The organism is Streptomyces flaveolus, from assembly GCF_000716535.1.
Taxonomy (GTDB): Bacteria; Actinomycetota; Actinomycetes; order Streptomycetales; family Streptomycetaceae; genus Streptomyces; species Streptomyces flaveolus_A.
This window is the reverse complement of record NZ_JNWV01000023.1, coordinates 172,625-224,530: the sequence shown is the minus strand read 5'-3', so window position 1 is coordinate 224,530 and position 51,906 is coordinate 172,625. Positions and strand designations below refer to the sequence as shown.

Here is a 51,906-nt window from a genome sequence, read left to right as displayed (position 1 = left end):
GGAGGAACAGCCCTGGCCCCGGACCGACCGTCCGCGCCGGGCCGGTGTGTCCTCCTTCGGCATCAGCGGCACCAACGCCCACGCCATCATCGAGGAGGCCCCGGCCGAGGAGCCCGCGCCGGACACGGACGCGACACCGGCCCCGCTGCTGCCCCTCGTGATCTCCGGCGCCACCCCCGAGGCACTGGCCGCGCAGGCCGCACGGCTGCGCGCGGTCGCCGACCGGCCCCTTTCCGACCTCGCCCGCTCCCTGGCCACGGGCCGCGCCGCCCTCACCCACCGGGCCGCCGTCGTCGCCCGGGACCGGGACGAACTCCTCGCCGGACTCGCCGCGCTGACCGACGGCACGGCCTCCGACACCGTGGTCCGCGGCCGTACCGCCGACGGCAAGGTCGCCTTCCTCTTCACCGGCCAGGGCGCCCAGCGCCCCGGCATGGGCCGCGCCCTGTACGCCGCCCACCCGGCCTTCCGGCAGGCCCTCGACGAGGCCTGCCAGGCGCTCGACGCCCACCTCGACCGCCCGCTGCGGGACGTGATGTGGGCCGAGCCCGGCACCGAGGACGCGGGCCTGCTCGACCACACCCTCTACACGCAGTGCGCCCTGTTCGCCGTCGAGACCGCTCTGTACCGGCTGCTGGAGTCCTCCGGCGTACGGCCCGACTGGCTCGCCGGGCACTCCATCGGCGAACTGACGGCCGCGCACGTCGCCGGCGTCTGGGACCTGGCGGACGCCGCCCGGCTGGTCGCCGCGCGCGGTCGGCTGATGCAGGCGCTGCCCGCCGGCGGCGCGATGCTGGCCGTCGACGCCACCGAGGAGGAGGTGCTCGCGCACCTCGGCCCCGAGGTGTCCGTCGCCGCCGTCAACGGGCCCCGCGCCGTCGTCGTCTCGGGCACCGAGACCGCCGTCACCGCCGTCGCGGAGGCCTTCTCCGGCCGGCGCACCAAGCGGCTGCGGGTCAGCCACGCCTTCCACTCCCCGCTGATGGACCCGATGCTGGCGGAGTTCGAGAAGACGGCCCGCGAGCTGCGGTACGCGCCGCCCGCGATCCCCGTCGTCTCCAACGTGACCGGCGTACGCGCGGGCGAGGACGAGCTGTGCGCGCCCGAGTACTGGGTCCGGCACGTCCGCGAGGCGGTCCGCTTCGGCGACGGCGTCCGGGCGCTGGAGGCCGACGGCGTGCGCACCTTCCTCGAACTCGGCCCCGACGCCGTCCTGACGGCCATGGGCGCGCAGGCCGTCGCCGACGCCGAACGGTCGGCGTTCGTCCCCGCGCTGCGCCGTGACCGCGACGAGGAGCAGACCTTCGCGACGCTGCTCGGCGCCGCCCACGTGCGGGGCGTGACCGTGGACTGGCAGCGGGTCTTCGCCGGTACCGGCGCCCGCCGCACCGATCTGCCGACCTACCCCTTCCAGCGGCGGCGGCTGTGGCTGGACGACGAGCCCGGCGCGGTCACCGACGCCGGGGGACTGGGCCAGGCACCGGCCGGGCACCCGATGCTCGGCGCCGCCCTGGATCTGGCCGGCGACGACCGGGTGGCCCTGACCGGCCGGCTGTCCCTCGCCACCCACCCGTGGCTCGCGGACCACGCCGTGGCCGGTGTCGTCCTCGTCCCGGGCAGCGCCTTCGTCGAACTGGCCGTCCAGGCCGGCGACCGCACACACTGCCCGCGCGTGGAGGAACTCACCCTGGAACGCCCGCTGGTCCTGCCCGAGCGGGGCGCCGTCCACCTCCAGGTGGCCACCGCGGCCCCCGACGACGACGGGCGCCGGCGGCTGACCGTGCACGCCCGGCCCGAGGGCGCGGACGGGGAGTGGACCCGGCACGCCACCGGCGTCCTCGCCCCGCACACCGCCCCGGAACCGGCCCCGGTCACCGACTGGCCGCCCGCCGGAGCCGTACCCGTGGACGTCACCGGCACCTACGACCACCTCGCCGAACAGGGCTACCACTACGGCCCCTCCTTCCGCTGCCTGCGCGGCGCGTGGCGGCTCGGCGAGGAGGTCTGGGCCGAACTCGCCCTGCCCGACGCCGGCGCGGCCGACGGCTTCGGACTGCACCCGGCGCTGCTCGACTCCACGCTGCACGCCATCGACCTGTTCGACGGCCAGGACCCGACCGTGATGACCCTGCCCTTCTCCTGGGAGGGCGTCACCCTGCACGCCACCGGCGCCACGGCCGTCCGACTGCGCCTAACCCCGCACGGCACCGACCACATGACCCTGCGCCTGTACGACGGTACGGGCGCCCCCGTCGCCGAGGTGACCGCGCTGCGCGTCCGTCAGGTCACCACCGAACAGCTCAACGCGGCCACCCCCGCCCCCGGTGACCTCTTCCGAATCCGCTGGACCGGACTACCGCTCACCCTCACCGGCCCGGCACCCGCGCCACGCACCCTCACCGTGACCGCGGACGGAACCTTCGGCACCGACCCGGCGCACGGTTCCACGCCCGCGCCGCGCCCGGTCACCTCGACGGCGGACGGCGAGCCCGGCGCCGACCCGGCGGACGGTTCCGCGTCCCCCACCGCGACCACGGACGGCGGACCCGGCGGCGAGCTGCCCACGCTGGCCCGCCGGACCGCCGCGCAGGCCCTCGCCGCACTGCGGCGGGACCTCGCCGACGTGCCGGACGGCGCGCCGCTGGTGGTGGTGACCCGGTCCGCCGTCGCCGTCCACGCCGACGCCGTGCCCGATCCGGCGCAGGCCGTGCTCTGGGGCATGGTGCGGGCGGCGGCGGTCGAGCACCCCGGCCGGTTCGTGCTCGTCGACACCGACGACGATCCGGCCTCGGCCGCCGTCCTCCCGGCCGCCGTCGCCACCGGCGCACCCGAACTCGCCCTGCGGGCGGGCACGGTGTACGTGCCGGAGCTGGCCGAGGCCACGGACGCGGAACCCGGCCCGGCGACCGCGCTGGATCCGGACGGCACCGTGCTCGTCACCGGCGGTACCGGCAGCCTCGGCCGGCTGCTGGCCCGGCACCTGGTCACCCGGCACGGCGTACGCCACCTGCTGCTGACCGGCCGGGGCGGCCGGCTGCCCGACCCCGGCACCCTGGAGGACCTGGCCGCCCTCGGCGCGACGGTGACCGTCGCCGCCTGCGACGCCACCGACCGGGCCGCCCTCGACGCCCTGCTGGCGTCCGTGCCGGCCGAGCACCCGCTGACCGCTGTGGTGCACGCCGCCGGCGTCCTGGACGACGGCCTGCTCACCGACCTCACCCCCGAGCGGCTGGAGGCGGTGATGCGCCCGAAGACGGACGCCGCCTGGCACCTGCACGAGCTGACCCGCGACCTCGGCCTCGCCGCGTTCGTCCTCTTCTCCTCCGCCGCCGGCACCCTCGGCGCGGCGGGGCAGTCCAACTACGCCGCAGGGAACGCCTTCCTGGACGCCCTCGCCGCGCGGCGCCGCGCCGAGGGGCTGCCGGCCCTCTCGCTGGGCTGGGGACTGTGGGACACCGGGGAGGGCATGGCGGCCGGTCTCGGTGAGACGGAGCTGCGCCGGCTGGCCCGCGACGGCATCCTGCCGCTGCCCGCCGACCGCGCGCTGGACCTGTTCGACCGGGCTCTCACCGAGGCGGGCGCCCCGGCCACCGACCGCGCCCTGCTGCTCCCGGTCCGGGTCCATGTCACCGCCGACGCCCCCGCCCTGGTTCGAGGCCTCGCCCCGGCGGCCGCACGCCGCACCGCCCGGGCGGCGGTCACCGAGGCACCGGCGGCCGTCGAGCCGCTGCCGCGGCGGCTGGACCGGCTGGGCACCGCCGACGCCTTGCGACTGCTCGTGGAGACGGTGTGCGGGCACGTCGCCGACGTCCTCGGGCACGGCTCCGGCAGCGCGGTCGACCCGCAGCGCTCCCTGGGCGACCTGGGCGTGGACTCGCTCGCCGCCCTGGACCTGCGCAACCGGCTCAGCGCCGACACCGGCCTGCGGCTGTCCACCACCCTCACCTTCGACTACCCGACCTCCGAGGCCCTCGCCCGGCACCTCTTCGAGGAACTGGGCGGGGACACCTCCGGCGACCTGGTCGACCTCGAGGCCGAAGTGGTGCGCCTGGAGACGCTGTTGGGCGCGGCGCTGGACTCGGCCGCGCTGGACGAGGAGCAGCGGGCCCGGGTGGCCGCCCGGCTGCGCACCCTGAGCGCGCGCTGGGACGGCACCGGCGAGTGGCGGGAGAACGGCACCGGCCCCACCGGGGAGACGGGACTGGAGACGGCCACGGCCGACGAGCTGTTCGGCATCCTGGACGACGAACTGGGCAGCTTCAGCTGAGGCACAGGGCATGAGCTGAAGGCACGTGCCCGACAGGACGCGGCCCCACCGGAGATCTCTTCGGTGGGGCCGCGTTCGGTTGCGGTGATCCGTGGACGAGAGGCGCCCGGACGGCTCAGCCGGCGGACGAGTGGGTGCTGGCCCAGCGGTCCGACAGCTTCGGTATGCGGTGGTCCAGCATCTTCGACGGCAGCTCCGAACGGTTGGCCACGTTCAGCTTGCGGTAGACCCGGGTGAGGTGCTGCTCCACCGTGCTGATCGTGACGTGCAGGCGGGCGCTTATCTCGCGGTTGGTGTACCCGAGCGCGGCCAGTCCGGCGACCCGGCACTCCGCGTCGCTCAGGATGGCCGGGCCGGCGTCGGACTCGGCGCCGTCGGTCCGTACCGGGTCCTCCAGCAGGTGCGCGTCGACCGGTGACTCGATGCGGCAGGCCTCGGCCTCCCGTGCCGCCTGCCGTGCCACCAGCCGGGCCCGGGCGTACTCGCCGAGTTCGTAGTGCGCCGCGGACAGGTCGGCGTACGCCTGGGCCAGCGCGTACCGGTCGCCGCACGCCTTGAGCAGGTCGATCGACTCGCGCAGCAGGGAGGCCCGGCGGTGCGGCTTGCAGGTCGCGGCCAGCAGGCGAAGCGCCATCGCCCGGGCCCTGGAACTGTGTCCTCCGGGCAGCCGCAGCTGTTCCTCGGCCCACTCCCGGGCGGTGCGGGCCTTCCCGATCCGCAGGTTGGCCAGGGCCAGGTCGGACCGCCAGGGAATGCCCTTCTGCAGGCTGGGGTTGCCTTCCCGGAGCAGCCGTCCGCAGGTCTCGAAGTCGCCCAGCGCCGCGAAGGGCCGGTCGGTGGCGAGGAAGTGGTGACCGCGGGCGCGCAGGTACTGGATGCCGAACACGGTGCGGAACATCGGTTCGGGCACGTCCTGTTTGAGCAGTTCCTCGGCCTCGTCGTAGGAGCCCATGGCGGTGTGCGCGGAGACCGCCGTCGACAGCGGGAGGCCGATGAGAACCCCCCAGCTCTCGGCGCGCAGGGTGCCGAGCGCGGCGAGCGCGCCCTGCGACGCGGTGGTCACGTCCCCCTGGAGCAGGGCGATCTCCGCCCGGATGCTGCCGAGCAGGGCCTGCCAGGTCGTCGCCCGGCGTTCGACGGCGCGCTCGAGCAGCGCGTCGCAGGCCTCGGCGGCGATCGCGGGCCGGTCCGCGTGGGCGACCGCGAGCAGCGACATGGCGACCAACTCCAGATTGAGATGGTCCAGTTGGTGGCCCTGGAGGGCCTGGGCGACGGCCGCCGCGGAGTCGTCGGTGGCCTCACCGCCGATCAGCGCGGCCACCCGGGCGGCCAGTCCGCCGGCACCGGTGTGCGGCTGCCGGCGGCGCGGGTCGAGACCGGCCACGGGGGAGCCCTTGCCGGGGAGCGCCACGCCGTAGAACCACTGCCGGACGAACTCCACCTCGGCGACGATCTGGGCGTCGGCGGGCGACTGTGCGTGGACGAGGGTGGCGACGGCCTGGGCGGCCAGTTCGGTGTCGCCCTGCCAGAGCAGGTACCGCAGGACGGTGGCGGTGTCCCGCATGCTCAGTTCGCCGGCGAGCGCGGCCTCGCGCAACGGCTCCAAGTGGGGGGCGGCGGCCGCCGGGTTGGTGCGCCACTCCGCGCGGGCGAGTGCCACCGACAGCGCGTGGCGTTCCCGCTCGTCGGTGCAGTCGCGCAGGACCAGACCGAGGTAGTCGGTGCAGCGCTCCACGTCGTCCGCCGCCAGCGCCTGTTCCGCGGCGGTGCGCAGGATGCCCGCGCCCCAGCCCGCCGGGACGAGGTCCGCGAGTCGGAGGTTGCGCGCCACGTCGACGACGGGCGCGCCGGAACGGTACAGCAGGTGGGCGATCCGGCCGTGCAGCCGGGTGCGGGCGACGACGTCCATGTCCTCCAGCACCGCGGCGGCGGCGGTCGGGTGCCGGAAGACGTGACCGTCCAGCAGGCCCGAGGAGTTGAGGGCGTCGACGGCTTCCTGGGTGCCGGCCGGTGTGGTGCCGGTCAGCTCTCCCACGGGGACGGTCGCCGCGAGGGAGCCGAGCGCGGCCAGTGCCCGGGCCACCCCGACGTGGCCGGGCTCGCCGCGGTGCAGCAGGGACAGCACCGCCTGGCGGTAGGCGGCGCCGGCGACGGGCGGGCCGATCTCGGGGGCGAAGTGGGTGCTGTCGTCCAGCAGGGCGTGGACGAGGAGCGGGCTGCCCGCGGTGGCCCGGTGGTAGGCGTCGCGGATGTGTCCGGGCAGGGCCCGGCCGGCCTGTGCGGCGAGCAGTTCGCCGACGCTCGCCTCCGACAGGGGCGCCAGGCGTACGCGTCGGTGCGGTTGGCGCAGCAGCTCCGTGTGCGCGGGCGAGCGGGTCTCGCCTAAGTGCCCTGACGTGGCGCACACCACGAGCATGCGCCGGAAGCGGCTGCGGTGCAGCAGGTGGACGATCGTCTGCAGTGAGGCCCGGTCCATGGCGTGGGCGTCGTCCACGGCGATGACCAGAGGCCGGTCGCCACCGGCGAGACGCAGGAGCGTTTCGACCGTGGTCTCGTGGTCGGGGGCCGCGCCGACGGGCCAGTGCCCGGGGGCGGCGGGACGTCGGACGTGCGCCGAGGCGTGCTCCGCCGACGGGGCATGGTGTGATATCGCGCACTCCGCCTCGGCGTTGCGCAGCAATTGCCCGGCCAGGCTCATCGGCTGATCTCGTTCGGCCGAACCGGCAGTACCGGTCAGTATGCGCGCGCCGGTGCTGTTCAGCGTGGTGAGGAATTCATGCAGCAGCTGGGTCTTGCCGGATCCGGGGCCACCCGTGATGATCACGAGACGGCCGTTCCCCCGCGCGCTGTCAGTGAACGCCTCACCCAAGGCCTGCAGTTCTCGCGTACGGCCGAAAAGGTGCATCGAGGTTCCCCCTAGATTCATTTTTTCGAGCGAGGTGGCGCCCCGTTTCCCCATGGCGAGGCGACGTCGTACGACGTTGAGTGGAGAGTTTGTAATGCGACGGCACTGTCACAAAGGCGGCGCGCCGGGTCGGCCCAGACTCGGACAGAATGGCCTCTGACCGGCGGCGAGGAGTATCGCATCGATGTACCCGAATGATTTCGGCCAATTTTATGGCTGAGTTTGGCTCGGATGTTCGCGTCTTTGCTTGTAAGTACCGAATAAAGATTAGGTGCCCATAGCAGGCAGAAACGCTATCTGTCCAGGTCCAACGTTGTCAACCATCGCCCCGGATGGCCTCTCGCCCTACTGTGTGGATGGCCCAGCGAGGCGTCCTTTTACAGTCTGTTAATTTACCGGCCGGTTAAAGAAAGGGGCCGGACACGGTCAATCGTGACATCGGTCACGCGAAAGCGCTTCCGTTGCCCGTTCGGGCAACCCAATGCCGCCGGGGAAGCCGCTGAGCGGCCTTTCGGAATCCGCCGGGGCCACCAGCCCGGGACCTCGTCGCACAAGCCCGCGCCCAGGGAGTGTGCCGGTGCGGGAGCCGGTGTACGACCGGCGAGCACGGTTGCCCACCGCTCCTCCCCCCGCTGGTCATACACGGTTTCCCGCCCACGGAAGCGATGGGCGACGGGAAACCCGTCGACCCCGACCGGCCGGGGCGGGAACGTGATGCCGTCAACACCAGGCACGACCTGCGACGACGCAGGAGAATCGCAAGGGGGAACCATGCGCAAGATGATTCGCGGAGCCGCCGCGTTCGCGACCGCCGCGGCGGCGGTGCTGGCGGTGAGCGGCGCGGCCCACGCCGAGCCGGCCGCCGACCCCTGGGCCGGCTGCCCGGACGGGGCGGTGTGCGTCTACCCGCAGAACCAGGACCCGGCGCAGTCGCCGAGCCTGGCCCTCTACAGCTACGGACCGCACAACCTCCGCAACCAGGTCGGCTGGCACTGGGTCCTCAACAACCAGTACGGCGGCGCGACCGCGAGCCTGTGCACGGGCTACAACGGCACCGGCTGCGGCGACCGCATCCCCGCGGGGACCGGCGTCTACGCCGACCTCACGCCGATCAACTCCATCGTCCTCTACCGGCCGTGACCCGGAGCCGGCCGTCCGGCGACGACCGGCGCGCGAGGCCACGGACCCCGGCCCGCCGTCGCTCCACCCACGGCTGACCGGGCAACACACGGGGGAAGCTTCCGGAACCGCGCCCGCGGTTCCGGAAGCTCGTTTTCGGCCAGTCCGCACACATGGCTGGGCCACCTGTCACACCCCGGCAGTAGCCTGGGCTCCCGCCGTCTCACGGCCTGGGCACGCTTGCCATGGGGGACGCCTTGGGGGAGCCGCACGAGGGAGCCGACACCGGCAACCGGAACGAGAACGACGGGGAGCGGACGGTGCCGACCACACCGTCCTTCCCCGCACAACTACGCCGACTGAGGCAGCAGCGCGGTCTGTCGCTCGCCGACCTGGCCAGACAGACCCACTACAGCAAGGGGTACTTGAGCAAGATCGAGACCGGCGCGAAGCGCGCCACCGTCGACGTCGCCCGCCGCTGCGACCAGATCCTGCGCGCCGACGGCGAGTTGCTGCGCCTGGTGGCATCACCGCGCACGGCGGAACCCGGCGCCGCCGATGCGATCGGCCGCGTCCCCGCCGTCACCGGCCGCGCACCCGATGACACCGGCCCCGCCTGCCCCTACCCGGGCCTGTCGCCGTTCACCACGCAGGACGCCGGCCGCTTCTTCGGCCGGGAGCGGGCCACGGCGGCGCTCGTGGAGCGGGTCTTCGGCAGGGTCGGCGAGGGGCCGCTGCTGCTCGTCGCCCCCTCGGGCGCCGGCAAGTCGTCCCTGCTCAACGCCGGTCTCGTGCCCGCTCTCCGGCGGCCCGGCGGCTTCCCGATGGCGGGTGCCGACCGCTGGCCGGTCGTCACCTGCACACCGACCGCCCACCCGTTGGACGAGCTGCTGGAACGCACCGCCAAGGTCCTCGGCGGCGACCTGGACCTCACCGCCGAACGGCTGGGCGAGCGGCCCGAGACCCTGCTCACCGCCGTCCGGACCCGCGCGGACACGGCCCCGGCCGGACGCCGGCCACCCCCACCGCCCCGGCTCGTGCTGCTCGTCGACCAGTTGGAGGAACTGTTCACCCTCTGCGCCGACCAGACACAGCGCCGTACCTTCGCCCGCGTGCTGTGCGCGCTCGCCGCGCCCGCGCCGTCCCCCGGCCACGATCCCGCGGTGGTCGTCCTCGGCCTGCGCGCCGACTTCTCCGGCCGATGTCTCGACCTGCCGGAACTCGCCCCCGTCTTCACCGAAGGCCTCCACGTCCTGCCTCCGATGACCACGGCGGAGCTGACCGAGTCCATCACCCGCCCCGCCGAACTCGCCGGTGTCACCCTGGAACCCGGCCTGGTCCCGCTGCTGCTGCGGGACGCCGGACTGACCGGCGCACCCGGCGCGCAAGCCGTCCCCTCCGGCGCGCTCCCCCTCATCTCCCACGCCCTGCTGGCCACTTGGCGGCACCGCGAGACGGACACGCTGACCGTCGCCGGGTACGAGAGCACGGGCGGCATCCAGGGAGCCGTGGCCCGCACCGCCGAGGACGCCTTCGCCCAGCTCTACCCCGCCGAGCAGCGGACCATCCGGCGCATCCTGTCCCGGCTGGTGCAGGTCTCCGACGGCACCGGCGCCACCCGCCGCCGGGTCGGCCGTGCCGCCCTCATGACGCAACTGGCCGGCGCCGAGGGCGCCGACACCGCGCTCGACGTCTTCGTCCGCGCCCGGCTCGTCACCGTCGACAGCGACACCGTCGAGATCACGCACGAGGCCCTGCTGCACAGCTGGCCCCGGCTGCGGGAGTGGATCAGCGCCGACCGGGCCGGCCTGCTCGCCCGCCAGCAACTCGCCCTCGCCGCCGCCGCGTGGGAACGCGAGGGCCGCGACCCGTCGGCGCTCTACCGCGGCACACGACTGGACACCGTACGGTCCTGGGCCGAGGAGCCGGACGGCCTCGGCCCGCCGGACCCCGTCGAAGAGGCGTTCCTGCGCGCCGGCGAGGCGGAGGAGGAAGCCCGGCGGCGTCAGGCACGACGTCAGACCCGGCTGCGGCAGACGATGGTGGCCGCCCTCGTCGTCCTGCTCGGCTGCGCCCTGGCCGCCGGCGGCGTCGCCCACCGGCAACGCGCCGACGCGCTCGCCCAGGAACGCCTCGCCCGCTCCCAGGCCCTCGCCGTCCGGTCCACCCTGCTCGCCGGCGGCCGCCCCGAGGCCTCCATGCTGCTCGCCGCCGAGGCCTACCGCACCGAACCCACCGCCATGACCCGCGGCGCCCTGCTGAGCACCCAGGCCGAACCGTTCGCGGCACGGCTCGGCGGCCACCGCGGACCGGTCAACACGGTCGCCTTCGCGCCCGGCGGACGATCGCTGGCCACCGGCAGCTCGGACGGCACGGTCCGGCTGCGGCGCCTGACCGACCGCCGCACGACCGCGACGCTCGCCGTCCCCGGCCGGATCCGCGCCCTCGCCTTCGGCCCGGACGGCCGTACCCTCGCCGTCACGTCGACCGGCGGACCGGTACGGCTGTGGTCACCGGGCCGCCCCGGCCGCACCAGCCTCCTCCCGGGCACCGGCGCGGCCCGCGCGGTCGCCTTCGACCCGCGCGGCCACACCCTGGCCGTGGCCGCCGCCGACGGAGCCGTCCAGCTCTGGGACACCGCCGGGAGCCCGCGCCGGACGGCCCGCCTCACCGGACACTCCGGCCAGGTCGACGCGCTCGCGTTCGCCCCGGACGGCAGGACGCTCGCCTCGGCCGGCACCGACCGGACCGTACGGCTGTGGGACCCCGGCCGGGGCGAGCGACTGGCCGTCCTGCGCGGTCACACCGACGGCGTGCTCGGCCTGGCGTTCGCCCCCGACGGCCACGGCCTGGCCAGTGGGGGAGTGGACCGCACGGTCAGGCTGTGGGACGTCGGCCGCCGCCGGCTCACCGCGACGCTCACCGGACACAGCGACGACGTCAACGCCGTCGCCTACACCCCCGACGGCACCACCGTGATCAGCGCGAGCGGGGACGGCACCACCAGGCTCTGGGACGTCCGTGCCGGCCGGCTCGTCACCACCCTCACCGGACACACCGACTACGTGATGTCCGTGGCCGTCGACAGCACCGGCACCCTGCTCGCCACCGGCGGGTTCGACCAGTCCGTGGTCCTGTGGGACCTGCGCCGCCGCATCCTGGCCGCCCGCCCGTTCACGGAGGTCTCCGCCGTCGCCTACCGCCCGGACGGGCGGCTGCTGGCCACCGCGGACGCCGACCACACCGTACGGCTGTGGGACCCGGCCCGGCGCCGCGGCACCCCCGTGACGCTGACGGCACCCCACGGCAGCGTCACCACCGTGGCGTTCGCCCCGGACGGCACCGCCCTCGCCTCGGCCGGCTCCGACGGCACGGTGACGCTGTGGGACCTGGCCGCCCGCCGCCCGCGCACCCTGCCCGGCGGCCACCAGGGAGCCGTGTTCGCGGTGGCGTTCGCGCCCGACGGCCGCACCCTCGCCTCCGCGGGCGCCGACCGCACCCTGCGCCTCCAGGACGTCACCGGTCACCACCGGCCCGCCGTCCTCACCGGCCACACCGACTACGTCAACGACGTCGCCTTCAGCCCCGACGGGCGCGTCCTGGCCAGCGCCGGCGACGACCTGACGGTCCGTCTGTGGGACGCGGGCACCCACCGTCCGCTGGCCGACCTCACCGGCCACACCGGCGCCGTCCGCAGCGTCGCCTTCAGCCCCGACGGCCGCACCCTCGCCAGCTCCGGCAACGACGGCACCGTACGGCTCTGGGACGTGGCACGGCACCGGCTCCTCGACTCCCTGACGGGCCACACCGGTTCGGTGCGCGGCCTGGCGTTCTCACCGGACGGCCGGCTGCTCGCCAGCAGCGGCACCGACCGCACGGTGCGGCTGTGGGACGTGCCCGGACGACGGCTGTGGGCCACGCTCACCGGGCACACCGACGCCGTGTGGGGCGTGACCTTCGCACCCGACGGGCGGACGGTGGCGAGCAGCGGAACCGACGGCACGGTACGCCTGTGGAACCTCGACACCGGAGCCCGGCTCGCCCAGATCTGCCGCCTGGACCGGGCGACGGACCCGGCGACCCGCCGCGCCCTGCTCCCCGGCGAGCCCGAGCCCGTCGCCTCCGCCTGCCCGGAACACTGAACAACCCCCCAGCTCAACAGGGGTTTCCCGAGCGTTTCCCGTTGCCCGTCGCAGGAGGCCCGCGCGGCATCCTTCCCGGGCCCACCGCGCCCGGGAAGGCTGTGCACCGCACCACCTCTCACGACCAGACCAGGAAACGGGGGTCCCGGTATGCTGCGGCGAACCGGCGTCATCGGCACACTCATCGCCCTGCTGACAACTCTCCTCCTCACCGCCTCGGCGAACGCCGCCGACCGGCAATCACGGCCGGCCGGGGCGGCGGACGGCACCTGCGGCGTCCTCGCCCCGGGCGCCTCGGCCGCGGCCGAACGGGCCGTCGACACCGCCTGCGCACAGGTCGCGGCCGGTGTCTGGTACACCTGGGGCGGCGGCCACGGCACCCGGCCCGGCCCCACCTACGGCCAGAAGGACCCGACCGACCCGGCCAGCGAACACGACCCCGAACGCCTCGGCTTCGACTGCTCCGGACTCGTCCGCTACGCCTACGCCCAGGCCACCGGCGCCGACATCCTCAACGGCGACGCCAGCGCCCAGTACTACACCCACCGCACCGCCGCCCGCTTCACCGCCGCCGACGGCCTCGCCCCGCTGCGCCCCGGTGACCTGCTCGCCTACGGCACCTCCGCGCACCTGCACCACATCACCATCTACCTCGGCGCCGGGAAGATGGTGGAGGCCCGGCAGTCCGGCACCAAGCTGATGGTCAGTGACGTCCGGCTCGGGGGCGACTACTTCGGCGCCGTCCGCGTCAACACCGGTACCGTCGAAGGCCCGGTCTTCCGCACCTGGGGCACCGGCGTCTGGACCAAGGCCCAGCCCTCCCTCCGGGCCGCCCGCGTCTACGCCTTCCCCGGCCCGACGACCGTCCGCGTCGCCTGCCAGAAGCACGCGGAAGTCGTCACCGCCGAGGGCTACACCAACGACGCCTGGTCCTACCTCCCCGACTACCGCGCCTGGGTGACCAACATCTACATCCAGGGCCCGGCCTGGCTGGACGGCGTACCGACCTGCGCCGACTGACGTCAGGGGCTCGTGAGGACGACCAGTTGCCGGGTGGCCCGGGTCATCGCGACATAGTGGTCGACCGCTCCTTCGACGCCCTCGCCGAACCTGTCCGGGTCGACGAGGACGACCAGGTCGAATTCGAGTCCCTTCGACAGCTCCGGCGTCAGGGAGCGGACGCGGGCGGTCGGCCGGAACGCGGGATCGCCGATGACACAGGCGGTCCCGTCGGCGTGTGCGGCGAGCCAGGTGTCGAGGATCGAGCGCAGGTCCGTAACGGACCCGTGGACGACGGGGACGCCGTTGCTGCGGATGGACGTCGGCACGTTGGCGTCCGGCAGCACCGCCCGGATGACCGGCTCGGCCTCCGTCATGATCTCCTCCGGGGTGCGGTAGTTGACCGTCAGGGACGCAAGGCGGATCCGGTCGAACCCCACCCGGGCCAGCCGCTCCTGCCACGACTCGGTGAACCCGTGCCGGGCCTGGGCGCGGTCCCCGACGATGGTGAAGCTCCGGGACGGGCACCGCAGGAGCAGCATCTGCCACTCCGCGTCGGTCAGTTCCTGCGCCTCGTCCACCACGACGTGCGCGAACGGCCCGGCGAGCAGGTCGGGGTCGGCGGTGGGCAGGGCATTGTCGTCGACCAGGGAGTTGCGCATGTCCTGCCCGTGCAGCATGACCAGCACACCTTCGCCGTCGTCGTAGGTGTGGGCTTGCAGCAGGTTGTCGACGACCCTGTCCATGCGCTCGCGTTCGGCGGCTACGGCGGCAGCGTGGCGGCGCTTGCGCCGGGCCGTCTCCGGGTCGCCGAGCCGCTGCCGTGCCGCGTCCAGGAGCGGCAGGTCGGACACCGTCCAGGCCTGGGCCTCCGCGCGCTGCAACAGCCGCACCTCCTCGCGGCCGAGCCACGGAGCGCACATCCGCAGGTAGGCCGGTACCGACCACAGGTCTCCGACGAGGTCGGCCGCCTCCAGCAGCGGCCAGGCGCGGCCGAAGGCCGTGCGCAGCTCCCTGTTCCGCAGCAGCGACCTGCGCAGCAGCTCGGGCGGGGCGTCACCGTCGTGCTTGTCCACCAGGATCGTGAGCAGTTCCTCCCACACCTGCTCGCGCGCCTCGTTGTGCGGGGTTCCGGGTTCCGCCGCGTCGAACGCCACGGCCCAGTCGTCGGCGGTCAGCCGGATGCCGGACCAGTGGGTGGTGACCGTCATCCCCTCGGCGGGCGGCTCCTCGTAGAACCTGACGGCCTTCTCGATCGCCTTGACCATGTCCGCGGACGACTTCAGCCGGGCCACCTCGGGATCGGCCTCGGCCACGGCCGCGGCACCCTCGGCGACCAGGTCCCGCAGGATGCAGGTCTGCACGCCCTCCTCGCCGAGGCTGGGCAGGACATCGGCGACGTAGGCCAGGTACGGCCGGTGCGGACCGACGAACAGGACACCGCCCCGGCGGTGCCCCAGCCGCGGGTCGGAGTGCAGCAGGTAGGCGGAGCGGTGCAGGGCGACCACGGTCTTCCCCGTGCCCGGACCGCCGTCCACGACGAGTGCGCCGCGCGAACCCGCCCGGATCACGGCGTCCTGGTCGGCCTGGATGGTGCCGAGCACGTCCCGCATCCGCGGCGACCGGCTGCCGCCCAGACTGGCGATGAACGCGGACTGGTCGTCCAGCGCGGCGTGCCCGACCAGCCCGTCCGGGGTGAACACCTCGTCCCAGTAGTCGGTGATCCGGCCGTCGGTCCAGCGGTACCTGCGGCGGCTCACCAGACCCATCGGGTTGGCGTGGGTGGCGCCGAAGAACGGCTCGGCCGCCGGGGAGCGCCAGTCGACCAGCAGCCGGCGGCCCGCGCTGTCGGTGAGCCCGAGCCGGCCGACGTAGACGGGCTCCTGGCTGTCCGCGCCGACCATGCGTCCGAGGCACAGGTCCAGTCCGTGGCGGCGCAGGGCGCGCAGGCGACTGGTCAGCCGGTGGATCTCGGCGTCCCGGTCCATCGCCTGCCGGCCCTTGCCGCCCGGCGCCCTGCGCTCGGCGTCGACACGGTCGGAGAGGTCGGCGATGGACTCCTCGAGGCACTCCGCGATGGCCGCGAAGTGCCGTTCGTCGTCGGCGATCAGCGTCGGATCGGCCTTCGCGGCGAGACGGTCGGGGAGGTCGAAGGCACGGGTGGGCAGGGGAAGTTTCACGTCAGGGGCTCCTTGTGAGGCCGGTTGCGGCCGTGGCACGCGGCAGGGCGGTGGGACGGGGCGAGGAATGCGGCGGCGCGGCGCTCCGCGTGCCGCGTGGCCGCTCTCCCGGTTCCGGTCGACGGGCTCAGCCGTGCGCGTCGAGCAGCAGCCGCGCGGCCACCGACGCCCCGTCGGTGCGGACGCGGCCGGCCACGCCCGCCGCTCGAGCGCGGGTCTCCGGGGCGAGGGCCGTGCGGAGAGCGGCCGACAGGGACGCGAACGTCGGCGCGGGACCGTCGTGCGCCGCGCCGATGCCCAACTCCGCCACCCGGGCCGCCCAGTACGGCTGGTCCGCGAGCTGGGGCACGACCACCTGGGGAGCGCCGGCCCGCGCCGCGGTCGTCGTCGTACCGGCGCCGCCGTGGTGCACGACGGCGGCCACCCGGCCGAACAGCGCCTGCTGGTTGACCTCGCCGACGACGAAGCAGTCGTCCCGGTCGTCGACCGGGGACAGACCGGCCCAGCCCCGGGCCAGCACCGCGCGCCGCCCCTGCGCGCGGACCGCCTCGACGGCGACCTCGCCGATGTCCGCCGCCGCGTGCAGCGGCATGCTGCCGAAACCCACGTACACCGGTGGCGTGCCGGCCTCCAGGAACTCCACCAGGCCGGCCGGCAGCGGGCGTTCGTCGGGCAGGAGCCACGCGCCGGTCTGGACGACGTCGAGGTCCGGGCTCTTCCGCCAGGGGTCCAGCACCGGGTCCGTCGCCAGCCACGGCCGGTCGCCGATGACGTAGTCGCGCACGTTCTTCACCGGGGGCAGGCCGGCCGACGCCCGGTTCGTGTTGAGGGCCTCACCGAACAGCGCGTCGACGCTCTGGGCGTCCAGGTCCCACAGCACCTCGTTGTCGGTCACCTCCGGCGGGAGCGGGCGGCCCGGGTACGCCAGCGGCCGGCGGTGCGGCGCGGGCAGTGTGAGCTGCTGGAAGGTCACGGACACCGCACGGACACCGAGCTTCTCCGCCACCGACAGCGCGCCGGCCGCGGCGGGCAGCACGCCGGTCGCCACCAGCACGTCGCAGCCCTCCGCCGCCGCGGTGACCGTCTCCCGCTGACCGGCGATCAGCTCGGCCGCGCGCCGGGGCAGGGACGAGGCCGGGGGCGCCGCCTTCGTCAGCGCGCGCGCCGACGGGCCGACCGGGATCAGCGGGACGCCGACGTCGGCCAGCCGCTGCGCGAAGTCCTCGTCCGGCGGCGCGCACACCCGCACCTCCGCGCCGAGCCCCCGCAACCGCGCCGCGAGTCCCGCCAGGGGTTCCACGTCCCCGCGCGACCCATACGTCGACAAAAGAACACGCACTTGGTCAATCACCCATTTCCGCAGCTTCCTGGCCTCGGCCGGCAATTCTGCGGTACGACGGGGGCCTTGCCGCAAGCCCCCCGGTGCGCTATAAGTTGAGAGTGGCGAGGAGCGCATACTCCTTGCCTTTGTTTTTGCATCTCTGTTTCGCGCCTCTGTTTTCGCGTCCTTGTTCTCGCGGCCCCGGCTGACTCGGTGCGCTGTCCACCCGGGCGCCGGAGACCGTCCGGCGCTGCCGCCGGGCACTGATCCCCCCCGCGTCGCCGCCTGACCACAAAGGTGCCGGATGCCCTGCGGTGGGTGATTCTGTAGGGGTGTGGGGTGAGCGAGGTGCCCGGCTCCCGGCGGCCTACGCCGCCTCCGGCCGTCGTGCGCTGCGGGTGACACTCGTGGCCGCGGCCGGCTTCTACGCCTTCCGCTACGGCTTCGACCGCCCCGTGGCGGCCACCTACGCGCTGTTCACCGTCGTCGCGCTCGGCGGACTGGCCAGGATCCCCGGCAACGGGCGGCAGCGCGCGGCGGTGCTGGCGCGCCTGCTGCCGGTGTGCTGGGTGCTGGTGGCCGCCGGTACCTATCTGTCGGTGCGTACCTGGAGCGCGGTCGTCGGCATGCTGGTGGTCGGCTTCGCGCTGGCCTTCGCCGCCGTCGGCGGACCCCGCCCGGCGGGCGCGGCGCCGGGCCTCCAACTCCTCTACATCCTCCCCTCCTTCCCGCCGTACGACCCCGGCTCGCTCGGCGATCGGCTGATCGGTACGACGACGGGGCTGGCCCTGTTCGTCGCGGCCGAGGCGCTGCTCTTCCGGGAGCCCGCCCCGCCGTCGTACCGGGAGCGGGTCGCCCGGGCGGCCGTGGTCGCCGAGCGGTGCGCGGCGAAGCTCGCGGCACACCGGGGCGCCCTGTCCGGCACCGACATCCTGGCGGCCCTGGAGACGAGCCAGTCGCTGCGGTCGCTCAGCGTGCCCGAGGCGGAGCGGCCGGCGGGCCCCGGGGTACGTGATCGCGCGCTGGCCCACACCGGCCTGGCCACCCGCACCCTGCTCGGCAGACTGGCCGAGCTGCCCGCCCTGCCGGAGCGGGGCACGGCACCCGAGGTGACCGCCGTACTGGGGGCGGTGGCGCGCACGGCCACGGCGACCACGAGCTGTCTGCGGACCGGGACGTCCCCCGCGGCACAGCAGAAGGAGCTGACCGCGGCACGCGCCGAGCTGTCCGCCGTGTCCGCGGGCCCACCTGCCACCCCGGCCGACGCCTGCCTCCCGCCCGCCGTCCTGCGCTGCCACGCCGCCGTGCTGGAGATCGCCGACGCGGCGCTGGCCATGGGCACGGCGGCCGATCTGGCGGTGCGGGGCCGGCACACCTCGGTGGAACTGCAGCCCGACCGGTTCTGGTACGCCACCGCCTGGGCCCCCGTCCTGTGGTGGCACCGGCTGCGCGGCCATGCCGGGCGCCGCTCGGTGTTCTTCCAGAACGCGGTGCGCATCGCCCTCGCCCTGACGGCGGCCCGGCTCGTGGCCGGGGTGGACACACTGCCGCACGGGTTCTGGGCGATGCTGGCGACCCTCACCCTGACCCGCACCACCATGGGCGAGACCTGGAGCACCATCCGCCTCGCGCTCGCCGGCACGCTGGCCGGGGCCCTGCTGAGCGCCGGGGTCCTGGTGTTCGCGGGCTCCGACACGACCGTGTACGCCGTCCTCCTGCCGCTGTGGATGCTGCTCGGCTTCACGGTGGGGCCGGTCAGGGGGGTGGGCTGGGCGCAGGGACTGTTCACCGTGCTCGTGGCGCTGGTCTTCGCGCAGCTCGCGCCGCCGACCTGGCGGCTGGCGGAGGTCCGCGTGCTGAACGTGCTCATCGGCAGTGCGATCGGCGCGGTCTTCGGCGTGCTGGCCTGGCCCCGGGGCGGCCACGAGGAGCTGCGCCGCACGGCCGCGGAACTGCTGCGCAGGGCCGCGGAGATCGTCGTCGCCACCAGCGCCTCGGTGGCGTGCGGCACGGTGTCGCCGCCGCTGTCCAGGGCGTCCCATCACCGGTGCCTGCAACGGGCCATCGTCCTCGCCGAGTCGGCGTACGCGCAGGTGCAGAGCGAGCCGACGCCGCCCTTCGGGGGCAGCGGGCGCCGCGTGCGGCCCCCCGTCGTGGACTGGCAGGCGACACTGATCGCCGGGCATCACACCCTGTGGGGCTCGGCACGGCTGCTGGAGCCGCCGCTCACCCCGCTGAGTCCGGCGGCGGCCCAGTCGGCCGGCATGCTGGGGGAGCGGGTGGCGGGCCGGATGCTGCTGGTCTCGGCGGCACTGGACCCGGGGGACGACACCCCCGTCGCGGCGACACCGCTGATCGATCCGGCCCTCCCCGGCCTCACCGCCGAGCCGCCCGGCGCCCCCCGCCGCTACTACGCGACCGTGGCCTGGCTGGACTCCCTCATGACCGACCTGACACGCATCACGTACACCGTCCCGTGGAACGTGTCGGCGAAGTCGACGGCGGACACCTCCTGAGCCGGGCTCCTGACGGGGCGCCCGGCTCAGGGGGAGCCGTGCGCCGGCTCGCTCGGCTCGTGCGGCACCGAGGCCGTCATGCCGTACGACCCGCGGGACCTCGCCGGCCGCGGACGGCCCGAGTCACTGGCCCACCCGTCCGTCGACGCACTCGCGCAGCAGATCGGCGTGCCCGCAGTGACGGGCGTACTCCTCGATCCTGTGCACCAGCAGCTCGCGCACCGCGATCCTGTCCTTCCCCAGCCGCTCGCCCAGATCCGGGTGCTCGGCCAGCGCGGCGTCGGTCGCCGCCTGCTCGCGCGCCAGATCGGCGTACGCGGCGTCGACCACGGCCTGTTCGGCGACGGCTCCGTGGAAGTCCCCGTCAGGCTCGCCGTACAGCTTCGGCAATGGATCACCGTCGCTGATCCAGCCCCGCCAGTCCCGCTCCACCTCCGCCAGGTGGCGCAGCAGGCCGAGCAGCGACATCGTCGACGGCGGGACCGACCGGCGGGCGAGCTGCTCCGGGTCGAGGCCCTCGCATTTCATGCGCAGGGTCGTGCGGTACCCCGTCAGGAAGTCCTCCAGCGTCGCGAGCTCCCCCTCCGGACCCGATCCTTCGCTGTGTCGGGGATCGTCCGCGGGGTCGACCCACATGTCGGGGTAGACGGTTGCCTGGCTCCAGCGTGCGGGTTGATCACTCATGCGTGCCATGGTCGTCCGACAGGGCCCGGGTCCGCCAGTGCCAGGTCGTGTTTCTCCCGGGCGGGCCCGTGCTTTTCCCGGGCGGCGCCGGAGCGGTACCCGTCGGACGCCCGCCGCCTCCCCGGAACCGGCCGGGGAGGCGGCGGGCCGTATGCGTCAGGTGGTGCCTTGTGACGTGACGCAGCCGATGGAGCCGGCGGGGACGTTGTTGCCGGTCGATGTGGCGGTGAAGCCGAAGGTGACACTGCCGTCGGCGGGTACGACCCGGTTGTGGTCCGCGTTGCGGACCGTGACCGTGCCGTCGGTACCGGTGGACAGCGTGCCGTTCCACAGGCTGCTGATCCTGGTGCCGGCCCCGGGCTGCCAGGCCACGGCCCACCCGTCGAGCGGCGCCGTGCCGTGGTTCATGACCTCGACGGAGGCCTGGAAGCCACCGCTCCAGGAGTTCACGACGGAGTACGTGGCCATGCAGGAACCGGTGTGCGGGTCCGTGGGTGTCGGCGTGGGCGTGGGCGTCGGCGTACCGCCGGAGGTGCGGATGCCGGTGACCTCGCCGTGGCCGCCGTCGAAGACGATGTCCGAGCAGGAGAAGAAGTTCTCCTGGCTGTCCGAGCGGACCCACTGGATGAACAGCAGGGCGTCACCGGACCGCCCGGAGGGCAGCTTCAGGTCCCAGTAGTAGTGGCCGCCGTCCGTGCCCGGCGACCCCTGCTGCGGCGGATTGGTGACCGTCTGGATCAGGTCCAGGTCCGCCCAGCGCAGCACGGACGTGGGCGACCAGCCCTGCTTGGTCACGTAGACCCGGAAGTCGCCCGGGTGCGCCGCCCAGTTGCTGTACTGCGCCTGGATCGTCGCCCCGCTGGTCAGATGGGTCCTCGGCCAGTCGGAGCGGGCCGCGTTGTAGGCGCGGAAGTCGTACGGCGACCGGTCACCCGCACTGCACAGGGTGCCGTCCGGGACGTAACCCGCGCCCCGGCCACCGGCGTTGGAGTCGAGGACGGCGAACCAGTTGTACAGCGCCGTCGCACCGCTCTTCGCCAGCGCGTCCCGGCACGCCGGGTTGGTCGGGTCCAGCCCGCCGGTCGTCGTGTGCGCGTCGAGGTAGCACAGGTAGGTGCGGGATCCGGGCAGCATCGCCACGCCGTGCGCCCGGGCGCTGGTCTGCCCCAGGAGGGTGAGGGCGAGTGCCGCCAGCAGCGTCGACAGAGCCGCTGCCACCGACATCAGTCTGTTGCGTCGAGCCACGTTCAGCTCCTTTCGATTCGGATCAGACGGGCGGTAAACCCCGGGCGGGCGTCGTACCGGAGTACGCCGGGACCGCCGGGGCGTCGGTGTACGTCACGCCGGTGCCGTGGCTGTGTCCGGCGGACGGGTCGTCGGCACCGGTCTCGAGGGCGGGGTGCGCGGTGAGCTGCCCGGTGAGCCCCAGCGCCAGGGCGGCGAACGTCGCGCCCAGCGAGGCCGCCCGGCGCCGTCGGTGCCCCGGTGGTCCCAGCCGGTGCGCGGGTGTCCGGGGGGTGGGGTGTGTCATGCGTCCTCCTCGTGGGGGGCTGCGGGTGGTACCGGGCTGGTGCGGTCGACGGGCGCGTACTCGGCTCCCGGCGCGGTGCGGGCGCGGGGTCACCGCGTCCGGGTGGGCCTTTCCCGGAGCGGTCGGGAGCGGAGCGGCGCGGGGTGGAGCCGGGACCCGCCCGATCGGCGGGTGCGGGACGAGCGGGTCCCGGAGCGGGTGGGTTACACGGGCGGTGCGCCGGGGGTGCGGGTCACGCGGTGGTGCAGGCGGCCCCGTTCAGACTGAATCCGGAGGGCTTGGCGAAGGTGCCGCCGTAGCTGCCCTGGAATCCGAAGGTCACCTGACCGCCGGGCGCGATCTGCGCGTTGTAGGCGAGACCGCTCGCCGTGACCGCACCCGAGGACGGCGTCACGGCGGCGCCCCAGGCGCTGGTGATCCGCTGCCCCGCGGGCAGGGTGAAGGCGAGTTGCCAGCCGCTGACGGGGGAGGAGCCGGTGTTGGTGACGGTGACCTCGGCGGTGAAGCCGCCCTGCCAGACGTTCGTCCCGTACGCCACCTTGCAGGCCGTCGGGCTCCCGGGGCCGCCCGGGCCACCGCTGCCGGTGTCGACCGTGGAGGAGAAGGAGGTCACGGCCAGGCCGGTGCCGTTCTGCCAGGGCTCGAAGCCCGCCTGCACGCTGGTCAGGTACCAGCTGTCCTGCGCGAGCCCGCGGGACACGGCCTGCCGGACGAAGTCCATGACGTCGAAGCTCCAGCTGGTGATCGCCGACGGCGCGACGAAGGACAGCACGTCGTTGCCGCCGTTGTTGCCGGACCACACCTGCCACTGACGCCCGGCGACGGTCGCGGTGCCGACCTGGGAGCCCACCGGCTGGATGGAGCCCACCTTGTTGAACCACACCATGATCTCGGTCTTGTTGACCCCGTCGGTGCGGGGCGTGGGGTCGAGCCAGATGTCGTACGCGGCGTCGTACACCGCGTTGCTCACATAGCCGTAGGAAATGCTGGTCGGTGCGCGGGAGATGCTGCTGAGCCGGGCCGGAAGGTTCGTTCCGGGCGAGCAGTTGGTGTAGTGACAGCCGTTGTAGACGGACGGGTAGGACTTCGGGGCGCCGTTCGTCGGTACCGAGCCGTCGGCCTGGGTGACGCGGAAGCCGGAGTCCGTGACGCCGATGCACTGGGTCTCGGTGGTGCCCCAGCGGTTGTTCTGGACGACGTAGCGGCCCTGGATCGTCGTCGAGCCGTACTGTTCGCAGATCGTGGTGTCGGCCTGGGCCGCCGGAGCCACGGTGAGCAGCGCCGCCAGGGCGGCGAGCGCGGTGAGCAGTGCGCCCAGCAGGCCGCGCGCTCCACGGACAGGGTGCTTGTACGGTCGCATGCGGGTCCTCTCCATGACGGTGAGGGGAGTTGGGGAGCGCTCCCGGGCGCAGCTGGATGGGAGCGCTCCCATTCCCTCCGTTGGGCAGGGACTGTAGGGAGAGTTCATGTCCCTGACAAGGCTCCGTGCGGGGTGGGTGTCGAAGAAGTCTCGAAACCGCACGTCGGGACGGCCCTGTCGGCACGCCCCCTTTTCCCTGGGAGCGCTCCCGAACACGCACCGCCCACCGCCCCCGACCCGGTGATGCCCGCCGCCGGGCTCTCAGCCCGGGGTGACCCGGTGGAGCGCCAGCGCGTCCAGGCGGTGCGTTCTCGCGTCGGAGGGCGCACACGCCAGGCGTCCGTACGCGGGGGGAGGGCCGGGCAGCGGGTCCTGGCCGCGCAGCGCGGCCTCGACGAACAGGCGCAGCCGTGCGGCACACCTGCGGTAGAAGCGCAGTTGGGTGCGGCGGCCGAAAAGGCGCCATCCGAGGGAGGTGACCCGGTCCAGGGTCGGGGCGCCCTGCGAATGGCACGTGACGACGAACGACACCTCGCCGGTGTCCTGCCGCTTCACCACCTCGTACCTGGCCTTGCCGCGTTCCAGGTGGCCCTCCAGGGTCTCGTAGGCCCATCCCCAGACGCGGCCGGTACCCTCACGGGTCTCGTCCACCACCTCGGTGACGCGCACACCGCAGTAGAAGTGGATGCCGTGGAAGCGTGCCTCCAGCAGCATGTCGCGGCCGAGCAGCGGCGAGGCGGGGTCGTACAGCGCTCGCACGATCTCCGGCGGCGAGAACTCGTAGTCGCGGACCAGGCGGCAGGCCTGTTCCCACGGCCCTCCCGGTTCCGGCGGGCCCGGTCGTTCCTTAGGCAGCGCGGTGCGGTGGACGTCGATGTTCCAGGCCGGCCGGCGTACCTCGTCGGCCGAGTAGTTCACGCGCGCGTCCGCGAGGTCCCGCCACACCTGTGTGGCGTCGAGCCGTCCGAAGACCCAGTCACCCGAGGAGCTCACTCGGAACCTTCGAGCGAGTCGCCGATCAGCCACAGCGTCGGGGGCCACAGGCCCACGAAGAGCGCGCGCCGCTCGGCGTTCCCCCGTTGCTCCTGGTCGACCGTTTTCGAGCGCACCCACAACGTCACGCACAGACCGACGGAGGCGAGGGAGACGAGGTGCAGATGAGCACCCCGCACCCCCGCGCGGTGCAGGAGCCGGACCACCATGGGGCGCCTCCCAGATCGCTTGCTTGCGCATTGTGCCGTTTTGAGTACCCCTTTCGATGGTTATACACGTTTTGATGCGATTAACAGGTTTTCGCCGGTCTAGGGGGCACGGATGACGCGTCCACACTGCCCGCGGATTCTCGCCGTGCTCGCGCGGTGGATGCTCGGCACGGGTCTGGTCACGTGGCGTTATCTGTGGGAGACGACACCCCTGCACCGGGGCGGCGAGTGCCGGGGTGACGAGACGGACCTTCCACCGCAGCTGCCGGCCGAAGCGGTCGACAGCCGGGTGCAACGGGCACAGGACGGCTGGGGCCCCCTGTTCCACCGCCTTTTCCGCGTGCGCATCGCCGACGCCGACGTCGGTCCCGACCGACTCGTCGAATGGGTCTGCTGCGACTTCAAGCGCTTCGTGCCGTCCGAGGTGGTCGACATCCACACCGGTGAGCTCGCCGACCACGGCCTGGACGTCGGGGACGAACTGCTGGTGGAGATGCCAGGACCGTGGAACGGACCCGTCAGGGTCGTTCACCGCGACGTCGACCGGCTGCACCTGGTGACCCTGCGCGGTCACATGGAGGCCGGTCAGGTGCAGTTCCGCGCGCGCGAGGACGACGGCCTGCTGGTGTTCGAGATCGAGCTCTGGGCATGCGCCAGCAGCCGCCTGGTGCACCACCTGTACTCGCACCTGCGTCTGGCGAAGGAGATCCAGCTCAACATGTGGGTCCGGTTCTGCCTGGCTGCCGCGGCCGCGGCGGGGGGCCGGCTGGTCGACGGTGTGCACATCTCCACCCGCTGGCTCGAACTGCCCGAAGAGGCCGCCGGGAAGAGGTCCACGGGCGGGGCCCCCAGCCGGGAGGCACTGTCGTCGGAAGCGTCCGGTGAGCCGGGCGTGAGCCGGGCCCACCGGCGAAGGGCCGGCGGATGAGGGCCGGCCCGCTCCAGGACCGGACCGTCGTGATCACCGGAGCCGCACGCGGGCTGGGAGCGGCACTGGCGCGCGAACTGGCCCGGCGCGGGGCGCGCCTCGCACTTCTCGGCCATGAGGGGCCGGAACTGGACGCCCTGGCGGCATCCCTGCCGACCGCGGCGCTGGCGGTCGAGGTCGACGTCACGGACCACTCCGCGCTGGACGATGCGGCGGGCAGGGTCCGCGGACACCTCGGTCGGCCGTCGGCGGTCGTGGCGAACGCGGGAATCGCCGAAGGAGGCCCTTTCGCGACGTCGGATCCTGCCTCTTGGCGCCGTGTCATCGACGTGAACCTGACCGGCAGTGCCCACACGGCTCGTGCGTTCCTGCCCGATCTGACGGCGACGGCGGGCTACTTCCTGCAGGTGGCGTCGCTCGCGTCACTCGGAGCCACCCCGATGATGACCGCCTACTGTGCCTCCAAGACAGGTGTGGAAGCCTTCGCCCACGCCCTGCAGGCGGAGGTGGCACACGAGGGGATCGCGGTGGGCGTCGCCTATCCCGCCTGGGCGGACACCGACATGATCCGGGAGGCCGAACACTTCACGGCCCTGCACGAACTGCGCGTGCGCATGCCCCCCGGGGTCCGGAACATCCGTCCGGCGGACGTGGTCGCCGTCCGGCTGGCGCGCGCCGTCGAGCGCCGCAGCACCGCTGTCTACGTCCCGGCCTGGCTGCGTCTCGTCCAGCCGCTGCGCTGGGCCCTGCCGCCCGTGGTCCTACGGCTGGCCCGCCGCGATCTGCCCCGCTGGGACGCCGGGCGGCCGCTGCGTGCCACGGGCACGCTGGGCGCCGGCGGACGGGCCGACCGCGCCGCGGCCGCACCGGACGACGGCCGACCGGACTGACCCAGCTACGGCGCCGGACGGACCGCGAGCGCCGCACCGGGCGGGGAGGGCCCCGCGTCGCCGAACAGGCCGGGAACCCCCACGCTGGAAGAGGGGGAGCAGACCGCTGACCAAGGTGCCAAGGAGAGTCGGCATGACGAAGAAGCGCGATGCGAGCAAGACACTGAAGAAGGGCGATCACGTCACTTGGCGCAGTCACGGAAGCGAGACCGAGGGCGAGGTGGAAAAGGAGATCACCGAGCGGACCGAGGCCGCGGGCCGCACGGTGGACGCCTCGCCGGACGACCCGCAGTACCAGGTACGCAGCGAGAAGTCCGGCAGGACCGCGGTGCACAAGCCGTCCGCGCTGAAGAAGAAGTGAGCCCGGCGTGGACGACGACGAGCGTGAAGAGGTCCGCGGGGCGTTCCGTGAGCTGGTGAACATGTCACCGGCCGGACTGGAGAAGTGGCTCGCCACCGACGAGTCACGCGGCGCGGGGCAGCACAAGGACGGAGGCGAGTCCACCGGCCACGCCTCCGGCCGCCGGATCGTGGAGATCCTGCGCACGAAGAAGGGTGACCTCTCCGACGACGACTACCGGCACATGCGCACGGTCGTCGGCTACATCCGCCGGCATGTGGCCCAGCGACCATCCGGCGACGTACGGGCGACCAGATGGCGGCACTCCCTGATGAACTGGGGCCACGATCCGCTGGCGTGACGGCGACGTCGGCCGACGAGCCGGCGGACCGGCACGGTCGGCAACGTGCACGCCAGGACCCACGACGATCCGACGCTCGTACCAGGTGCACCTCCAGCGACCGAAGGAGTCCGCAGATGAACGCCCCTCCGCAACCCCGCGCACTCCGACGCCACCCCGCCGGACAGGGTGTGGACGCGAAGTTGCTCGGCATCTATCTCAACGACCACCTGGCCGTCGCGGTCGTCGGCGCCGAACGCGCCGCCAGTCTGGTGCGCACCGCCCGGGCGTCCGCGCTCGGCCGCGCGCTCGGCCCCGTGGCGGCACAGATCGCCCAGGACCGGACAACGCTGGTGGCCATCATGCGGGATCTCGGTGTTCCCGTTCGCCGCTACAAGGTGTGCGCGGGCTGGGCCGGCGAGAAGATGGGCCGGCTGAAGCCCAACGGCCGCCTGGTACGCCCCTCCCCCTTGGGCGCCGTGCTGGATCTGGAAGCGCTGCGGCTGGCTGTCGAGGGCAACGTCGCCCTGTGGCAGAGCCTGAGCCGGCTCAGCGCGACCGACGAGCGCCTGGACAGCGCACGGCTCGCGACACTGGTGGAGCGTGCCCGGCGGCAGCAGGACACCATCGAGGAGTGGCGCGTCCGCCAGGTCGAGCAGGCGCTGGGCGCGACGGCCGGCTGATCCGCTGCCGCCGGCAGGTGCGCTTCCCGGTGTGCCGCCTAGGCCGATTCGCGCACCACCAGCTCCGTACGGAGGATCACGTGCCGCCAGGCCACGGACGACTCCTCCATCTCCTCCAGCAGCAGCCGCACCATGGCCCGCCCGATCTCCTCCAGCGGCTGCCGTACCGTGGTCAGCCGCGGCTCGGTCCGCTCGGCCAGCGGGAAGTCGTCGAAACCGATGACGGCGACGTCCTGGGGCACCCGGCGTCCCGCCGCGCGCAGCGCCTGCAGGGCGCCGGCGGCCGTGGTGTCCGAAGCGGCGAGCACGCCGTCGATCTCCGGGTGGCGCTCGATCAGCCGGGCCATGGCCAGTCGGCCGCTCTCCGCGGTGAAATCACCCTCCGCGACCCACGACGCCGGGGCGTCCAGCCCGGCCTGGGCCAGGGCCTCGCGGTAGCCGCGCAGCCGGCACTGGGTGACGTACATGTCGAGCGGACCGGTGATCGTGGCGATCGTCCGCCGGCCCTTGTCCAGCAGATGGGTGACCGCGCCGCGGGCGCCGCCGACGTTGTCCGCGTCGACGTAGCTGACGTGCTCGTCGGCCGAGCGGCGGCCCAGCAGGACGGTGGGCAGCCGGGCCTCGGCGAGCATGTCGGGCAGCGGGTCGTCGGCGTGCACGGACATCACCAGCACCCCGTCGACCCGGCCGCCGCGGGCGTACTCCAGGAACCGCTCCCGCTCGGTGTCCGACCGGACCAGGGTCAGCAGCAGTTGCATCCCGGTGTCGGTCAGGGCGTCGCCGAGCGAACGGACGATCTCGGAGAAGAAGGGCTCCGCGAACTTCCGCCAGTCCGGCTCCGTCATGACGAGCGCGACGGCGTCGGCCCGCCGCCCGGCGAGTGAACGGGCCGCGAGATTGGGCACGTAGCCCAGTTCCGCGATGGCCTGCTGCACGGCCCGGCGTGTCGACTCCTTCACGCCGGCCGCGTTGTTGACGACGCGGGAGACCGTGCCCCGGCCCACTCCGGCGTGAGCGGCCACCTCCTCCAGCGTCGGCGAGCCAGGGCGCCGCTTGCCCATGACCACCTCCCCCAAGAGATCACCGATATTACGGGCCCGGCGACGGCGGGCCCACGGAAAGTTTCGAACGGAGTGCCGGGCAGGCGTCGTAACCGGTCACCCCGCCGCCCCGCCCGCTCTCCCACCCCGCGCCCCGCCGCATGACATATGCCATATTTCGGGTAATCCCGAAGAAAGGTGTGTCATGAAGGTCGCAGTCATCGGCGGTACCGGGCTGATCGGGTCGCAGGTCGTCAAGAATCTGAACGCGGCGGGACACCAGGCGGTACCGCACTCGCACTCCACCGGAGTCGACGTCGTCAGCGGCCAGGGGCTGGACGCGGCCGTGGGGGGAGCCGACGTGGTGGTCAACACGACGAACTCCCCGACCTTCGACGCGGACTCCATGGCGTTCTTCCAGTCCTCGATGGACAACCTCCTGGCCTCGGCCCGCAAGGGCGGCGTCGGCCACATCGTCGTCCTCTCGATCGTCGGCGTGGACCGGGTGCCGGAGCTGGACTACTACCGGGCCAAGGTGCTCCAGGAGAACATCCTCGCGGCCGGTCCCGTCCCGTACTCGATCGTCCGGGCCACGCAGTTCATGGAGTTCATGGACGACGTCCTGTCCTGGACCACCGACGGCGACACCGTCCGGCTGCCCGCCACGCCGATCCAGCCGATCGCCGCCAAGGACGTGGCCGACGCGGTGGCGGAGGTCGCCGTGGGTGCCCCGCTGAACGGCATCCGCAACATCGCGGGCCCCGAGACCTTCACCCTGGACGAGCTGGGCCGCATGACCCTGTCCCGCAAGGGCGACAACCGCAGCGTCGTCACCGATCCGACCGCCGGCATGTTCGCCGTCGTCAAGGGGGACGTGCTCACCGACCCGCACGCCAGGCTCGCCCCCACCCGCTACGAGGACTGGCTCTCCTGACCCGCCCCCGGCGCCGGACCCTGACGTCAGATGCCCAGCACGTCCAGGAGGGCCGAGGGGTCCGGTTCCCGGGCGCCCTCCAGCCGCTGCTCCGCCCAGATGACCTTGCCCCGCGGCGCGTAGCGCGTGCCCCACATGTCCGCGAACTGGGAGACCAGGAACAGACCGCGGCCCCCTTCGTCGGTGGTGGCCGCGCGCCGCAGCCGGGGTGAGGTGTTGCTGCCGTCCGCCACCTCGCACACCAGGGTGCGGCCCAGCAGCAGCCTCACCCGTACGGGCGGAGCGCCGTAGCGGATCGCGTTGGTGAGGAGTTCGCTGAGGATCAGCTCCGTGCCGAACGCCGCCTCCTCCAGGCCCCAGTCGGCGAGCCGCCGGCTCACCTCGCCGCGCACCCGGGGCACGGCCTCCACATCGAACGGGACGTCCCAGGTCGCGACGCACGCGGGGTCGAGCAGCCGGGTCCGGGCGACCAGCAGCGCCACGTCGTCGCTGGGATGCCCGGGCAGCATCGTCTCCACGAGGGCACGGCAGGTCTCCTCCGGCGTCCGGTCCGCGTCCGCGACGGCCGAGACCAGCATCGCCAGTCCCTCGTCGATGTCCCGTCCGCGGTTCTCGATCAACCCGTCGGTGAACAGGACGAGACGGCTGCCCTCGGGCAGCTCCAGCTCCCCGGCCTCGAAGGGGTGACCGCCCACGCCCAGAGGCGGCGACAGCGGAAGGTCGGGGAAGGACACCCTGCCCTGCGGATCCACCACCGCGGGTGCGAGGTGCCCGGCGCGGGAGAGGGTGCAGTGCCCGCCGACCGGGTCGTAGATGGCGTAGAGGCAGGTGGCGCCGGTGAGCGGTACCTGGTCGTCGTCGGCGGCGGTCGCGGTCTGGGTGTCCAGCCGGGTCACCATCTCGTCGAGATGCCCGAGCAGTTCGTCCGGGGCCAGGTCCAGCGAGGAGAAGTTCAGCACGGCCGTGCGCAGCCGTCCCATGGTGACCGCGGCCTGCAGCCCGTGTCCCACGATGTCCCCGACCACCAGCGCGACCCGGAAACCCGGCAGCGGGATGACGTCGAACCAGTCGCCTCCCACGCCGGACTCCGCCGGCAGATAACGTGAGGCGACCTCCAGTGCGCCCTGGTCCGGCAGGCCCAGCGGCAGCAGATTGCGCTGCAGCGTCACGGCCAGCGCGTGCTCACGGGAGTAGCGGCGGGCGTTGTCGATGGCGACGGCGGCGCGGGCCACCAGTTCCTCGGCCACGGCGACGTCCTCCTCCTCGAACCGGGAGGTGCCCGCACCACGCCAGAAGTTCACCATGCCGAGGACCACCCCGCGCGCCCGGAGCGGCACCGTGATCAGCGAGTGGATGCCGTAGTCCAGCGCCCGCCGCGCTCCCTCGGGGTCCTGCGCCCGCCAGTCCTCGGCGGTGTGCAGGTCCGAGACCAGGACGGCCTTGCCCCGCCGCAGCGCCGCCGCCATCGGCGTGTCCGCCTCCAGGAACCGGATCACCTCGCCAACCGCCTGCAAGGGGTGCTCGCCCTGCGAGGCGCGCAGCGCGGTACGGCGCATCTCGCGAACCGCCCTCGTGGGCTCCTCGCCGCGCAGCACGGAGTCGAGGAGTTCCACGGTGACGAAGTCGGCCATGCGGGGGACCGCCACCTCGGACAGCTCCTCCGCCGTACGCCGTACGTCGAGTGTGGTGCCGATCCGCACGCCCGCCTCGTACAGGAACGAGAGCCGGCTCCGTGCCACCTCGGCCTGCCCGGAGAGCGCCCTCAGCTCGGTGGTGTCACGGAAGGTGGCGACCAGCCCCTGAGCACCGCCGTACGGGGCCGTGGGCCGGGTGTTCACCGCCAGCAGCCGGTCCCCGGCCGGGACGACCTCGTCGGACGCCGTCTCGGCGGACAGCAGCAGCCGCGCCAGGCCCGGCCGCAGCCCCAGCTCCCGCACGTACCGCTGGTCGGCGTCCCCGGGCAGGTCCAGCAGCCGGCGCGCCTCGTCGTTGGCGAGCAGGACGCGTCCGTCGCCGCCGACGATCAGCACACCCTCGCGCACCGCGTGCAACACGGCGTCGTGATGTTCGTACATCCGGGTCATCTCGGCCGGGCCGAGACCGTGGGTCTGCCGCAGCAGCCGGCGGCTGACCAGCGCCGCGCCGCCGGTCGCCAGCAGCAGCGCACCCCCCGCCATGCCGAGCAGCATCGGCACCTGCTGGTTCAGCACCTGGCCCACGTTGCCGTACTTGATCCCGGCGGCGACCATGCCGATCACGCGCCTGCCGGGGTCCGTCACCGGTACGACCGCCCGCACGGCGTCGCCGGGCCGTCCGTGGAAGGTCTCGGTGAACATCTCGCCCATGGCGGCCCGGCCGACGCCCTCGGCCTTCGTGCCGATCAGGGTGGGGTCGGTGTCGACGATCCGGATCCCGCGCCGGTCGAGGACGCTGACGAAGTCGACGCCGGAACCCTTCTGGACCTGCTCCGCCGCCGGCTGCAAGCGGGCGGTCGGATCCGGGGACCGCAGGGCGAGCGCCGTTCCGGGCGCGTGCGCGAACGTCTCCGCCACGGCCAGGGAACGGTCCTCGGCGGTGCGCTGGGCGTCGTACCGGCCCTGCACCACCAGGGCGGCGGCCCCCGCCACGACCAGGATCAGCATGATCAGCGCCTGGAGCAGGAAGACCTGCGCGGCGAGCGTGCGGACGCTCAGGGACGGCGAAAGACGGCGTCTGCGTGGCGGCCAGAGCCTGCGGCCACGGGACGGATCGGAAGACCCCCGTGAGCCGGGCGGCGGCGCCGCGCCCGCCCATGGCCAGCGGGAACGTCCGCTCATCTCCCTTTTCTAGCACTGCGCCTCGGTGATCGGCGACCGGTGTGTCCGCCGTTGGGTGCGGGCGGGGCGTGCCATGTCCGGTCGGCGGGCACGTGGGCGTGTGCGTCGGGTGAGGTTGGTTCTGCGACTGGGGGATCGGCTGCCGGTGGGTGCGGGTGCGGGTGCGGGTGCGGGTGCGGGGCGGCGGGCACGTGGGCCTGTGGGTCGGGTGTGGGTGGTCCTGCGACTGAGGGATCGGCTGCCGCTGGTGCGGGGAGGGCAGGGCACGGGCGGCGCGGGGTTGTGGGGCCGGGACGGTTCCGTGGCCTGCCTGGCCTCGTCGGGCAGGCTCGCGGACACGCTGGACCCGGGCATCGGGCGCGCCGCCCGTCGGCCGGGGACCGTCAGCCGGCCCGCGTCACGAGACGCCGGGTGACGGCCAGGGCCGCTGCCATGATGCTCAGCTGGGGGTTCACCTCCGGACAACTCGGCAGGACGGAACCATCGGCGATCACCACACCGTGAACACCGCGCAACCGCCCCTCCGGGTCGGCCGGCGACCACTCGGGGTCGGCGCCGGCCGCCACCGTACCGGTGGGGTGGAACGCTGAGACGTGCAGGTGACGCGCGCTCACCGTGTCGAGCAGGGCCTCCAGCTGGGCAGGGGTGCGGGCGCGCGGGGCCCTGGGGACGCCCGTCAGCACCTCCTCGGCGCCGGCGGCGAACAGCAGACGCCCCATGGCCCGCTGGGCCCGCAGCAGCCGACCCGCGTCACGCGCCGCGAGGTCGTAGCGCGGCAGCGGGCGGCCGCGGCCGAGGACACGGCCCGAGGGACGGTCGGCGATCATCGCGCCGAGGGTCGCCAGCCGTTCCGTCTGTTCGAGTTCCTGCCGCAGTTCACGGCCTGTCCCCGGCGGCACGAAGGAACTCATGCCCGGGGGCGCCGCGGTCGCCTCGATGAGGATGCCGTCGGCCCGCAGGTGTTCCACGCCGACGCTCTGCAGGACGCCCTGCCAGGCGGTGACCGGTTGGCCGAAGCGGCCCGCGACGCTGATGGCGGGGTGCACGCTGAGGTTGCGGCCGAGCCGCGGGTGCCCGCCCAGGCCCGAGCGGCGCAGCAGCGGCGGGGTGTGGAGGGCCCCGGCGGCGACCACGACCAAGGGGCTGAGGATCTCCAGTTCGCTGCCGTCCGGACGGCGGGCCAGCACCCCGGCGGCCCGTGGACCGGCCGGTCCGTCGCGGTCGGTGAGGATCCGCCGTACCCGGGCGCCCGTCACGATGCGCGCGCCGGCCGCGCACGCCTCGGGAAGCACGGACAGCTGGACGCTCTGCTTGGCGCCGGTGGGACAGCCGACGACACACTGGCAGGAGCCCCGGCAGCCCGGGGCGTTGCGCCGCAGGGGCGCGGCGGTCCAGCCGAGTTCCCGGGCGCCGGCCAGGGCGAGCCGCCCGTTGGCGCCCAGGACGTCCAGTGGCTGCGGTGCCACCCGCAGGGCGCGTTCCACCTCGTCCAGATGTGCGGCGAAGCCCTCGGCGGCGGCGAACCCGTGGTGGCCCAGCCAGCGGGCGACGACGTGTTCCGGTGTCCGGTAGCACGTGCCCGAGTTGACGACGGTGGTGCCGCCGACCGCACGGCCCACGGGCAGGACCACCGGTGGGTTCCCCACGGCGACGGTCGCGCCGCCGTCCCGGTAGAGGCTCATGAAGCGGTCGAGCGGCGCCCGCCGGCCGAACGACGCGGTGGAATGATGCTCGCCCTCTTCCACGACGACCACGCGCATCCCGGCGGCGGCGAGCGTCCGCGCGGCCATCGCGCCGCCCGCGCCCGACCCGACGACGACCGCGTCGGCGGTGGACCGCGCGGGCCAGTCCGGGGAGGGAGTGCAGTCGAGCGGGGGGTCCTCGGGAGCGGACATCGAAGACGTGGGGCCCGGGGGCGTAGGGCCCGGATGTGCGGCGCGGCCCGAGGGCGTGGGGCCCGGGGGCTTGGCGCCCGAAGACGTGGGGCCCGGGGGCGTGCCGCCCCTAGGCGTGCGGGCCGAAGGCGTGGGGCCCGAGGGCGTGGCGCCCGAAGACGTGCGGCCCGGGTGTATGGCGCCCAAAGGCGTGCGGCCCGAAGGCCTGGCGCCCGAAGACGTGCCGTCGAGCGGTGGATGCCCAGGCGCGGACCCCGCAGGGGTGGGGCCATGGTGCAGCATGCGTTCGGTGCCGGCGGCCAGCAGGAGCGGTACCTTGACCGCGTCCAGCAGCGGCAGCAGCGCCGGGTGCGCGGCGAGCGACGTCATGACGTGCTCTCGTTCCTCCGCGCCGAGCGCGGACAGCCGCCTGCCGGTACGGGCGACGGCGTACGCGTCGATCGCCACGGCGGCGCCGCGCACCGCCGCGCGGACCGGGGCCGGCATGACGTCGAGCAGGGCCGCGACGCGCCGGGGTACGGCCTTGGTCCACGCGGCAGTGCCGTCGTCGGCGAGAACCGCGGCCACGAGCCCGGTCAGAGCCGGGGGAGTCGTGCTCATCGGCCCCCGACCTCCGCGTGCGCGGTGCCCGACAGCCGCCACTCCGCCTCCGGGCGCCATCGGCCCCACCAGCGCTCCACGCGCACCTCCGCGTCGGCCCGCTCACTGTTGCGGCAGACGGCGGTGGAGCCGTCCGGGTCGGTGTAGTCGAGGGCGAGCGTGCCCTCGGGCGGCTGGGTCACCGTCACCCGGATGCGCCGCAGGCCCGCGCGGCCCTCGACCCGCCAGCGCGGCAGGCCGATGTCCGCGCGGAACCGGCCGATGCCCGCCCAGCCCACGGCGGTCCGCTCCGCCCGCCGGGGCCAGGTGCGGCCGTTGCGGTACAGGCGCAGGAACACCAGGGGCGGCAGCCGGTCGAGCCCGCGCCGCATCGACACGGCGGCGACGACCTCCAGGACGTCACCGCCCCCGAGGTCCGCGTGGAGCCAGGCCCAGCGGCGGGCGTTTCCGTGGCCGAAGATGCGGGCGCTCGCGCCGGGCGCGTCCGTGAGCCGCAGTTCGCGGGTGCCGTGGCGGACGGTTCCGCTGTAGCGGGCACGGGTGGCGGGCAGCAGGTGCGTGGCCGGCAGCCAGGAGCGCCGCCAGGACCAGCGGGGAAACGTGTGCAGCGGCGGGCCCTGGAACTCCTCGGTGAGCGCCCAGGTGAACGGTCCGGCCGAACCGGTCATCCGGCCGGGCGCGACACCGACGTCCCCGGCGACGAAGCCGTCGGCCCGACCGGTCGGGGTGCCGGTCCGGTCGGTGGAGCCGTCGGTGTCGGTGCGGCCTCCGGGGCTGACCTCCCGGCCCGCCCAGGGAACGGGTCCGAACCGGGCGTGTTCCACCGGGCCCTCCTTGGGGAACACGGCGATCCAGCCGTGCGCGTAGGCGGGCGCGCCGTCGCGTGGGGCGACGAGTTCGTGGTGCAGCCAGACTCCGCTGCCGGTCGCCGGATCGGTCAGAGTCGTGTACCAGACCTCCGTCCGACCCGGCGTGCCGTTCCAACGCGGCGTCAGGTACCGGTCGGCGGCGGGCTCGGCCGCCCGCGGGAAGCGGAACCCGGCGAGGAAGGGCAGCAGGCCGGTGGCGAGCGGGAAGCGCAGGGTGCCCTCGCCGACGCGTGCGCCGTCCTCGTAGAGCGTGTACGGCAGGACGGTCATCGAGGACAGGGGACGCCTGGGCGACACCGACTTCCAGCCGTCCAGCAGCAGCCGTCGGCCCTCCAGGTCGAAGCCGAGCCGGTAGCGGATCCTGCGGCGTGCCACCGGAGAGATCTCCAACTCGCCCTCGGCCGCGGCGTCGTCGGCCCGCCCCGCTATCCGGATCCGTCCCGTCAGCCGCGCCCGGGTCGTGCGGTGGGGCAGCATCAGGCTGTCTGCACGGGCCAGCAGGTCCAGCCGGACCGGGCGGTCGGCCGCGTCGTCGGCAAGACGGACCCGGCCCAGCATCGTCTCCCGGAACATCGTTCCGCGCGGGCTCACGAGGCCTCCCCGCGGCGCTCGCCGGGGCGCGCGAGCCCTTCGAGCATGATGCGCTCGGTCGCCGACAGGTAGTGCCCGGCGGCGGTGCGTGCCGCGTCCGGGTCGCCGGCCGCCACGGCGTCCACGACCGGTGCCAGGCGGTCGTGCGCGGCCCGGGCGTCCTCGAACGGTCCGGCGAGCGCGGCGCGCACCGGCAGGTACGCGTTGAACAGGGTGTTGGTCAGCAGCACGTAGACGCGGTTGCCCGTGGCCCGGGCCAGGGCCCGGTGCACCTCGGCGTCCGCGAGCTGCGCCGGGTCGCCGCCGTCCGCGTCGGCGACGGCCGCCAGCAGCCGGTGCAGTTCGGTGACGTCGGCAGCTGTGGCGCGGGTCGCGGCACGTTCCGCGATCAACGCACCGATACTGCGGCGGACCTCGAAGATCTCACCGATCCAGTCGGGGCTGTGGCGCACGAGCATGGGCAGCAGATCGGCTCCGCCCAGGCGCAGGAAGTCCCGCACGCGTGTCCCCACCCCATGGCGGGTCTCCAGCAGACCGGATTGCACCAGTCGGCCGAAGGCGTGCTTGAGGGTGGTGCGGGTGACCCCGAACCCGTCGGCGAGTTCACGCTCGGGCGGCAGATAGCTCCCGGCCGGGTGGCGCCCGGCGAGGATGTCCTCGCGCAGCCTCCTCTCCAGTACGTCGACGATCGTCTCGCGTGGCAGTGCTTCCACCCGGGCCTCCAGCGACACAGTGGTTCTGCGATGAGTTGTTCATTGGTTCAGTGGCTGAGCCACTGAACCAATGTGCGCCTCTGGAGTCAATGCCCGTGACGGAACATGCCGTTGAGTGGAGCAATCCCGGCGCGCCGTGGCCCCGCGCACCAGGCTGGACGTCTTGTCGAGTTCCTGTGACAGGAGTCCGTGTGCGAAGACCACGTATGCCGAAACCTGGACATACAGGTCGGGATCCGGAGGGTGGAGCCGGTGCGCGGACGCAGTTGTCGGCCCCTCCGGCATGGATGCGGTGGCTACCCGTCCTGTACGTCGCGGCCCTTCTGCTGCTGGAACCCGCGACACCCGTGGAGTGGCCGGTCAGCTTCGTGCTGATCGCCCTGCCGCTCGTGGCCGCCTTCGCCCACGGCCCGGTCGTCGTCGGCGGCGCCACCGTGTTCGCCGCCGTCCTGGAAGGGGTCCTGGCCGGTACCCCGTGCTGCGCGGGCCGCGAGGTCGGCTATCTGTGGGACCGCCACTACGTGGCCTCCTACGTCTGCACCGGCCTGGTCGGCGTCCTCGGCATGATCCTGGCCGCCCACCGCGTCCACCGCGAGCGCACACTGGCCGACGTACGCTTCGTGGCCGACATCGCCCAGCGGGTCCTGCTCCGACCGGTTCCGCACCGGATCGGCAGCCTCCACCTGGAGAGTCTCTACCGGTCCGCCGCCGCGGAGGCACGCATCGGCGGCGACCTGTACGAGGCCGTCCCCACCCGGTACGGGGTCCGGCTCCTCATCGGCGACGTCCGGGGCAAGGGGCTGCTCGCGGTGGAGACCGCGGCGGCCCTGCTCGGCGCGTTCCGCGAGGCGGCGCACGACGAACCCGCGCTGCCCGCCCTGGCCGACCGGGTGGAGACGAGCATGAACCGCAGGGCCGTGCTGCTCGGCGGCAGCGAGGTGGGCGAGCGGTTCGTCACCGCCGTCTTCGCCGAGATCCCCCTCGGCGAGCCGCTGGTCCGCGTCGTCAACTGCGGCCACCCGCCCCCGGTCCGCATCCGCTCCGGCGAGGTGCGCGAACTCGACAGGGGGCGGTCGGCGCCGCCGCTGAACCTCGGGGTGCTGCTGGGGGAGCCGTACCACGTCGACGTCTACTCCTTCCGCCCCGGTGACCAGCTCCTGCTGTACACGGACGGCATCACGGAGACGCGCGACCCGGCCGGCTCCTTCTACCCCCTGCTGGAACGCCTCCGTTCCTGGTCCTCCCTGCCGCCCCGGGAGCTTCTCGAACGGCTCAACCAGGACCTGCTGGCCTACAGCGGCGACCGTCCGCAGGACGACATCGCGGCGCTCGCCGTCCGCCTCCCGGCCGACGAACCGCTGCTGCCGCTTCCCGCACCGCCGGGATGAGCGCGGCGCGCGGCGCCCCGGGCGGCAACCGGGTCAGAAGGCCGTGTGCGCGAACCAGCGATCGAGGACCGTGACGTCTCCCGAGACGTCGAAGACCGGCTCCTGGTACGACCGCCGCCTGAAGAGCAGCAGCAGAAGATCCGCCGCCTCCCCGCGCACCGCCGCCGTCTCCGGCTCGGACGCGGCACCGTCCGGCGGCAGCAGCCGGAAGCCGTCCGCGTCCAGCCGTACCCGCCACTCCTCGCCGGCCGCGCCACCGGGACCCGCGGACCGGAACGCGACGATCTCGCCGTCGCCGCGCAGCTTCGTCACACCGGGGGCGAAGAGCCCCGCGTAGGGCAGGTTGACGAGGAACTCGTCCGCACAGTCCGCCGCCAGTACGGGGTCGAGGACCGGCTCCCGGCCGACGGCGAGTTCGGCGTCCACCCGGTGGACCAGCGTCTCGCAGAGCATCCGGCGGGCCCAGAACCGCGCGTGCTGGTCTTCCCCCCACGCCCACATCGCCGCGTCGGGATCCGTGTCCCGCAGTACGGCCGCCACCGCGGGCACCCCGGCCGCCACCCAGTCGGCGTACTCCCGCGGATCGTCCGGGAGCCCCAGTTCCACGTCACGGCCGCGCGGAGGCTCCTGCACGCGCCGGCTCAACAGCATGCCGAACCAGCGCTGCAACGTCCCCACGTGCCGGACGAGATCGGCCAGCGTCCAGTCGGGGCAGGAGGGCACGGCGCTCGCCGGGTCGGCGCCCCGCACCACCTCCGCGAACCGCCGGGTCTCCCGCTCGATCGCCTCACGGTAGGTGTCGTACGGCAGGGGATGCCCCGCACCGCTCGTCGTTGCCATCTGCTGCCGCCGTTCTGCCCTGGCACGGATGCCGGCCTTCTCGTCGCGATCAGTGTGGACGCTGGAGCCCACTCGAAGGCAACTCGACGCGGCGGGGAGGCGCAGCCCGCCGGACCTGGGCCGGAGTCAGGGAATGCGGGCCACCGCCGCGTAGATCCCGCTCCCCTCCGGCACCGTGTCCGTACCCGACACGCCCCACTCCGTGGCGGTCACCAGGCCGGGCGGCACGAGATCCAGGCCGTCGAAGAAGCGCTCCACCTCCGGACGCGACCGGAAACCGAGCTGGATGCCGCCCTTGGCGTACTCGGCGGTGACCTGCGCGGCGAGTTCCGGATAGAGGTCGGACGCGGCGTGCGTCAGCACCAGGTGACTGCCCGGAGGCAGCGTGGCGACCAGGTTGCGGACTATCCCGTGGGCGTCCTGCTCGTCGGTGACGAAGTGCATCAGCGCGATCAGCGACAGCGCGATCGGCCGGTCGAAGTCCAGGATCCGGCGGGCGTGCCGGACGATGGAGTCCGGCTCCCGCACATCGGCCTGGATGTAGTCGGTGACACCTTCCTCGCTGCTGATCAGCAGCGCCTCGGCGTGGCGCAGGACGATCGGGTCGTTGTCGGTGTAGACGACCTTCGCCGTCGGCACGATCCCCTGGACGATCTGGTGGAGATTGGGCTGGGTGGGGATGCCCGTGCCGATGTCCAGGAACTGGTCGATCCCCTGCCCGGCGAGCCAGGCGGCGGCTCGGTGCATGAACTGGCGGTTCTGCCGCGCCGCGTCTCGCGCCTCGGCGGGCAGCCGCTCTCCCACGGCCTCGTCGACCGGGTAGTTGTCCTTGCCGCCCAACAGCCAGTCGTAGACCCGCGCGGGATGCGCCCTGCTGGTGTCGATCTCCAGGGGCGGCGGTGAGTCGGTCGTCATAGCAGCTCCGTTGCGCGGGTGAGCGGTTCAGGCCATGTGTTCGATCATCCTACTCGCGCACGGAGGGCGCCTCGCGCCGCACGGGGTACGGAAGTTGAAGCGGAAGCGCGACACGGTCACCCGTGTCGCTCGCCCGGCCGTGAAGCAGCGGGGCAGCCCCCCGGCGCGTACACCCCTTCCCCAACTCACCGGCGGCCCCCGGCTCGTGTGCGCAAAGGTGGGACTCGGAAGGTCGTGGCGCGATAGCCTCGGGGGGTGACGGTGCGGTACTACCTGTACATCAGCGACTCCAAGGTCGACATGCTGCTCTCCCAGATCGACCCCGCTTTCGGCCGCAGGAGCACCACCGAAGCCGGCCTGAGCGTCAAGCTGTTCAACGTCAGGCGCAGCGTCGAAGCACCCGCGCCGGACCGGACGGCCAAGCTGGAGCGGGTCCTGCGCCACCTGGAGGAGACCGGGCAGATCGGATCGGTGGACGACCCGGCGCCGTACTTCCGCGGCAGCCTGCCCATGCAGTGGGGGCCCCTGCAGGGCGACAACGGCGGTGCGCTGGTGTACTTCGGCGGCCGGACCGAACGGACGATCCTCGGCCTCGGCGGTGCCAGCGGCCATGTGCTGGGCGCGAGCGCGCCGCAGTCCCAGGAGTTCGCACCGTCCTCGGTGCCGACGCTCCTGGCCGGCCTGGCCTCGGCGTTCGCAGCCGACAGCGTCGAACTGCCCGCCGAGGAGTCGTCCCTGGCCTGGGTGCACACCGCCGGGCGACTGCTGCGTGGCCCCCGGCAGCCCGTGGAGTTCGTCGCCCGGCGCCTGCTGGCCGGCCCGAGCCCCTACCCCGAACTCGACGCCCGCCCCGGCATGCGGGTGCTGCTGGGCAGCCCCCTGTACGTGGCCATGGCCGACTGATGGCATGACGACGGCCTTCGGCACCTGGCGGCCCGGCGAGGTGGTCCTCGATCTGTACGAGGTACTCGACGACGTGCGCGGCGGCGGGATGGGGGTGGTCCACCGCGTCCGGCACCGCGGCTGGAACGTGGACCTCGCGGTCAAGACGCCCCGCCCGGAGCTGGTCGCCTCCGAGGCGGGCAGACGCCGGTTCGAAGCCGAAGCCGGCACCTGGGTGGGCCTGGGCCTGCACCCGCACACCGTCAACTGCGCCTACGTCCGCACGGTCGACGGCCTGCCCCGAGTGTTCGCCGAGTGGGTCGACGGCGGCAGCCTCGCCGAGGCGATCACCGGCGGCGGCCTCTACGACGGCGGCCCGCGGGCGGCCCTCGCACGCGTGCTGGACGTCGCCGTCCAGACCGCGTGGGGCCTGCAACACGCCCACGACACCGGGCTGGTCCACCAGGACGTCAAGCCCGCCAACGTCATGCTCGAACCCGACGGAACCGCCAAGGTCACCGACTTCGGGCTGGCCGGAGCGCGTCCGGCCGACACCGACGGGGCACCCGCCGCCGCATCCTCCGTCACCTTCGGCGGTATGACGCCGGCCTACTGCTCCCCCGAGCAGGCCCTCGCCGCGGCCGGACGCCGGGAGATCCGGCTGACCCCCGCGACAGACGTGTGGTCGTGGGCGCTGACCGTGCTGGAGATGTTCACCGGCCGCCGTCCGACCCGGTACGGCCAAGCCGCCGCGGAGGTGCTCGAAGCGCTGCTGGACGCCGGTCCGGCCGACCCCCGGGTGCCGCCCATGCCGGCCGCGGTCGTGGGACTGCTGCGCCAGTGCTTCATGACCGACGCGGCGGCGCGGCCGGCCCGGCTGGACGACGCCGCCGGCGTCCTGTGCGACGTGTACGGCGACCTCACCGGCACTCCGTTCCCGCGGCGAGCTCCGGAGGCGGCCGCCCTGCTGGCGGACGGGCTCTCCAACCAGGCGCTGTCCCTGCTCGACCTCGGGCGCACGGAGGAGGCCGAGGCGCGGTGGCGGGAGGCGATGACGGCTGAACCCCACCATCTGATCGCGACCTTCAACTTCGGCCTGCACCGGTGGCGCACCGCGCAGAAGACCGATCTCGACCTCGTCGCCGAGTTGGAGACCGCCCGTGAGATCGGCGGGGACCACGCCCTGGGCACGCGGCTGATCGGTCTGGTCCACCTCGAACGCGACGACCGCGAGCGCGCCGCCGAACTGCTCCGCCCGGCGGCCCCGGGGGAACCGGAGCCGGCCGAGACCGCCGGTGCGCTGGCGGAGTTGACACGCGATCCGGGAAGGCGCCCCGACTTCCTCGCCGGCCACGAGGCCGGCGTGCGCTGCGTGTCGGTGACGGCCGACGGGGGCCTGGTGCTGTCCGGCGACCACCAAGGCGGTCTGCGACTGTGGGACACGGTGAGCGGCCGCTGCCTGCGGGAGCTGACCTCGGAGGGTCCGGGCGTCGTGGCGACCGCCATGGACGCCGGGGGACGGATCGGCCTGGTCGGCCGCGAGCAGGGTCCGCCGGAGGCGTGGGACCTCGCTCGGGGCGAGCGGCTTCCCCTGCCCCAGGGCCCCGTCGCCCCAGGCGTCACGGCGGTCGCGCTCAGCGGTGACGGATCGGTCGGCGCCACCGCTCACGCGGACGGCGCCCTCTGGTTCTGGCACCTGGCCACGGGAGGACTCCTGGGGCCGGTGCAGAGCCAGGTGGAGCGGATGACCGTGCTGCAGCTCAGCGACGACGGCGCCGTCGCCCTGACCGCAGGCGACCTGCGGGACGACAAGATCCGCCTGTGGGACGTCGCCACAGGCGTGTGCGGGGCAGTCCTCACCGAGGCCCGGACCAATCCCCTCCACTCGGCCTGGGGCGGCTTCGTGAGAAGAGCCGCCGTGGCCCCGGGTGCGCGGTACGCCCTGCAGGTGTGGGGCGGGCCGATGGTGCTGTGGGACGTGTGGACGGGCCGGGTCGTCACCCAGGTGCCCCACACCCTGACCGACGTCACGGCGCTCGCCCTCACGCCCGACGGCTCCCTGGCCGTTGTCGGGGGCGACAACCCGCTCCGCGTGGTGCAGACGGCGACCGGCCGCTGCCTGCACACGCTCGACGACGACGAGGCACGGTACCTGCACCACCTGGCGGTGAGCGCCGACGGCCGCCACGCCGTGCTGCCGGTGAGAGGCAGCGGGCAGATCAGGGTGCAACCCCTGCCGGTCCCGGGCTACCGTGCGCCGTGGGCCTACGCCCGGCCCCGGGCCGCCGGTGAACTGTCCGACCACGCGGGGCGGTTCCGGGCGGCGATGCGCCAGGCGGAACGACTCGCGGACGAGGGCCGCCACGCACAGTCGGCCGCGTGTCTGCGCACCGCGCGGGCGGTGCCCGGCCACGCACGGCATCCCGACCTGCTGCACGCGTGGAACGCGCTGGGCCGGCACGGGCGCCGTACCGGACTGCTCGGTGCCTGGCAGACGTTCGACTTCAACGGGCGCGTCGCTCGCCCCTCGGCGTTGGCGTTCGTCGGGGACACGAGCCTGTTCCTCGCCGCGCTGCACGGGGACAGGTTCCTGCTGTGTGACGCCGCCAACGCACGGCAGTACCGTGTGATCGCCTCGACGGCCTCGGCCGACATGGCCCTTCTGATGACCGGCGACGGCACCCGAGCCGTCCTCCACGGCGTCGGAGAGGCCGCCCTGCTCGACCTGCGGGACGACAGGACCGTCACGCTGCTGCACGACGGGATCGAGGCCGTGGCACTGGCCGATGACAGCCCCTGGCTGCTGACCGGTGACGACAGCGGCCATCTGTGCCGCTGGGACATCGAGGACGTGGCGATGCGCCACGACCACGCGATGCCCTCCTTCGCGTTCCGCGCCCACCAGGCGCAGGTGGGTTCGGTCGCGATCAGCCCCGATGGCCGGTACGGCGCGTCGAACGCCTTCGCCGGCGCCGAAGAGGACCGCCGGCGGCGCTACGACCAGGACGAACTGTGCGCGTGGGACCTGGCCTCGGGGGAGTGTCTGTGGCGGCACACCGGGCGCCCGGACCGAGCCCGCCTGCGGTTCACCCCGGACGGCCGGACCCTGCTGGAGTACGACCACTCCGGCGTGCACACCTACGACGCCGCGACCGGCCGCCGGATCCACACGGTGGACGGCCACTACAGCATCAACGCGCTGGTCACCTCCACCGACGGCCGGCGCGCGGTGATCGCCGGATACGGGACCCTGGCCGTCCTCGACCTGGCCACGGGCCGCGTGCTCCAGGAAATGCCCGACCCCGGTCCCATCAACGCCCTCACGCTCACCTCCGACGGCAGGTACGCCCTCGCCGGCCTCGCGCACCAGGAGGTGCACGTGTGGGACCTGGACCAGGCGCGGCGACTGCGCGTCCTGGCAGGACACCGGGAGCAGGTCTTCGGCCTGGCTCTCAGCGCCGACGCCCGCCATCTGCTGGCGGTCGGAGTCGACTCCATGCGCTGCTGGGAACTCGACTGGGACTACGGCTGGTGACATGCCGTCCTCCGTCACCCTGACCCCTCGCGGCGCGCCCGCGGCCTCGGCGCACGTCTTCACCCACCGCACCACCTGCCTGGTCGGCCGGGCGAGCGAGTGCGGGATCCGGCTGGCCCGCACCGAGACGAAAGCCTCCCGGCACCACTGTCTGCTCGACATCAACCCCCCGTACCTGAGCGTGCGGGACCTCGGCAGCCGCAACGGCACCTACGTCAACGGCGAACGGCTGGCACCGGGAGCGGCCGGACGGGACCTGGCCGACGGCGACGAGATCCGCTTCGGCGGCGCCGTACTGCGCGTCTCCGTCCGGGCGGAGGGGCCCGCGGCCTCGCACGCCGACGAGCGGGACCCCGTCGACGCCCTGCACACGCTGCTCGACGCGGCCGACGCCGGAGAGCCGGAACTCACCGGTATCCGCGGCTACCGGCTGCTCCAGGAACTCGGTCGCGGCGGACAGGGCGTCGTCCACCTCGCCCGGAACGAGGAAACCGGTGAACTCCTCGCCCTCAAGACCCTGTTGGCCCACCATGCCGTCGACCCCTCCGCCCGCGACGGCTTCCTGCGCGAGTTCGCCTGTACGCGCGCCCTGCGCCACCCCCACGTCGTCGCCTTCCACGGCGGCGGTGTGCACGGCAGCACCTTCTACTTCACCTGCGAGTTCTGCCGACTGGGCAGCGTCGCCGACCTCGTGGCCCGGGCCGGTGGCAGACTGAGCGTCGACCAGGCGGTGGGTGTGACCCTCCAGGCGCTGCGCGGACTGCACTACGCGCACACGGCGGAGGTGCCGGTACGGCTGGCCGACGGGACCTCGGCGACGCACCGGGGACTGGTGCACCGTGACATCAAACCGCAGAACCTCCTGCTCACGGGGGCCAGGGACCACGCGACCGTCAAGGTCGCCGACTTCGGCCTGTCCAAGGCGTTCGACAGCGCCGGTTTGTCCGGTCACACCCTCACCGGTGCGATGGGCGGCAGCCTGGCCTTCATGCCGCGCGGCCAGGTCGTCGACTTCAAGTACGCGCTGCCGGAAGTCGATCTGTGGGCGATGACGGCCTGTCTGTACTGGATGCTCACCCGTTCGCCCCCACGCGACTTCCCGGCCGGTGCCGATCCGGTCGCCGTCGTCCTGCGCGAGCCGGTCGTGCCCATACGCGACCGGCTGCCGACGCTGCCTCGCCGACTCGCCGCTCTCGTCGACACCGCTCTCGTCGACTCCCCCCGTATCGCCCTCACCACCGCGGCCGACTTGGCGAGCGCCCTCCGCCAAGCGGTCTGAGCGGGTCACCGGGCGCCGCCGGTGCCGCCCCGATGCCGTGTCCGCAGTCGCGCGGCGGACTCGGCATCGGGGCGGCGCTCTCCAGCCGAGGGGCTGGGTGGCCGAGTGGTCAGGGCTGGGCGGCCAGTTGGAAGCTCTGGGCGCCGGAGCCGTCACACGTCCGCTGGGTGAGCTGGACGCTGTCGGCGGCCGTGCCGGACGCGGTCAGGCACTTTCCGCTGTGCCGGGCGGTGAAGTGGTACCGCCCGGTCGCCTCTTTCACCGGCAGCCACTGCTGGTTGGTGCCACCGACGTAGGACCACAGCTGCAACGGCGCGTTGTCGGCTGTGGAACGGTCGACGACGTCGATGACCTGCTGCGGATTGCCCCGAGCGGCGATGCGCGTGTAGCCGCTGTCGGTGGACCGGAACTGGAACTGCTGTGCCGTGGTGGAGTTGCAGGTGTACTGCTGAACGACGGTCCCGTTGGCCGTGCCGGCGGCACGGGCGTCGACACACGTCCCGTTCCCGGCGTTGCGCAGTGTGTACCAGGCGGTCTCGGAGATGCCGTCCGCGGGCGGCTGGGACGATGCCGCTCCGCCCAGCCACTTCAGCCCGTCCAGGATGAACTGGTTCTGCGTGGCGCTGGCGAAGGTGGACGACAGGGCCGTGTTGGTGTCGTAGTTCATCGCGTTGTGGCCGAAGTTCGCGTACAGCATCTTGTACTTGGTGTTCGTCCACAGGATCGGGTAATAGCCGCTGTACCAGGTCTGGTTGGGGTCGGTGCCGAGCGGGAAGCTGCTGGGGTCGATGGAGGCCAGGATCTTGATGTCGGGATTCTGGCGCAGGTCGTTGGACCAGCTGTACCACTCGCTCACCGACGACGTGAAGGTGGCGGGCAGGTTCCGCGTCGAGGGGTGCGTACGGTCCTCCACGCGCAGGACGGCCGTGGTCGGCCCCCAGGTGTTCGAGCGGAAGTTCCCGCTGCCCAGGAACTGGTTGTGGTACCACGGCCAGCTCTGTGCGTCGGTGGTGAAGGCCGAGACGTGGAAGCCCATCCAGGCACCGCCGCCCCGCATGTACTGCTCGAAGCCCGCTCGTTGGGCGGCCGACTGCGGCAGGTCGTCGAGGAAGAGGACCACCTGGTAGTTGTTGACACCACCGTTCGCCAGGAGATCCCAGTTGTTGCTGGCGGTGTAGGTGAAGCCGTTCGCGGCTGCCTGCTGGGGGAACCACTGGTTGGCTTCGCGGACGAAGCTGATGTGCGCGGCATCCCATGTGCCGTTGTACAGAGCCAGTACGCGGAACGGCTCCGCCGCTGCCGCGGCCTGGGCGGGTGGCTGCGCTGTCAGGCTGACCAGCGCCGCGAGGAGAAATGCCAGCCACATGGGGATGCGCGCCGCGCCGGATCTCACCTGTTGCATCCGATGCTCCCTTCTCGGCCGGGCCCGGGACGGGGGCCAGGCATGGACGAAGGCGTTCATGAACGTGAGTGCTGGTCGTATGCGTAGATGCTGTTGGCCCGTGAACCTAAAGGTCTGGACCACAGTCGTCAAGAGTCGGCGGCGCTGCCACGGCCGCCGCGACCCGGTCTTCACCTGAATCCGGAGTCATGGCGGACAGCGCTGGATAGGCTCCTCGAACTCCACCACTCAGGAGGTCACGTGACGGATCGTAAGGATCGCGCCGAGTCGGTCGAATCGATGGAGCAGCTCGCCGTGGTCTGGCGCGCCATGGTGCTCGACCGCGACCCGGATGCCGATGTGCGGGACCTCCCGGGCATCGCCGTCCGCTGGGCGGACTGCCGGTTCGCCTTCTGGAACTGCGTCACCCTGACGGAGGTCGACGCGGACGCGGCGCTGGTCGAGGAGCGCCTGCGTCAGGCGGCGGACATCATGCGCGCGAAGCGGCACCCGGGATTCCTGTGGCTCTTCGAGGACCTCCTCGGCGACGAGGCGCGTGCGGGCGTGCGGACCGCGGCCGAGGGGGCGGGCCTCGAGTACGCCTTCCCCGGCACCGGAATGGCCGGCGATCTCCTCCCCATCCCCGAGCCGACCCACCCGGACCTGACGTTCGTACGCGTGACCACCGAGGAACACCTGCGGGCGTACGCGGACCTGAACTCACGCGCGTACGGCTTCCCGCTGGAGGACGGCCGCGACGGACTCCAGGGATCCGTGCTGTGGAAGCGCCGGGTGTACGCCTACCTGGGGCTGCGGGACGGTGTCCCGGTGGCGTGCGCCGGAACCGTGGAGGCGGCGGGTCGCCTGTTCGTCGTGCTGGTCGCCACCTCGCCGGACTGGCAGCGCAGGGGCTACGGGGAGGCGGTGACGCGAAAGGCCCTGTACGAGGGCTCCCGGGCCACCGGTCTGACCCGCGCGACGCTGCACGCGACCGCCGCGGGAGCGCCGGTGTACCCCCGCATCGGCTTCCAGCCGAACTCGCCGGTGCACTTCTACGCCCTGAAGCGGTGACCGGCCGACCGGGCCGTGTGTCCGCCGCCGGGCGTCAGTCCAGTGCGTCGAGGGCCGTGATGATGTCGGCCGGCTCGGCGCGGGTGGTGTAGTCGGTGTCCACGAAGGCCCAGCGGATGGTGCCCGACCGGTCGATCACGTACGTCGCGGGCAGCGGCAGGGTGCGCGGGTGGCCGTCGTTGACGCGCTGGAGGTCGAAGCCGAGCCTGTCGTAGACGGCGGCGAGGTCGTCGGGGAGGTCGAAGGCGAGGTCGTGCTTCTCGGCGAGGCTGAGGGACTCGTCGGGGATCAGCGGGGATACGGCGACCAGCCGGGCGCCGACGCCCGGGCGCTGAAGAAGACGGTGACCGCCGCACTGGACTCGATCGGCCGGCGACCCGCAGCGTGAGGAGAGCCGCCCCCCCTGTCGGCGTGGGGCGGTTCCGGGCGTGCGTCCAGACGCGTGACCCGGATGGCGTACCGAGGAAATGATTCGGCGGGTGAAATCGGGAGCTGGGCGGCGTATCGGGCCACCGCGATCCGTGAACATGGGCGCGTGCCCGACCGAGCGGACCCGCCGCCCCGGCGGCACAGCTTCTTCCCTCCCGCACCCCACGAGGAGTTCGTCGTGCGTGTCCGTCGTCAGCTCACCAGTGCCCTCGGTTCCTTCGCCCTCGCGTTCGCCTTCCTGGGCGCCGGCACCGCCACCGCGACCCCGGCGGCCGCCGATCCGTGCGGCTTCTACGAGACCGGCTCCGACGCCTACTACAACCACTGCACCTCCGACGGCTCCCACGTGGTGATCAAGGTCGAGGTGGCCCTGGCGCCCGACTACGAGCGGTGCGTGGCCCCGGGCAGGAGCTGGCTGGGCTCCGCCGACAAGATCCAGGGCGCCCACTACGTGGGCCGTACCTGCTGACCGCTGGGCGTCACTCCCGCAGCCGACCGGGGCCGCCCCTTCGTTCCGGGGCGTCCCGGTGTTCTCCGAGTGCACCGGCATTGTCCTGTGCGTGCACTCTTGCGCGGGTACCGGCGGACGTGCCACGGCAAGGACGGCAGCCCTTCCGTGCGCCCGGGGACCAGGGCGGTGCGCTGTGAGGCAATCGCCCCGGCGTTTTCCCGCCTCCGCGGGCCGCCGACACGTCCGTACCGCCCTCTCCAGGCAGCTCCCGAGGCCTCCGGCCGGGCCGTCCGCATCTTGTCGAACATTTGAGCCGCCCCTTCCACGGCTTGTAGAAAGGCCGAGTCAGAGGGAGGGAGACGCCATGGCCGAGCGGCGACTGCGAGTCCGGGTGGGCAGCGACGCGCTGCAGGAACTGATCGAGGAACTCGCGGAACGGCTGGAGCGGTCCGTGGTCGTCGACGACCCCCTGGTGCGGCTCATCTGCTCCAGCCAGCACTTCGGCGACGAGGACCCGGTCCGGATACGCAGCCTGCTGCGGGGCCGGGCCGACGACGAGATCATCCGGTACGTCCTCGACCAGGGCGTGGCCGGCTGGCCGAAACCCGGCTTCATCGAGGGCCGCGACGACCTGGGGCTGCTCACCCGCTACTGCGTTCCGCTGCGCGACCGCGGCGAACTGCTCGGCCTGCTGATGGTCGTCGCGCCCGAGGGAACGCTCACCCGCGAGGAGACCGACACTGTCGCGGGGGCAGTGCCGGCGATCACCGCCCAGCTCCGCGCGGACCAACTCGCCGCCACCGCCGGCCAGGCGGACCTGCACGAGACACTGCACTCGCTCTTCGGCACCGGTGAGGCGGCCCGCGCCACGGCGCGTCGGCAGATCCTGGACGGAGGCGTTCTGCCCGACGCCCCGCACGCGGTGGTGAGCGTCGTCCAGGTCTCCCGCTCGGTGGAGCCGCCAGGGCAGGTGGAGATCGCGCTGCGCGCGTCCCTGGAGCGGTTCGTGCACACCCGCTCGGCGGACGGCGTCATGGCCGCCACGCCGGACGGCGCGGTCCTCCTCCAGGTCTCGGCCCGGCCGTTGACCGCGCAGGAACTGGAGGACCAGGCCACGGCCGTCCGGGAGGCCCTCGCCGCCTACCTGGACGCCTCCGCCGCCCCCGTCCTCGGCATCGGCGGCACCCACGACGGCCTGGCCGACGCCTGGACCTCGCACGCGCAGGCCCTGGTCGCGGCACGTGCCGCGCGCAGGCTGCCCCACCTCAAGGGCGTCGGCGCATGGGAATCGCTGGGCGAACTCGCCGTACTCCTCCAGGTGCCCGACCACGCCCTGACCCCGTCACTCCTGCCCACGCCGCTGCGCCGGCTGCTGGACGGCCCCGGCGGACAGCGCCTGGAGGAGACGCTGCGGTGCTTCCTCGAACACGCCGGGTCGATCCCGCGCACGGCCGAAGCCCTGCAGATCCACCGCACCTCGCTCTACTACCGGCTGCGTCAGATCCAGGAGATCACCGGCCTCGACCTGGACAGCGGCGGTGACCGGCTGGTCCTGCACCTGGGCCTGCGCACCCTGGAACTGCTCCAGGCGGATACCGAGCCCCTGCCCGCCGTATGACCGGGTCGCCCGCCGGCGCACGAGAGCGCGGGACGGCGCCGGTGCCGGGCCGATCCGGGCCCGCCCTACAGAGTGACGGAACGCGCGCCGGCCGATTACTACGCGGCGCCGGGGTGCGGTAGCGGCCCCCTACAGAATGACGAAGAATTCGCCGGCCGATCACTACGGAGCGCGGTGGTGCGCGAGGTGTCGGCCGACACAGAATTTCCGTATGCGGGAGCCGGTCCTGAGGCCGGCCCCGTGAAACAAAGCCGTAACCCGCCGCCGCGGAGCACGTCGTGGCGCGGAGTGCGAGAAGGAGTTGACGTGGGGGCCGTGGACCAGCTGACGACCGGCGACGGAGTACGCCTGGTGTACCAGGACAGCGGGGGAGAGGGATTCCCTCTGGTCATGCTGCACGGCTGGGGCCAGACGCAGGAGATGTTCCGTCATCAGGTACGCGGACTTTCCCCCGCGCACCGCGTCATCACTCTGGACTTCCGGGGACACGGGGTGTCCGACAAGCCGTACCACGGTTATCGCATCGCTCGTTTCGCGGCCGATGTGCTGCACCTCGTCGACCACTTGGGACTCGACCGGTTCGACGCCCTGGGCTGGTCGATGGGGGCCTCGGTGTGGTGGAGCTTCGTCGACCAGTACGGCACCGGTCGTATCCGGAGTCTCGTCGCCGTGGACCAGCCCGCGGCCGTCGCCGCGGTGCCGTGGATGTCGGCCGAGGAGCAACAGCAGTCGGGTGCCATCTTCGACGTGGCCGGTCTTGTCGCCCTCGGCGCGGAGCTCGCCGGTCCGGGCGGTGAACAGGCACGATACGAGTTCGTCCGCGGCATGTTCTCCGGCGACCCCGACCCCGCGATCCTCGCCTTCGTGGCCGAGCAGATCCGGGCCACCCCCGCCCACGCGGGAGTGCCCCTGCTCTTCGACCACTGTGCCCAGGACTGGCGGGACGTGCTGCCCCGTATCGATGTGCCGACGCTGGTCATCGGATGCGACGGCAGCCATGTCCACCCGCGGTCGCAGCAGTTCGTCGCCCAGCGGATCCCGGGCGCGCGGCTGCATGTCTTCCCGACCACGGTGGCCAACTCGCACTTTCCCTTCCTGGAGAATCCGCCGGCCTTCAACGACGTCGTCGGCGCATTCCTCTCCGAGCAGCCGGATCCGGTGGATCACGCTGCCGTGAATGTCTGAATCCGCTCTTCTCCCCGAAGAACTGAACAATGAAAAGGAAACGACGGGAGCCCGATGTGACCCGGTC

Annotated in this window: 37 protein-coding genes; 19 read left to right on the top strand and 18 right to left on the bottom strand. The window is 73.3% G+C overall.

What is annotated here, in order from left to right; all coding sequences use genetic code 11:
• The coding region (locus OO52_RS25605) for a type I polyketide synthase (RefSeq protein ID WP_037629278.1) at positions 1–4,267 on the top strand (4,267 nt) is incomplete at its 5' end.
• A 115-nt stretch (positions 4,268–4,382) separates the two neighbouring features.
• Here the strand turns inward: OO52_RS25605 and OO52_RS25600 are convergent.
• Positions 4,383–7,172, bottom strand: a complete 2,790-nt coding sequence (locus OO52_RS25600) for an AAA family ATPase (RefSeq protein ID WP_030646222.1) — start codon at positions 7,170–7,172, stop codon at positions 4,383–4,385.
• A gap of 771 nt (positions 7,173–7,943) precedes the next feature.
• Between OO52_RS25600 and OO52_RS25595 the strand changes: the two genes are divergently transcribed.
• From OO52_RS25595 to OO52_RS25585, 3 genes are all read left to right on the top strand, one after another.
• Positions 7,944–8,312: a hypothetical protein gene (locus OO52_RS25595; RefSeq protein ID WP_030646221.1), complete on the top strand. Its 369-nt coding sequence runs from the start codon at positions 7,944–7,946 to the stop codon at positions 8,310–8,312.
• A gap of 236 nt (positions 8,313–8,548) precedes the next feature.
• On the top strand, positions 8,549–12,433 hold the full coding sequence (locus OO52_RS25590; protein ID WP_030646220.1) for a helix-turn-helix domain-containing protein: 3,885 nt from the start codon (positions 8,549–8,551) through the stop codon (positions 12,431–12,433).
• 150 nt (positions 12,434–12,583) lie between these two features.
• Complete coding sequence (locus OO52_RS25585; protein WP_030646218.1) at positions 12,584–13,453, top strand: NlpC/P60 family protein; 870 nt, start codon at positions 12,584–12,586, stop codon at positions 13,451–13,453.
• Positions 13,454–13,455: 2 nt separating this feature from the next.
• On the opposite strand, the gene helR is transcribed toward OO52_RS25585, so the two are convergent.
• On the bottom strand, positions 13,456–15,612 hold the full coding sequence (gene helR, locus OO52_RS25580; protein WP_030646216.1) for an RNA polymerase recycling motor ATPase HelR: 2,157 nt from the start codon (positions 15,610–15,612) through the stop codon (positions 13,456–13,458).
• 127 nt (positions 15,613–15,739) lie between these two features.
• Positions 15,740–16,912 carry a glycosyltransferase gene (locus OO52_RS25575; protein WP_234337813.1) on the bottom strand — a complete coding sequence of 391 codons (1,173 nt, stop codon included), beginning with the start codon at positions 16,910–16,912 and terminating at the stop codon, positions 15,740–15,742.
• Between the two features lie 335 nt (positions 16,913–17,247).
• Between OO52_RS25575 and OO52_RS25570 the strand changes: the two genes are divergently transcribed.
• Positions 17,248–19,449, top strand: a complete 2,202-nt coding sequence (locus OO52_RS25570) for an FUSC family protein (RefSeq protein WP_234337812.1) — start codon at positions 17,248–17,250, stop codon at positions 19,447–19,449.
• 123 nt (positions 19,450–19,572) lie between these two features.
• Here OO52_RS25570 and OO52_RS25565 read toward each other — a convergent pair whose 3' ends face one another.
• From OO52_RS25565 to OO52_RS25540, 6 genes are all read right to left on the bottom strand, one after another.
• The gene (locus OO52_RS25565; protein WP_196943248.1) at positions 19,573–20,142 is read right to left on the bottom strand and encodes a DinB family protein; all 570 of its coding nucleotides are present in this window, start codon (positions 20,140–20,142) and stop codon (positions 19,573–19,575) included.
• 147 nt (positions 20,143–20,289) lie between these two features.
• Positions 20,290–21,378, bottom strand: a complete 1,089-nt coding sequence (locus tag OO52_RS25560; RefSeq protein ID WP_030646210.1) for a lytic polysaccharide monooxygenase auxiliary activity family 9 protein — start codon at positions 21,376–21,378, stop codon at positions 20,290–20,292.
• Positions 21,379–21,400: 22 nt separating this feature from the next.
• On the bottom strand, positions 21,401–21,664 hold the full coding sequence (locus OO52_RS25555) for a hypothetical protein (protein WP_030646207.1): 264 nt from the start codon (positions 21,662–21,664) through the stop codon (positions 21,401–21,403).
• A gap of 232 nt (positions 21,665–21,896) precedes the next feature.
• Positions 21,897–23,024: a GH12 family glycosyl hydrolase domain-containing protein gene (locus OO52_RS25550; protein ID WP_030646206.1), complete on the bottom strand. Its 1,128-nt coding sequence runs from the start codon at positions 23,022–23,024 to the stop codon at positions 21,897–21,899.
• A gap of 261 nt (positions 23,025–23,285) precedes the next feature.
• Entirely contained in the window at positions 23,286–24,017 is a 732-nt protein-coding gene (locus tag OO52_RS25545; RefSeq protein WP_030646205.1) for a DUF1990 family protein, read from the bottom strand.
• On the bottom strand, positions 24,014–24,226 hold the full coding sequence (locus OO52_RS25540; RefSeq protein ID WP_030646204.1) for a hypothetical protein: 213 nt from the start codon (positions 24,224–24,226) through the stop codon (positions 24,014–24,016). The genes OO52_RS25545 and OO52_RS25540 overlap by 4 nt, the downstream gene beginning before the upstream one ends.
• A 112-nt stretch (positions 24,227–24,338) precedes the next feature.
• Between OO52_RS25540 and OO52_RS25535 the strand changes: the two genes are divergently transcribed.
• The 5 genes from OO52_RS25535 to OO52_RS25515 all read left to right on the top strand — a co-directional run bounded on the left by OO52_RS25535 (position 24,339) and on the right by OO52_RS25515 (position 27,407).
• The gene (locus tag OO52_RS25535) at positions 24,339–25,154 is read left to right on the top strand and encodes a DUF1990 domain-containing protein (protein ID WP_234337811.1); all 816 of its coding nucleotides are present in this window, start codon (positions 24,339–24,341) and stop codon (positions 25,152–25,154) included.
• The gene (locus OO52_RS25530; protein ID WP_030646200.1) at positions 25,151–26,044 is read left to right on the top strand and encodes an SDR family oxidoreductase; all 894 of its coding nucleotides are present in this window, start codon (positions 25,151–25,153) and stop codon (positions 26,042–26,044) included. Before OO52_RS25535 ends, OO52_RS25530 begins: the two co-directional genes overlap by 4 nt.
• Before the next feature lie 133 nt (positions 26,045–26,177).
• Positions 26,178–26,405, top strand: a complete 228-nt coding sequence (locus tag OO52_RS25525; RefSeq protein ID WP_030646198.1) for a DUF2945 domain-containing protein — start codon at positions 26,178–26,180, stop codon at positions 26,403–26,405.
• 7 nt (positions 26,406–26,412) lie between these two features.
• The gene (locus OO52_RS25520; protein WP_030646196.1) at positions 26,413–26,745 is read left to right on the top strand and encodes a DUF3140 domain-containing protein; all 333 of its coding nucleotides are present in this window, start codon (positions 26,413–26,415) and stop codon (positions 26,743–26,745) included.
• Between the two features lie 116 nt (positions 26,746–26,861).
• The gene (locus OO52_RS25515; RefSeq protein ID WP_030646194.1) at positions 26,862–27,407 is read left to right on the top strand and encodes a hypothetical protein; all 546 of its coding nucleotides are present in this window, start codon (positions 26,862–26,864) and stop codon (positions 27,405–27,407) included.
• A 38-nt stretch (positions 27,408–27,445) separates the two neighbouring features.
• On the opposite strand, the gene OO52_RS25510 is transcribed toward OO52_RS25515, so the two are convergent.
• On the bottom strand, positions 27,446–28,468 hold the full coding sequence (locus OO52_RS25510) for a LacI family DNA-binding transcriptional regulator (protein WP_030646192.1): 1,023 nt from the start codon (positions 28,466–28,468) through the stop codon (positions 27,446–27,448).
• A gap of 184 nt (positions 28,469–28,652) precedes the next feature.
• On the opposite strand from OO52_RS25510, the gene OO52_RS25505 reads away from it, so the two are divergent.
• Positions 28,653–29,381 (top strand): SDR family oxidoreductase, encoded by a 729-nt coding sequence (locus OO52_RS25505; protein ID WP_030646188.1) that lies wholly within the window; start codon positions 28,653–28,655, stop codon positions 29,379–29,381.
• A gap of 26 nt (positions 29,382–29,407) precedes the next feature.
• Here OO52_RS25505 and OO52_RS25500 read toward each other — a convergent pair whose 3' ends face one another.
• The 4 genes from OO52_RS25500 to OO52_RS25485 all read right to left on the bottom strand — a co-directional run bounded on the left by OO52_RS25500 (position 29,408) and on the right by OO52_RS25485 (position 36,865).
• The gene (locus OO52_RS25500) at positions 29,408–32,197 is read right to left on the bottom strand and encodes a SpoIIE family protein phosphatase (protein ID WP_420711417.1); all 2,790 of its coding nucleotides are present in this window, start codon (positions 32,195–32,197) and stop codon (positions 29,408–29,410) included.
• Positions 32,198–32,580: 383 nt separating this feature from the next.
• Positions 32,581–34,692, bottom strand: coding sequence for a GMC family oxidoreductase (locus OO52_RS25495; RefSeq protein WP_037629276.1), 2,112 nt, complete (start codon positions 34,690–34,692; stop codon positions 32,581–32,583).
• Positions 34,689–36,152: a hypothetical protein gene (locus tag OO52_RS25490; RefSeq protein ID WP_234339695.1), complete on the bottom strand. Its 1,464-nt coding sequence runs from the start codon at positions 36,150–36,152 to the stop codon at positions 34,689–34,691. The genes OO52_RS25495 and OO52_RS25490 overlap by 4 nt, the downstream gene beginning before the upstream one ends.
• Positions 36,149–36,865 (bottom strand): FadR/GntR family transcriptional regulator, encoded by a 717-nt coding sequence (locus tag OO52_RS25485; protein ID WP_030646180.1) that lies wholly within the window; start codon positions 36,863–36,865, stop codon positions 36,149–36,151. Before OO52_RS25485 ends, OO52_RS25490 begins: the two co-directional genes overlap by 4 nt.
• 287 nt (positions 36,866–37,152) lie before the next feature.
• On the opposite strand from OO52_RS25485, the gene OO52_RS25480 reads away from it, so the two are divergent.
• Positions 37,153–38,253, top strand: a complete 1,101-nt coding sequence (locus OO52_RS25480) for a PP2C family protein-serine/threonine phosphatase (RefSeq protein ID WP_030646178.1) — start codon at positions 37,153–37,155, stop codon at positions 38,251–38,253.
• A gap of 33 nt (positions 38,254–38,286) precedes the next feature.
• Here OO52_RS25480 and OO52_RS25475 read toward each other — a convergent pair whose 3' ends face one another.
• Positions 38,287–39,093 carry a maleylpyruvate isomerase family mycothiol-dependent enzyme gene (locus OO52_RS25475; RefSeq protein WP_030646176.1) on the bottom strand — a complete coding sequence of 269 codons (807 nt, stop codon included), beginning with the start codon at positions 39,091–39,093 and terminating at the stop codon, positions 38,287–38,289.
• Between the two features lie 126 nt (positions 39,094–39,219).
• The gene (locus tag OO52_RS25470; RefSeq protein ID WP_030646174.1) at positions 39,220–40,008 is read right to left on the bottom strand and encodes an SAM-dependent methyltransferase; all 789 of its coding nucleotides are present in this window, start codon (positions 40,006–40,008) and stop codon (positions 39,220–39,222) included.
• 255 nt (positions 40,009–40,263) lie between these two features.
• Here OO52_RS25470 and OO52_RS25465 point away from each other — a divergent pair, with 255 nt between their 5' ends.
• The 3 genes from OO52_RS25465 to OO52_RS25455 are packed head-to-tail and all read left to right on the top strand — an operon-like array spanning position 40,264 to position 45,704.
• A complete protein-coding gene (locus OO52_RS25465; RefSeq protein WP_030646172.1) occupies positions 40,264–40,911 on the top strand; it encodes a DUF7019 family protein in 648 nt (215 codons plus the stop codon).
• 4 nt (positions 40,912–40,915) lie between these two features.
• Positions 40,916–44,425, top strand: a complete 3,510-nt coding sequence (locus OO52_RS25460) for a WD40 repeat domain-containing serine/threonine protein kinase (RefSeq protein WP_030646170.1) — start codon at positions 40,916–40,918, stop codon at positions 44,423–44,425.
• Between the two features lies 1 nt (position 44,426).
• A complete protein-coding gene (locus OO52_RS25455; protein ID WP_030646168.1) occupies positions 44,427–45,704 on the top strand; it encodes a protein kinase domain-containing protein in 1,278 nt (425 codons plus the stop codon).
• Positions 45,705–45,813: 109 nt separating this feature from the next.
• Here OO52_RS25455 and OO52_RS25450 read toward each other — a convergent pair whose 3' ends face one another.
• Positions 45,814–47,106, bottom strand: a complete 1,293-nt coding sequence (locus OO52_RS25450) for a ThuA domain-containing protein (RefSeq protein WP_030646166.1) — start codon at positions 47,104–47,106, stop codon at positions 45,814–45,816.
• Positions 47,107–47,385: 279 nt separating this feature from the next.
• On the opposite strand from OO52_RS25450, the gene OO52_RS25445 reads away from it, so the two are divergent.
• Positions 47,386–48,156: a GNAT family N-acetyltransferase gene (locus OO52_RS25445; protein ID WP_030646164.1), complete on the top strand. Its 771-nt coding sequence runs from the start codon at positions 47,386–47,388 to the stop codon at positions 48,154–48,156.
• A gap of 34 nt (positions 48,157–48,190) precedes the next feature.
• Here OO52_RS25445 and OO52_RS52985 read toward each other — a convergent pair whose 3' ends face one another.
• Positions 48,191–48,685, bottom strand: a complete 495-nt coding sequence (locus OO52_RS52985) for a redoxin domain-containing protein (protein ID WP_234339693.1) — start codon at positions 48,683–48,685, stop codon at positions 48,191–48,193.
• 78 nt (positions 48,686–48,763) lie between these two features.
• On the opposite strand from OO52_RS52985, the gene OO52_RS25435 reads away from it, so the two are divergent.
• The 3 genes from OO52_RS25435 to OO52_RS25425 all read left to right on the top strand — a co-directional run bounded on the left by OO52_RS25435 (position 48,764) and on the right by OO52_RS25425 (position 51,839).
• Positions 48,764–49,054, top strand: coding sequence for a DUF6355 family natural product biosynthesis protein (locus OO52_RS25435; protein WP_030646160.1), 291 nt, complete (start codon positions 48,764–48,766; stop codon positions 49,052–49,054).
• Positions 49,055–49,400: 346 nt separating this feature from the next.
• Positions 49,401–50,654, top strand: coding sequence for a PucR family transcriptional regulator (locus OO52_RS25430; protein ID WP_030646159.1), 1,254 nt, complete (start codon positions 49,401–49,403; stop codon positions 50,652–50,654).
• Positions 50,655–50,969: 315 nt separating this feature from the next.
• A complete protein-coding gene (locus tag OO52_RS25425; protein WP_234339691.1) occupies positions 50,970–51,839 on the top strand; it encodes an alpha/beta fold hydrolase in 870 nt (289 codons plus the stop codon).
• Positions 51,840–51,906 lie beyond the last annotated feature (67 nt).

Coding starts and splice junctions, on each gene's coding strand:
- OO52_RS25600 (WP_030646222.1), bottom strand. CDS start 7,172: ATGCACCTTTTCGGCCGTACGCGAGAACTGCAGGCCTTGGGTGAGGCG.
- OO52_RS25595 (WP_030646221.1), top strand. CDS start 7,944: ATGCGCAAGATGATTCGCGGAGCCGCCGCGTTCGCGACCGCCGCGGCG.
- OO52_RS25585 (WP_030646218.1), top strand. CDS start 12,584: ATGCTGCGGCGAACCGGCGTCATCGGCACACTCATCGCCCTGCTGACA.
- OO52_RS25565 (WP_196943248.1), bottom strand. CDS start 20,142: ATGGCACGCATGAGTGATCAACCCGCACGCTGGAGCCAGGCAACCGTC.
- OO52_RS25555 (WP_030646207.1), bottom strand. CDS start 21,664: ATGACACACCCCACCCCCCGGACACCCGCGCACCGGCTGGGACCACCG.
- OO52_RS25550 (WP_030646206.1), bottom strand. CDS start 23,024: ATGCGACCGTACAAGCACCCTGTCCGTGGAGCGCGCGGCCTGCTGGGC.
- OO52_RS25540 (WP_030646204.1), bottom strand. CDS start 24,226: ATGGTGGTCCGGCTCCTGCACCGCGCGGGGGTGCGGGGTGCTCATCTG.
- OO52_RS25535 (WP_234337811.1), top strand. CDS start 24,339: ATGACGCGTCCACACTGCCCGCGGATTCTCGCCGTGCTCGCGCGGTGG.
- OO52_RS25530 (WP_030646200.1), top strand. CDS start 25,151: ATGAGGGCCGGCCCGCTCCAGGACCGGACCGTCGTGATCACCGGAGCC.
- OO52_RS25525 (WP_030646198.1), top strand. CDS start 26,178: ATGACGAAGAAGCGCGATGCGAGCAAGACACTGAAGAAGGGCGATCAC.
- OO52_RS25515 (WP_030646194.1), top strand. CDS start 26,862: ATGAACGCCCCTCCGCAACCCCGCGCACTCCGACGCCACCCCGCCGGA.
- OO52_RS25510 (WP_030646192.1), bottom strand. CDS start 28,468: ATGGGCAAGCGGCGCCCTGGCTCGCCGACGCTGGAGGAGGTGGCCGCT.
- OO52_RS25505 (WP_030646188.1), top strand. CDS start 28,653: ATGAAGGTCGCAGTCATCGGCGGTACCGGGCTGATCGGGTCGCAGGTC.
- OO52_RS25500 (WP_420711417.1), bottom strand. CDS start 32,197: ATGAGCGGACGTTCCCGCTGGCCATGGGCGGGCGCGGCGCCGCCGCCC.
- OO52_RS25495 (WP_037629276.1), bottom strand. CDS start 34,692: ATGAGCACGACTCCCCCGGCTCTGACCGGGCTCGTGGCCGCGGTTCTC.
- OO52_RS25480 (WP_030646178.1), top strand. CDS start 37,153: ATGCGGTGGCTACCCGTCCTGTACGTCGCGGCCCTTCTGCTGCTGGAA.
- OO52_RS25475 (WP_030646176.1), bottom strand. CDS start 39,093: ATGGCAACGACGAGCGGTGCGGGGCATCCCCTGCCGTACGACACCTAC.
- OO52_RS25470 (WP_030646174.1), bottom strand. CDS start 40,008: ATGACGACCGACTCACCGCCGCCCCTGGAGATCGACACCAGCAGGGCG.
- OO52_RS25460 (WP_030646170.1), top strand. CDS start 40,916: ATGACGACGGCCTTCGGCACCTGGCGGCCCGGCGAGGTGGTCCTCGAT.
- OO52_RS25455 (WP_030646168.1), top strand. CDS start 44,427: ATGCCGTCCTCCGTCACCCTGACCCCTCGCGGCGCGCCCGCGGCCTCG.
- OO52_RS25450 (WP_030646166.1), bottom strand. CDS start 47,106: ATGCAACAGGTGAGATCCGGCGCGGCGCGCATCCCCATGTGGCTGGCA.
- OO52_RS25445 (WP_030646164.1), top strand. CDS start 47,386: ATGGAGCAGCTCGCCGTGGTCTGGCGCGCCATGGTGCTCGACCGCGAC.
- OO52_RS52985 (WP_234339693.1), bottom strand. CDS start 48,685: ATGTTCACGGATCGCGGTGGCCCGATACGCCGCCCAGCTCCCGATTTC.
- OO52_RS25430 (WP_030646159.1), top strand. CDS start 49,401: ATGGCCGAGCGGCGACTGCGAGTCCGGGTGGGCAGCGACGCGCTGCAG.